55 protein-coding genes and 1 other RNA gene (1 of these 56 running past the window's edge) are annotated in these 55,889 nt (G+C 60.9%); 25 read left to right on the top strand and 31 right to left on the bottom strand.

The features are described from left to right. The 5 genes in view from nuoF to nuoB are tightly spaced (at most 60 nt apart) and all read right to left on the bottom strand, a layout consistent with a single transcriptional unit that may run on beyond the window. A protein-coding gene (gene nuoF, locus MAMT_RS02185) for an NADH-quinone oxidoreductase subunit NuoF (protein ID WP_142659307.1) crosses the window boundary here: on the bottom strand, nt 1-691 show its beginning. It extends 695 nt beyond the left edge of the window; only the first 691 of its 1,386 coding nucleotides appear in the window; the start codon lies at nt 689-691; its stop codon lies off the left edge, out of view. A gap of 1 nt (nt 692) precedes the next feature. Next, the gene (locus MAMT_RS02180) at nt 693-1,247 is read right to left on the bottom strand and encodes an NADH-quinone oxidoreductase subunit NuoE family protein (protein WP_142659306.1); all 555 of its coding nucleotides are present in this window, start codon (nt 1,245-1,247) and stop codon (nt 693-695) included. A gap of 19 nt (nt 1,248-1,266) precedes the next feature. Beyond that, on the bottom strand, nt 1,267-2,502 hold the full coding sequence (gene nuoD / locus MAMT_RS02175; RefSeq protein WP_142659305.1) for an NADH dehydrogenase (quinone) subunit D: 1,236 nt from the start codon (nt 2,500-2,502) through the stop codon (nt 1,267-1,269). Continuing rightward, a complete protein-coding gene (locus MAMT_RS02170) occupies nt 2,499-3,086 on the bottom strand; it encodes an NADH-quinone oxidoreductase subunit C (protein WP_142659304.1) in 588 nt (195 codons plus the stop codon). Before MAMT_RS02170 ends, nuoD begins: the two co-directional genes overlap by 4 nt. Before the next feature lie 60 nt (nt 3,087-3,146). Continuing rightward, on the bottom strand, nt 3,147-3,656 hold the full coding sequence (gene nuoB, locus MAMT_RS02165; protein WP_142659303.1) for an NADH-quinone oxidoreductase subunit NuoB: 510 nt from the start codon (nt 3,654-3,656) through the stop codon (nt 3,147-3,149). Between the two features lie 112 nt (nt 3,657-3,768). Here nuoB and MAMT_RS02160 point away from each other — a divergent pair, with 112 nt between their 5' ends. The 12 genes from MAMT_RS02160 to MAMT_RS02105 all read left to right on the top strand — a co-directional run bounded on the left by MAMT_RS02160 (nt 3,769) and on the right by MAMT_RS02105 (nt 16,121). Then, nucleotides 3,769-4,242, top strand: a complete 474-nt coding sequence (locus tag MAMT_RS02160) for an arsenate-mycothiol transferase ArsC (RefSeq protein ID WP_142659302.1) — start codon at nt 3,769-3,771, stop codon at nt 4,240-4,242. Nucleotides 4,243-4,501: 259 nt separating this feature from the next. Next, entirely contained in the window at nt 4,502-5,632 is a 1,131-nt protein-coding gene (gene hisC / locus MAMT_RS02155) for a histidinol-phosphate transaminase (protein ID WP_142659301.1), read from the top strand. After that, nucleotides 5,629-6,489 (top strand): prephenate dehydrogenase, encoded by an 861-nt coding sequence (locus tag MAMT_RS02150; protein WP_178086861.1) that lies wholly within the window; start codon nt 5,629-5,631, stop codon nt 6,487-6,489. Before hisC ends, MAMT_RS02150 begins: the two co-directional genes overlap by 4 nt. Nucleotides 6,490-6,527: 38 nt before the next feature. After that, on the top strand, nt 6,528-7,778 hold the full coding sequence (locus tag MAMT_RS02145) for an FtsX-like permease family protein (protein WP_142659299.1): 1,251 nt from the start codon (nt 6,528-6,530) through the stop codon (nt 7,776-7,778). After that, a complete protein-coding gene (locus tag MAMT_RS02140) occupies nt 7,771-8,562 on the top strand; it encodes an ABC transporter ATP-binding protein (RefSeq protein ID WP_142659298.1) in 792 nt (263 codons plus the stop codon). Before MAMT_RS02145 ends, MAMT_RS02140 begins: the two co-directional genes overlap by 8 nt. 280 nt (nt 8,563-8,842) lie before the next feature. After that, entirely contained in the window at nt 8,843-9,772 is a 930-nt protein-coding gene (gene ilvE / locus MAMT_RS02135) for a branched-chain-amino-acid transaminase (protein ID WP_142659297.1), read from the top strand. A gap of 29 nt (nt 9,773-9,801) precedes the next feature. After that, nucleotides 9,802-10,257, top strand: coding sequence for a UvrB/UvrC motif-containing protein (locus tag MAMT_RS02130; protein WP_342799818.1), 456 nt, complete (start codon nt 9,802-9,804; stop codon nt 10,255-10,257). A gap of 49 nt (nt 10,258-10,306) precedes the next feature. After that, nucleotides 10,307-10,747: a ribose 5-phosphate isomerase B gene (gene rpiB, locus MAMT_RS02125; RefSeq protein WP_142659295.1), complete on the top strand. Its 441-nt coding sequence runs from the start codon at nt 10,307-10,309 to the stop codon at nt 10,745-10,747. Nucleotides 10,748-10,882: 135 nt separating this feature from the next. Continuing rightward, entirely contained in the window at nt 10,883-12,865 is a 1,983-nt protein-coding gene (gene acs, locus MAMT_RS02120) for an acetate--CoA ligase (protein ID WP_178086860.1), read from the top strand. Nucleotides 12,866-13,056: 191 nt separating this feature from the next. Then, nucleotides 13,057-13,521, top strand: coding sequence for a hypothetical protein (locus MAMT_RS02115; protein WP_142659294.1), 465 nt, complete (start codon nt 13,057-13,059; stop codon nt 13,519-13,521). 39 nt (nt 13,522-13,560) lie between these two features. Next, the gene (locus MAMT_RS02110; RefSeq protein WP_142659293.1) at nt 13,561-15,096 is read left to right on the top strand and encodes a hypothetical protein; all 1,536 of its coding nucleotides are present in this window, start codon (nt 13,561-13,563) and stop codon (nt 15,094-15,096) included. A 20-nt stretch (nt 15,097-15,116) separates the two neighbouring features. Next, complete coding sequence (locus MAMT_RS02105) at nt 15,117-16,121, top strand: hypothetical protein (RefSeq protein WP_142659292.1); 1,005 nt, start codon at nt 15,117-15,119, stop codon at nt 16,119-16,121. 202 nt (nt 16,122-16,323) lie between these two features. Here the strand turns inward: MAMT_RS02105 and lpxA are convergent, their stop codons facing one another. The 4 genes from lpxA to miaA are packed head-to-tail and all read right to left on the bottom strand — an operon-like array spanning nt 16,324 to nt 20,076. After that, nucleotides 16,324-17,151: an acyl-ACP--UDP-N-acetylglucosamine O-acyltransferase gene (gene lpxA / locus MAMT_RS02100; RefSeq protein ID WP_142659291.1), complete on the bottom strand. Its 828-nt coding sequence runs from the start codon at nt 17,149-17,151 to the stop codon at nt 16,324-16,326. Then, nucleotides 17,148-17,789 (bottom strand): RadC family protein, encoded by a 642-nt coding sequence (radC, locus tag MAMT_RS02095; protein ID WP_178086859.1) that lies wholly within the window; start codon nt 17,787-17,789, stop codon nt 17,148-17,150. Before radC ends, lpxA begins: the two co-directional genes overlap by 4 nt. Further along, complete coding sequence (hflX, locus tag MAMT_RS02090) at nt 17,722-19,107, bottom strand: GTPase HflX (RefSeq protein WP_142659289.1); 1,386 nt, start codon at nt 19,105-19,107, stop codon at nt 17,722-17,724. Before hflX ends, radC begins: the two co-directional genes overlap by 68 nt. A gap of 42 nt (nt 19,108-19,149) precedes the next feature. Then, nucleotides 19,150-20,076 (bottom strand): tRNA (adenosine(37)-N6)-dimethylallyltransferase MiaA, encoded by a 927-nt coding sequence (gene miaA / locus MAMT_RS02085; RefSeq protein ID WP_178086858.1) that lies wholly within the window; start codon nt 20,074-20,076, stop codon nt 19,150-19,152. Here miaA and MAMT_RS11260 point away from each other — a divergent pair. Then, on the top strand, nt 20,071-20,421 hold the full coding sequence (locus MAMT_RS11260; protein WP_178086857.1) for a sulfite exporter TauE/SafE family protein: 351 nt from the start codon (nt 20,071-20,073) through the stop codon (nt 20,419-20,421). The two genes, miaA and MAMT_RS11260, sit on opposite strands and share 6 nt — an antisense overlap. A 28-nt stretch (nt 20,422-20,449) precedes the next feature. On the opposite strand, the gene MAMT_RS02080 is transcribed toward MAMT_RS11260, so the two are convergent. Next, nucleotides 20,450-20,932 carry a hypothetical protein gene (locus MAMT_RS02080; protein ID WP_142659287.1) on the bottom strand — a complete coding sequence of 161 codons (483 nt, stop codon included), beginning with the start codon at nt 20,930-20,932 and terminating at the stop codon, nt 20,450-20,452. A 284-nt stretch (nt 20,933-21,216) separates the two neighbouring features. Beyond that, complete coding sequence (locus MAMT_RS02075) at nt 21,217-21,984, bottom strand: hypothetical protein (protein WP_142659286.1); 768 nt, start codon at nt 21,982-21,984, stop codon at nt 21,217-21,219. Nucleotides 21,985-22,290: 306 nt separating this feature from the next. Here MAMT_RS02075 and MAMT_RS02070 point away from each other — a divergent pair, with 306 nt between their 5' ends. Genes MAMT_RS02070 through MAMT_RS02060 form a run of 3 tightly spaced genes read left to right on the top strand, consistent with a single transcriptional unit; the run spans nt 22,291 to nt 26,353 of the window. Further along, complete coding sequence (locus MAMT_RS02070) at nt 22,291-23,532, top strand: LL-diaminopimelate aminotransferase (RefSeq protein WP_142659285.1); 1,242 nt, start codon at nt 22,291-22,293, stop codon at nt 23,530-23,532. Next, nucleotides 23,523-25,571: an ATP-dependent DNA helicase gene (locus tag MAMT_RS02065; RefSeq protein WP_142659284.1), complete on the top strand. Its 2,049-nt coding sequence runs from the start codon at nt 23,523-23,525 to the stop codon at nt 25,569-25,571. Before MAMT_RS02070 ends, MAMT_RS02065 begins: the two co-directional genes overlap by 10 nt. Before the next feature lie 41 nt (nt 25,572-25,612). Beyond that, nucleotides 25,613-26,353: an RluA family pseudouridine synthase gene (locus MAMT_RS02060; RefSeq protein ID WP_246186474.1), complete on the top strand. Its 741-nt coding sequence runs from the start codon at nt 25,613-25,615 to the stop codon at nt 26,351-26,353. Nucleotides 26,354-26,369: 16 nt separating this feature from the next. On the opposite strand, the gene dnaJ is transcribed toward MAMT_RS02060, so the two are convergent. The 4 genes from dnaJ to MAMT_RS02040 form a co-directional block, all read right to left on the bottom strand. Then, complete coding sequence (dnaJ, locus tag MAMT_RS02055) at nt 26,370-27,527, bottom strand: molecular chaperone DnaJ (protein WP_142659282.1); 1,158 nt, start codon at nt 27,525-27,527, stop codon at nt 26,370-26,372. Next, entirely contained in the window at nt 27,524-28,117 is a 594-nt protein-coding gene (locus MAMT_RS02050; RefSeq protein WP_142659281.1) for a nucleotide exchange factor GrpE, read from the bottom strand. The genes dnaJ and MAMT_RS02050 overlap by 4 nt, the downstream gene beginning before the upstream one ends. 15 nt (nt 28,118-28,132) lie before the next feature. Further along, complete coding sequence (locus tag MAMT_RS02045; RefSeq protein ID WP_178086856.1) at nt 28,133-29,350, bottom strand: PP2C family protein-serine/threonine phosphatase; 1,218 nt, start codon at nt 29,348-29,350, stop codon at nt 28,133-28,135. A gap of 74 nt (nt 29,351-29,424) precedes the next feature. Continuing rightward, nucleotides 29,425-29,931, bottom strand: a complete 507-nt coding sequence (locus MAMT_RS02040) for an STAS domain-containing protein (protein ID WP_142659279.1) — start codon at nt 29,929-29,931, stop codon at nt 29,425-29,427. A gap of 153 nt (nt 29,932-30,084) precedes the next feature. Between MAMT_RS02040 and MAMT_RS02035 the strand changes: the two genes are divergently transcribed. From MAMT_RS02035 to ilvD, 3 genes are read left to right on the top strand one after another with little or no spacing between them, the layout of a single operon-like run. After that, nucleotides 30,085-30,885, top strand: coding sequence for an MBL fold metallo-hydrolase (locus tag MAMT_RS02035; protein ID WP_246186472.1), 801 nt, complete (start codon nt 30,085-30,087; stop codon nt 30,883-30,885). 2 nt (nt 30,886-30,887) lie between these two features. Continuing rightward, a complete protein-coding gene (locus tag MAMT_RS02030; protein ID WP_142659278.1) occupies nt 30,888-31,676 on the top strand; it encodes a TatD family hydrolase in 789 nt (262 codons plus the stop codon). Between the two features lie 35 nt (nt 31,677-31,711). Then, the gene (gene ilvD, locus MAMT_RS02025) at nt 31,712-33,460 is read left to right on the top strand and encodes a dihydroxy-acid dehydratase (RefSeq protein ID WP_142659277.1); all 1,749 of its coding nucleotides are present in this window, start codon (nt 31,712-31,714) and stop codon (nt 33,458-33,460) included. 218 nt (nt 33,461-33,678) lie between these two features. Here the strand turns inward: ilvD and ssrS are convergent. From ssrS to MAMT_RS02000, 5 genes are all read right to left on the bottom strand, one after another. Beyond that, a non-coding RNA gene (ssrS, locus tag MAMT_RS02020) (6S RNA) lies at nt 33,679-33,863 on the bottom strand. Between the two features lie 97 nt (nt 33,864-33,960). Next, the gene (pheT, locus tag MAMT_RS02015; protein WP_142659276.1) at nt 33,961-36,261 is read right to left on the bottom strand and encodes a phenylalanine--tRNA ligase subunit beta; all 2,301 of its coding nucleotides are present in this window, start codon (nt 36,259-36,261) and stop codon (nt 33,961-33,963) included. Further along, the gene (trmB, locus tag MAMT_RS02010; RefSeq protein ID WP_178086855.1) at nt 36,258-36,911 is read right to left on the bottom strand and encodes a tRNA (guanine(46)-N(7))-methyltransferase TrmB; all 654 of its coding nucleotides are present in this window, start codon (nt 36,909-36,911) and stop codon (nt 36,258-36,260) included. Before trmB ends, pheT begins: the two co-directional genes overlap by 4 nt. Next, entirely contained in the window at nt 36,904-37,284 is a 381-nt protein-coding gene (locus tag MAMT_RS02005) for a dUTPase (protein ID WP_142659274.1), read from the bottom strand. The genes trmB and MAMT_RS02005 overlap by 8 nt, the downstream gene beginning before the upstream one ends. An 88-nt stretch (nt 37,285-37,372) precedes the next feature. After that, nucleotides 37,373-37,792 (bottom strand): thiol-disulfide oxidoreductase DCC family protein, encoded by a 420-nt coding sequence (locus tag MAMT_RS02000; protein WP_246186471.1) that lies wholly within the window; start codon nt 37,790-37,792, stop codon nt 37,373-37,375. 198 nt (nt 37,793-37,990) lie between these two features. Here MAMT_RS02000 and lexA point away from each other — a divergent pair, with 198 nt between their 5' ends. The 4 genes from lexA to MAMT_RS01980 all read left to right on the top strand — a co-directional run bounded on the left by lexA (nt 37,991) and on the right by MAMT_RS01980 (nt 41,429). Further along, complete coding sequence (gene lexA, locus MAMT_RS01995) at nt 37,991-38,572, top strand: transcriptional repressor LexA (RefSeq protein ID WP_178086854.1); 582 nt, start codon at nt 37,991-37,993, stop codon at nt 38,570-38,572. 211 nt (nt 38,573-38,783) lie between these two features. Further along, nucleotides 38,784-39,515, top strand: coding sequence for a glycosyltransferase (locus MAMT_RS01990; protein WP_178086853.1), 732 nt, complete (start codon nt 38,784-38,786; stop codon nt 39,513-39,515). Beyond that, on the top strand, nt 39,487-40,269 hold the full coding sequence (locus tag MAMT_RS01985; RefSeq protein ID WP_142659271.1) for a polysaccharide deacetylase family protein: 783 nt from the start codon (nt 39,487-39,489) through the stop codon (nt 40,267-40,269). The genes MAMT_RS01990 and MAMT_RS01985 overlap by 29 nt, the downstream gene beginning before the upstream one ends. Continuing rightward, the gene (locus MAMT_RS01980; protein WP_178086852.1) at nt 40,266-41,429 is read left to right on the top strand and encodes a glycosyltransferase family 87 protein; all 1,164 of its coding nucleotides are present in this window, start codon (nt 40,266-40,268) and stop codon (nt 41,427-41,429) included. The genes MAMT_RS01985 and MAMT_RS01980 overlap by 4 nt, the downstream gene beginning before the upstream one ends. Nucleotides 41,430-41,464: 35 nt before the next feature. Here MAMT_RS01980 and MAMT_RS01975 read toward each other — a convergent pair whose 3' ends face one another. From MAMT_RS01975 to trpA, 7 genes are all read right to left on the bottom strand, one after another. Continuing rightward, complete coding sequence (locus tag MAMT_RS01975; protein WP_142659269.1) at nt 41,465-42,772, bottom strand: aspartyl protease family protein; 1,308 nt, start codon at nt 42,770-42,772, stop codon at nt 41,465-41,467. Between the two features lie 188 nt (nt 42,773-42,960). Further along, nucleotides 42,961-43,734, bottom strand: a complete 774-nt coding sequence (gene hisF / locus MAMT_RS01965) for an imidazole glycerol phosphate synthase subunit HisF (RefSeq protein ID WP_142659268.1) — start codon at nt 43,732-43,734, stop codon at nt 42,961-42,963. Next, nucleotides 43,724-44,242, bottom strand: coding sequence for a tRNA (cytidine(34)-2'-O)-methyltransferase (locus tag MAMT_RS01960; RefSeq protein WP_178086851.1), 519 nt, complete (start codon nt 44,240-44,242; stop codon nt 43,724-43,726). The genes hisF and MAMT_RS01960 overlap by 11 nt, the downstream gene beginning before the upstream one ends. After that, nucleotides 44,233-45,126, bottom strand: coding sequence for a tRNA pseudouridine(38-40) synthase TruA (gene truA, locus MAMT_RS01955; RefSeq protein ID WP_142659266.1), 894 nt, complete (start codon nt 45,124-45,126; stop codon nt 44,233-44,235). Before truA ends, MAMT_RS01960 begins: the two co-directional genes overlap by 10 nt. Nucleotides 45,127-45,215: 89 nt before the next feature. Next, the gene (locus MAMT_RS01950) at nt 45,216-45,923 is read right to left on the bottom strand and encodes an acyloxyacyl hydrolase (protein ID WP_246186470.1); all 708 of its coding nucleotides are present in this window, start codon (nt 45,921-45,923) and stop codon (nt 45,216-45,218) included. A gap of 55 nt (nt 45,924-45,978) precedes the next feature. Continuing rightward, complete coding sequence (gene ruvX, locus MAMT_RS01945) at nt 45,979-46,431, bottom strand: Holliday junction resolvase RuvX (protein WP_142659265.1); 453 nt, start codon at nt 46,429-46,431, stop codon at nt 45,979-45,981. Further along, nucleotides 46,412-47,290, bottom strand: coding sequence for a tryptophan synthase subunit alpha (gene trpA / locus MAMT_RS01940; RefSeq protein WP_142659264.1), 879 nt, complete (start codon nt 47,288-47,290; stop codon nt 46,412-46,414). The genes ruvX and trpA overlap by 20 nt, the downstream gene beginning before the upstream one ends. Before the next feature lie 231 nt (nt 47,291-47,521). Between trpA and gltB the strand changes: the two genes are divergently transcribed. Beyond that, nucleotides 47,522-52,081 (top strand): glutamate synthase large subunit, encoded by a 4,560-nt coding sequence (gene gltB, locus MAMT_RS01935; protein WP_374729432.1) that lies wholly within the window; start codon nt 47,522-47,524, stop codon nt 52,079-52,081. Between the two features lie 6 nt (nt 52,082-52,087). Here the strand turns inward: gltB and MAMT_RS01930 are convergent, their stop codons facing one another. The 4 genes from MAMT_RS01930 to MAMT_RS01915 form a co-directional block, all read right to left on the bottom strand. Continuing rightward, complete coding sequence (locus tag MAMT_RS01930; protein WP_142659263.1) at nt 52,088-52,714, bottom strand: MIP/aquaporin family protein; 627 nt, start codon at nt 52,712-52,714, stop codon at nt 52,088-52,090. Between the two features lie 213 nt (nt 52,715-52,927). Continuing rightward, complete coding sequence (locus MAMT_RS01925) at nt 52,928-53,560, bottom strand: hypothetical protein (protein WP_142659262.1); 633 nt, start codon at nt 53,558-53,560, stop codon at nt 52,928-52,930. After that, nucleotides 53,557-54,960, bottom strand: a complete 1,404-nt coding sequence (locus tag MAMT_RS01920; protein WP_142659261.1) for a selenium-binding protein SBP56-related protein — start codon at nt 54,958-54,960, stop codon at nt 53,557-53,559. Before MAMT_RS01920 ends, MAMT_RS01925 begins: the two co-directional genes overlap by 4 nt. A 246-nt stretch (nt 54,961-55,206) precedes the next feature. Further along, nucleotides 55,207-55,587, bottom strand: coding sequence for a LysM peptidoglycan-binding domain-containing protein (locus MAMT_RS01915; RefSeq protein ID WP_178086850.1), 381 nt, complete (start codon nt 55,585-55,587; stop codon nt 55,207-55,209). Between the two features lie 70 nt (nt 55,588-55,657). Here MAMT_RS01915 and MAMT_RS01910 point away from each other — a divergent pair. Next, the coding region (locus MAMT_RS01910; RefSeq protein ID WP_281289087.1) for a magnesium chelatase domain-containing protein at nt 55,658-55,889 on the top strand (232 nt) is incomplete at its 3' end.

Below are 55,889 nucleotides of genomic sequence, written 5' to 3'. Positions count from 1 at the left end.
GCTTGACGTTGCACAAGGTCTCGACGTTGTTGACGATCGTCGGGCAGAGGTAGAGCCCCAACACGGCGGGGAAATAGGGCGGCTTGATGCGCGGATAGGCCCGCTTCCCCTCCAGCGATTCGATGAGCCCCGTCTCCTCCCCACAAATGTAAGCGCCCGCACCGCGGAAGACGAAAATATCCAAATCGTATCCGCTGCCAAGGATGTTTGCGCCCAAGAGGTTCTTGGCGCGCGCCTCGGCAAGGGCGCGTTCCAGGATCTGCGCCCCGCGGACCATCTCGCCCCGGATGTAGATGTAGGCGAGGTGTGCGTGATTCGCATAGGAAGAGATGATCATTCCTTCCAGAAGCTGATGGGGATCCTTGTAGATGATCTGGCGGTCTTTGAAGGTCCCCGGCTCGGACTCATCGGCGTTGCAGAGCAGATAGACCGGCTTCCGGTTCTTCGCATGGTCGATGAAGCCCCACTTCGTTCCGGTCGGAAAACCCGCTCCCCCCCTTCCCCGAAGCCCGGAAGCCTTGACCTCCGCCACGATCGCCGCCGGGTCCATTGAGAGAGCCTTGCGCAGCTGCTCATAACCCCCGTGCCGCAGATAGCAGTCGATGTCCGGGGTATAATCCGGCTCATCCGCGTAACGAAGAATGATCCGATGCTCCCCTGTCGGGCCTTTCGCTGATCCGATTTCGGCCATTTCAACCTTTCTGTACACCATCCGTTGCGCGGCTCGCTTGGCTCTTGGCCAGGATCCTCTCCACAGTATCGATCGTGGCCCGCTCGAACTCTTCTTCCTCCACCATCATCGCCGGGGCACTTCCGCAGGCGGCGAGGCACTCGACGAACTCCACCGAATAGGCCCCATCCGGGCTCACGTACATCCCGTGGCCGGCAGAGGAGGTTGCTCCGCACCTTTCCCGGATCCGAGCGAAGAGATCGTGACTACCGGCCAGAGCACAGGAAAGGGTACGACAGACCCTGAAATTGATTTTCCCCGCGGGCCGAACGCGAAGCATCGGATAAAAGGTCACGAGCTCCAGAAGATGGATCGGTTTGAGCGCCAGCTTCTCCGCAATCCATTCGACCGCTCTTTGGCTCACAAAACCAAACTCTTGCTGCCAGTGGTGAAGAAGCGGTAGAGCCGCACTCCGTCGAGAAACCGGATACTGCCGGATGATTTCGTCCGCCTTCCGCTCGAATTCGGCTCCCGGAGCCTCCGTCCCAGGAAGCAGGGGTTGTTCGGGTCCTACCATGCCAACTCGTCCTCCCGCATTATCGATCGCACTCGCCCATGACGAAATCGAGACTGCCCAGAATGGCCACCACATCCGCAATCAGATGTCCGGGAAGCAGTTTCGGCAAGACGCTCAAACTCATAAAGCTCGGCGCACGGATCTTCAGCCGGTAAGGCACCCCGCCTCCCTTGCTGAGGATATAAAACCCGAGCTCACCTTTCGGGTTTTCCGCGCCGAAGTAGACCTCTCCCGGTGGGGCGGTGATCCCTTCGGTCACGATCATGAAATGTTGAATCAACTCCTCCATCTTGGTGAGGACGGTCGCCTTCGCCGGATCGTAGCTCCGAATGTCGTCCACGCAGACCGGCCCGTCCGGGATCCGGGATAGCGCCTGCTGCAGGATCCGCCGGCTCTGGCGCATCTCCTCGATGCGGGCGACGAAGCGATCATAACAGTCGCCCGTGCTGCCGAGAACCATGTCAAAGTCATATTGTTCGTAGCCGAGGTAGGGCGTTTTCTTGCGCAGATCGAGTTCCACCCCGGAGGCGCGGAGGTTCGGGCCGCTCAGCCCGTAGTCGAGCGCATCGTCCGGTGGGATGACGCCGATCCCCTTCGTCCGGTCGACAAAAATACGGTTTCGGCAGAGCAGCTTGTCGAGCTCGTCAACCCGTGCGCCGAATTGATCCACAAAGGCCATCGCCCGATCCACCCAACCGGCGGGCAGATCCCGGGCGACACCACCGACCCGGGTATAGGTCGTGGTGAAACGGGCACCCGTCAACTCCTCGATCAGCGAGTAGATCTTTTCCCGTTCGGTAAAGATGTAGAGAAAGACCGAAATCGCCCCGCAATCCATGGCAAAGGCCCCGACCCCAAGAAGATGGGAGGAAATTCGAGCCAGCTCGCAACAGATGACCCGAATCGCCTGACAACGGGGCGGAACCGTCCAGCCCATCAACTTTTCCACGGCGCAGGCGTAGGCAACGTTGTTCGCCAGCGGAGCGAGGTAGTCGAGGCGGTCGGTGTAAGGGACGAACTGATTGTATTGCATGTTCTCGGCGATCTTTTCGTCGCCGCGATGCAGATACCCGATCACCGGATCCGCTTTCACCACGGTCTCTCCATCCAACTCGAGAAGGATCTGCAGCACGCCGTGCGTGCTCGGATGGGACGGCCCCAGATTGACAATCAGCCGTTCCCCGGCGGGGGCATCCGAAAGGTCTTCGGTGCGAAGCGGGATTCTCTGGTCCAGGAGTCCGGTGGGTGCCGTCATCGATTTTCCTCTTGCAGTGCGTCCGCCGGATGGGCATGAGGCTCTCGCCTCCCGCTCTCCTTGGCGGGTTGCGTCACATAGGGCCCGCCATCCATCGGAGCGGGACGGGAGAAAGCCTCCCCTCCGGCATCACTCGCCTTCCCTTCGAGCGGGAAGTCTTTGCGCAGCGGATAAAAGGGATATTCTTCCCACATCAGGATGCGGCGGAGATCGGGATGTCCGGCAAACCGGATTCCCATCATGTCGAAGGCCTCCCGCTCTTGCCAATTCGCCGTGGCAAACACTGCGGCGAGCGACGGGACGAGCGGCTCCTCTCCTTCCACCCGACCTTTTAGACGAAGGAGCATCCCGGAATCCGGAGAAAAAAAGTGATAGACCATTTCGAACCGGGCCTCTTCTCCCCAGTGATCAATCGCCGTGAGATCGACCAGCGTCCGATAGCCCATCTCCTTGAGCAGCTTGGCTGTCTCCTCCACGGCGGCAAGATCGATCCGCACGGTCGTCTCGCCGCGAAACTCGTCTACTCCTTGAAACCTCTCCCCCAGGCTCGCCCGAAGCCTCTCTACCGCTTCTGCATTCGTCATGATCTGGATTCCGAACCGTGTAACCCGCCCCACTTCGCTTGAGTCGTGCCGCAGCCTTCTTCAGGCGACCTGCTTCAGGCGACGCAGGGAGGGATCTCCCTCGATCTTGGCTTGGATCCGCAGGAGCCCGTCCAAAAACGCCTCCGGTCGCGGGGGACAACCGGAGATGTAGACATCGACGGGAAGGAGCCGGTCAATACCCTGGAGCACCGCATAGCTTCGATACATCCCCCCGCTCGAAGCACAGGCGCCCATGGCGATCACCCACTTAGGCTCCGGCATTTGATCGTAAATTCGTTTTACCGCATACGCCATCTTGTACGTTACCGTCCCTGCCACGACCATCAGATCCGCCTGCCGTGGAGAAAAACGCATCACCTCGGCTCCGAAGCGGGCGACATCGAAACGCGCGCAGGAGGCGGCCATGAGCTCGATCGCGCAGCAGGCCAAGCCCATCGGCATCGGCCAGATCGAGTTTTTCCGCATCCAATTGATGGCGGAATCCACGGTCGTCAGGACGACATCCCCCTCGACCTTGGAGTTGTAGCCCAGTTCTTGCGTCTGCCCCATACGCGTCAATCTAACGGGGACAGCCTCGGCAGCAAGCAAAAAGGTCCGCTTCGATCACTGCGCCTCTTTGATTTCGCAAAGGCCGTTTTGCTGCTAGAATTTGAAAGAGTCGATGTGTGCGAACCTGCTTTTCATCTGCACGGGTAATTATTACCGGAGCCGTTTTGCGGAAGTCGTCTTCAACTTTTACTCGTCTGCTCGGGATCTGCCATGGCGAGCCTCTTCCCGAGGTCTTGCCGTAGGTCCCGCTCCCTTTCCGATCTCTCCGTTTGCCCGCTCCCGCTTGCAAGAGCTCGGGATCCCGCTCCCCCTCACGATCCGATCGCCGCTCTGCCTCCGGGAAGCCGACCTGGCTCAAGCGACCCGCGCGATTGCGCTCCAGGAATGGGAACACCGACCGATGATCGTCCGCCTCTTCCCCCAGTGGCTGGACCGAATCAGTTTCTGGGATATCGACGATGTCGATCGACTGCCCGCCGCGGTTGCTCTCTCCAAGATCGAGAACCGCGTACATCTTTTGTTGGAAGAGCTTGCCGGAGACCAATCCGCAGAAACCCTGCGGAAAACGACCCTGGAGACGACGTGAGGCAACCGGCCCTACCTGCATGTCTCACAAAGTTCGTACCCGAGGCGCGGCGGATGGGCCTGGATGCAAGGCGGGCCGCAGGTTTTGCCCCGGAGCTGGTTGACGACATACTGCACGGAGGGAAAACCAAGGCCCAACGAAGCAGACAGGGTCCATTTCGCAAGCCGCAGGAGATCGCTTGTGAGACATGCAGGTTAACACCGAGCGGCTTGCCTGACACCAAGCAAACCTTTAGCTTGGGCCAGACAGCAACTTATCCGTGACTACCCTCGAAGACCTCGTCAACCCGGGAATTCTTTCCCTGACTCCTTATGAACCCGGCAAGCCGATCGACGAGCTTGCCCGCGAGCAAGGCTTTACGCCGGATCAGATCTGCAAGCTCGCCTCGAACGAAAATCCCCTCGGCCCCTCTCCCCTGGCCCTCCAGGCACTCCAAGAGGCCCTGCCGCACATCCACCTCTATCCGGACGGAGCCGGTCGGCTCCTCCGGGAAGCCATTGCACGACACCACGACCTCTCGGTGGAAAACGTCGTTCTGGGCAACGGGTCGAATGAGATCATCGAGTTCCTCTTCCACGTCTTCGTGCTGCCGAGAACTCACGAAGCGATCTGCTCCCGCCATGCTTTTGCCGTCTATCGGCTGATGGCCCAACTCTTTGACGCCCGTTGCCGCGAAACGCCCGATCCCGAGTTCCGCCACGACCTGACGGCCATGAGGAAGTCCATCGGCCCGAACACCCGGTTGATCTTTTTGACGAGCCCGAACAATCCGACGGGGACTCGCATTCCCAATCGGGAGCTCGAGGAGTTCGTTCGCGCCGCTCCGGCTCATGCCATCGTCGCCCTCGACGAGGCCTATATCGATTTTCTCGACGATCCGCCCCCGAGCGTCTCATGGGTGCGGGAAGGGAAAAATGTCGTGCTGCTGCGCACTTTCTCCAAGATGCAGGGTTTGGCGGGCCTCCGCATCGGCTATGCCCTCGCACCCGCCCCCATCGCTTCCTTGCTGCAGCGCGCTCGCCAGCCCTTCAACACGAACTCGCTGGCGCAAGCCGCGGCCGTCGCCGCGCTGAAAGACCATGAGCATAGGGAAAAGACACGACAAATCGTGCGGGCAGGGCGTATTCGTCTGGAGGAATCCTTCGCGCGCCAGGGTCTCGCGTTTGTCCCTTCCTCCGCCAACTTCGTCATGGTACGGGTCGGCGACGGGGATGCCCTCTTTCACAGCCTGCTTCGTCATGGATGGATCATCCGTCCGTTGAGGAGCTACGGGCTGGCCGAGTGGGTGCGGATCAGCATCGGCACCCCGGAGCAGGTGACACGTTTTCTGGAGATCTTTCCGACCGCCCTGCGGGAGACCGCGGCAGCTCCGGATTCGACGGGTCGATGAACCACCCCTTTCCGCTTTCGCGTCTATCCATCCTCGGTGCCGGCCTGATCGGCGGCTCGGTAGCCCTTGCGGCGCGGCGGCTCGCCCTCTGCCGAGAGCTCGTGCTCTACAGTCGAGAGCCGGAAAAAGAAACAGTGAGGGCGGCGGGAATCGCGGACCTCGTAACGGATGACCCCGCCGACGCGGTCCGAAAGGCGGAGCTTGTCGTCGTGGCGCTGCCCATCGCAGCCATGGGCGCGATCCTTCACGCCATTCGGGGCGCTTTGGAGCCCAAAGCCATCGTGACCGACACGGCCAGCGTCAAGCTTCCGGCGATGCAACTTCTGCAGGAGAACCTGGAAGGACGGGCGCGCTGGGTGGGCAGCCATCCGATGAGCGGAGGGGAGCGTTCGGGCTTCGCCTTTGCCCGATCCAACCTCTTCGAGGGCGCAGTCGCGATTCTCACTCCTCCCGAAACGGCAGACCGCGAGGCGCTCGCCCTAGTCGAAGCGTTCTGGCTCGCCTTAGGGTGCCGCGTCGTCCATCTCCCGGCCTCCGAACACGACCGCCGGGTTGCCGCAGTGAGCCACCTGCCCCACCTGTTGGCGGCAGCCCTAGTCTGCTCGATGGACAGCGAGGCTTTAGAGGTAGCAGGACCGGGTTTTCGCGATGTGACGCGTATCGCCGCCGCATCGCCCGAGATGTGGAACGAAATCCTTCTGGCGAATCGCGAGAACGTCCTGCTCGCTCTCCGTTCCTTCCTGGCTCGCCTCGAGGAAGCAAGCGAGAGTCTCCGAGACGGCACCTCCTCCGCCGTGAAAAACCTTTTACGGGAGGCCTCGCAACGGAGGCTCTCCTTCGATCAGCGTCCCTCATGAACCGTCCCGCCGCTCCTTCGGATGCACCCACGGGCACGATGCCTCGTTCCCTCCCCGGCTTCCTGGCGCTCCGTTACCTGCGTCCCAGGAGAAGCTTTGTTTCCGTCATCACTCTCCTTTCGCTGCTTGGCGTCACCCTAGGGGTGCTTGTGCTGGTTGTGGTTTTGGCGGTGATGGCGGGCTTCGAACGAGAGCTGCAAGATAAGATCATTGGGTTCAACGCCCACCTCGTCGTTTCCAACGGCGAGGTGCTCCACCATCCCGATCAGGAGGTCTCCCGACTGCTCAAAGAGCCGGGGGTCAAGGGCGCGGCGCCCTTCGTCAGCGGCCCTGTGCTCGCCGAGTATGCAGATCGGATCACGACCCCGATCCTTCGCGGGATCGATCCTCAGGCCGAACTCGGTGTGATTCCGTTGCGCCGTTATCTTGTGGCCGGCAAGTACAACCTCCAGGCGGATACCGTCCTCGTGGGAGATGAGTGGGCCAAACGCAATGGAGCAACCGTGGGAGACAAGGTCGTGATCTATGCCCCTCGCCATCTTCAGGCGCTGCGGGACTCCGCCCACTCCGGAAAACAGTCGATTCCCCTTCCGACGGAGCTGGAGATTTCCGGAATCTTTCGGACGGGCCTCTTCGAATATGACTCCACCTTTTTTCTGACCTCTCTCCAGAATGCCCAGTATCTCTACGGCCTCGGTCATGGCGTTCATGGGATCGCCCTGCGCGTCCAGAACCCGATGGCCGCCGATCGCCTCAAGGCCCGGCTCAATACCTCCTTCCCCCCGCCCATGGAAGCGATTACCTGGATGGATCAGAACCGACCCTTGTTCACGGCTATCGCCGTCGAGAAGGTGACCATGGCGGTGATCCTCTTCTTTATCATTCTGGTCGCCGCTTTCGGCCTGTGCAGCACCCTCATCACGATCACCGCCCAGAAGCGACGGGAGATCGGACTGCTCAAAGCTCTCGGAGCAACGGACGGCCAGGTGCTCGGGATCTTTATCTTTCACGGGCTGATCGTCGGGCTCTTGGGCACGGCAGCCGGCTTGATTCTCGCCGCGCTCGCCCTGCGCTATTTGAACGTGCTGCGCGAACTCATCGGACGGACGCTGGGAATCGATCTCTTTTCGGCGGACGTCTACCACTTTGCCACGATTCCGGTGGTCATCGATCCGCCACAGATCGCCGGGATCGCCGTCAGTGCGGTCCTCCTCTGCATCTGCGCGGCATGGATTCCCGCGTGGAATGCGGCCAGGCTGCTGCCGGCGAACGCCTTGCGCTATGAATGAGACCGAATCCCGCGAGAAGACGGAACGCGCTGCTGTCCTCGCGACGGAAACCCTCCAGAAGAGCTTTCGCGCAGGATCCGCGACCGTTCCGGTGCTGACCGGGGTGAGCATGATCTTCCGCGAAGGGCTCTGCTACACCATTCAGGGGGTCTCCGGATCGGGGAAGACGACGCTGCTCCATCTCCTCGCGGGACTCGAAGATCCGGATTCCGGGCAGGTTCTCTACCGGCATCAGGATATCTCCCGCTTCTCCCGTAAGCGGCTTGCCGCATGGCGAGGACGGGCAATCGGCCTGGTTTTCCAAGCCTACCATCTCCTGCCCGAACTCACGGCTTTGGAAAACGTGAATCTTCCAGCCATGCTCTTCGGACAGCGGGATGCAAAACCAGGATGGGAACTTTTGAAAGCCGTCGGCATGATCCATCGATCGCACCATCGCCCCTCGGAGCTTTCGGGGGGTGAGCAGCAGCGCGTGGCTATCGCACGCGCGCTCCGGAACGATCCGGAAATCCTGATCGCAGACGAGCCGACAGGAAACTTGGACGAGGAAACCGGCATGGAGGTCATTGATCTCCTCTTGGGTCTCCAGAAGAGCCGAGGCAAGACCTTGATTCTGGCAACACACGATCCACGGTTGGCGCAGAGAGGAGATCGGCAGTTGGTCTTGAGCGGAGGAAAGCTCGAGACCCTCGAGCGTTCCTCCGTCGTCTTGTCCTCGGTGCCCGGATCTCCGAAAGCCTCCTCGGAGTCGCGGCTCGAGCCGGAATCCAAGCCATCCTCCTAGCCTGCATGTCTCACAAGCGTTCTCCTGCGGCTTGCGCAATGGACCTGTCTGCTTCGTTGGGTCTTGGTTTTTCCTCCGTGCAGTATGTCGTCATACAGCTCCGGGGAAAAACCTGCGCCCCGCCTTGCATCCAGGCCCAGTCGCCGCCCCTCGGATACGAACTTTGTGAGACATGCAGGCTAATCGTGTGAGAATCAGAGCTTGCTTCCCTGGGCTGGATCGGGAAAGAAGCTTTCGCGCCCCGTTGGGCGCGAGACGGAACGTGGGGCGAGGAATGTCGATGAAGGAACAACGAGAGAAAAAGATTTTTTTGGATGGCCAATTCGTCAACGAAGCCGACGCCAAGGTGTCCGTATTTGATCACGGCCTGCTTTACGGAGATGGGGTTTTCGAGGGGATTCGAGCCTACGGCGGCCGCGTCTTCCGCCTCGAAGAACACCTGGAGCGCCTCTTCGATTCGGCCAAGGCGATTCGCCTGACCATTCCGCTGAGTCTTGAAGAACTCACGAACGCCGTCTTGGAGTGCTGCCGGACCAATTCCCTCTGGGATGGTTATATTCGCCTCGTGGTCACCCGCGGCAAGGGCGATCTCGGGTTAAACCCGGCCTCCTGTCCCAAGCCGACTCTTTTCATCATCGCGGACGCCATTCGCCTCTATCCCCCCTCCGTCTACGAACGGGGGCTCCGGCTTCATACCGCAGCGGTCAGGCGGGTCTCCTCCGAAGCCCTGGAGCCGGCAATCAAATCTCTCAATTACCTCAACAACATTTTGGCCAAGATGGAAGCGAGTGCCTCCGGCTCCGATGAGTCGCTCCTTCTCAACGAGCAGGGTTGCGTGGCGGAATGCACCGGTGACAATATCTTTGTCTTCAAGCATGGGGAGCTCGCGACCCCTCCCGTTTCGGCTGGTGTGCTTCCGGGCATCACGCGACGGGAGATTCTCCGGCTTGCACGGGAAGAGGGAATCCCTGCGGTCGAGCGGAATATGACCCGGTACGACCTCTTCGTCGCGGATGAGGTATTCCTAACCGGCACGGCGGCGGAAATCGTCCCCGTGGTCGAGATCGACGGAAGAACGGTGGCTACGGGAAAGCCGGGTTCTCTAACGCAAAAGCTCTTGCTGCGCTTTCGTGCATTGACCCGAAGCACCGGCCCGCTTATTTATAGTTCAGGGAGGCCTGCGGAGACCGAGGCCGCGCAGCAGCAATGAAGTGCCACTTCTGCGAAGAACCGGCAACCGTGCATCTGACGCAGATCGTCGGAGGCAAGGTTCAGAAAGTGCATCTTTGCGAAAACTGTGCCAAGGAAAAGGGCGTGTCCGATCCCTCCGTCTTTTCGCTCGCTGACTTGCTCTTGGGCGACTCACGGGACGAAACACAGCTTCTCTCCAAAAATGAGCCAACGTGTCCTCAGTGCGGCTTTACGCAATCGGATTTCAAAAAGACCGGGCGACTCGGCTGTCCTCACTGCTACGAAGTGTTTTCGGAAATCGTCGATTCCATGCTTCGCGATATGCACAAGGGTGTTCTTCATAAGGGCAAGATGCCTGCCAAGTTTTTGCGCCACCAATTTTACCAGAGGCGATTGGAAGATTTGCAGGAGAGCCTGCGAAAAGCAGTCACGGAGGAGCGTTACGAGGAAGCCGCGCTGCTTCGCGACGAGATCTCCCAACTTGAAACCCAGCTAAACGGCTGACACGGCGCAAGCCAACGCCTGTTCTACAAACAGAGAGACAATCATCTTCATGAAAATCGCCATCGGATCGGACCACGCCGGCTTTGCCTACAAGGAAAAGATCAAGGGGTTCCTGAAGAGCCTCGGCCACGAGGTGATCGACTGCGGCACGGGATCACCCGAGCCCGTCGATTATCCCGACTACGTTCGCCCGCCGGCCGTGCTCGTTGCGGAGGGGAAAGCGGATCGCGGGATCGTTCTGGGAGGTTCGGGAAACGGAGAGGCCATGGTCGCCAACAAAGTCCGGGGCGTCCGCTGCGCCTACTGTTTCAACGAGGAGTCGGTTCGCCTCGGCCGCGCGCACAACGATGCCAATGTCATTTCGATCGGGGAGCGCCTCATTCCGGAGGAGACCGCCCTCAAGATCGTTCGGATCTTCCTCGACACTCCCTTCGAAGGCGGGCGCCACATCCCGCGCATTCGCAAGATGATGGCCGGCGAGCTTGTGTAGGCCCCGCTAGGCCCAGCTCTTCCCGCCGGGCCGGTCCGCTGGGAGGTCCTGGTTTGCTTTGGGACTGGTCAGGCCCTATTCTGTCACTACTTTTCGCGGCCGGGCGGAACCTGGCGCTGGGCAATCGGGCAAACCATGGAAGAAACGACCGCTGGCATCGACTCCCGGAAATCGACCCCGTCCGCGGAACTGGTGCCGGTTTTTCCCCCGTCCAACGAATTTTCGGCCCGGGCGCACATTGGAAGCTTGGAGGAGTACCGCCGGCTCTATCGGGAGTCGCTCGACTCTCCCGTAACGTTTTGGGGGCGGATGTCTGCCGAGCTCGACTGGGCGGAGCCCTGGCAGCAGCTTTTGAGTTGGGACCTGCCGCATGCACGCTGGTTTGTGGGCGGAAAGCTCAATGCCAGCTACAACTGCCTCGATCGTCATCTGGCCGGACCCCGGTGCAACAAGGCAGCCATCGTCTGGGAAGGAGAGCCCGGAGAAGTACGTACCCTCACCTACCGGCAGCTCCACTGGGAAGTCTGTCGCTGGGCCAACCTGCTCTCCCGAAGCGGAGTGGGCTCCGGAGACCGGGTCGTGATCTATCTGCCGCTGATTCCGGAAGCGGTGATCGCCATGCTCGCCTGCGCGCGCCTTGGCGCGGTGCATAGTGTCGTCTTTGGCGGCTTCAGCGGGAAGTCGATTCGAGATCGGATCCTCGATTGCGGAGCGAAGATCGTCATCACCGCCGATGGTGGCTACCGGAGGGGGAAGATCGTTCCGCTCAAGAAGCGGGTCGACGACGCCTTGAAGGATGTCCCAATGGTGAAACGGGTCCTGGTCGTCCGAAGGACGGCGGAGCCCGTTCCGATGCTGGCGGGCCGCGATCGCTGGATCGAAGAAGAGCTCAAAGAGGTCGACGCCCGCTCGGAAGCGAAGCCCGTGGACAGCGAGCATCCTCTCTACATCCTCTACACCAGCGGAACGACCGGAAAGCCGAAGGGGATCCTTCACACGACCGGCGGCTATCTGCTGGGTTGTGCGCTGACCACCAAATACCTCTTCGATCTCAAAGAAGAGGATCTCTTCTGGTGCACGGCCGATGTCGGTTGGGTGACGGGTCATAGCTACGTGGTCTACGGCCCCCTGGCTCTCGGGGCTTCGGTCTTCCTCTACGAAGGCTCGCCCGATTTTCCCCAGCCGGATCGCTTCTGGCGCATGATCGAGCGCCACCGAATCAACATCCTTTACACCGCTCCGACCGCCATCCGAGCCTTCATGCGTATGGGCGAAGGTTGGGTAAAACCCTGGGATCTCTCCTCGCTCCGCCTTCTGGGCTCGGTCGGCGAGCCGATCAACCCGGAGGCTTGGCTCTGGTATCATCAGAAGATTGGGCGAGGGCGCTGCCCGATCGTCGATACATGGTGGCAAACCGAAACGGGATCGGCGATGATCGCTCCCTTTCCCGGAGCGACCCCCGGCAAGCCGGGTTCGGCAACCCTTCCCTTCTTCGGCGTCGATCCCGCAGTCGTTGATGATCAGGGGAATCCCGTTCCTTCCGGCACCCACGGGAGGTTGGTGATTCGCCGCCCCTGGCCCTCGATGCTCCGGGACATTTACGGCAGCCCGGAGGCGCTTCGAAGCACCTATTGGAGTCAGATTCCCGGCGTCTATCTCACCGGAGACGGCGCCCGCCAGGACGAAGACGGTTATTTCTGGATCACGGGCCGGACCGACGACGTTCTCAATATCGCCGGGCATCGCATCGGCACCGCCGAGATCGAGAGCGCACTGGTGAGCCATCCCAGCGTCGCGGAAGCGGCGGTGGTCGGCGAGCCCGATTCGGAAAAAGGCGAGGCGCTCGTCGCTTTTGTCACCCTCCGGCAGGGAGAAGCAGCGTCGGAGGAGCTCAAAAACGAACTACGTCTTCATGTGGCAGAGGAGATCGGCGCCATCGCACGCCCCAAGGAGATTCTCTTCACCGCTACCCTGCCGAAGACCCGCAGCGGCAAGATCCTCCGACGCCTTCTCAAGGAACTGGTTCGTAACGGTCAAATCGAGGGCGACACGACGACCCTGGAAGATCCCGCTGCCGTCACCGCCCTTTCCAAAGAAGTCGGACAAGCTGCCGATTAATGCAGGTTAAGTTTTCTTTGCGCGAAGCAGGGTCCTTTTGTCACCGAAAGTTCACGGAACTGTCACAAAAATGTAACAGAGAAACCGCTTGCCCGACCTCCGTCCGGCTTCGGTAATCTCCTTTCCGGTAAGCGGTCCACAATCTCTGCCGCAACGGTCGCGGGTGCTCCGTGCGGGCAGGGGGAAGGCCGATGGCAACCAGGGAGGGAGTCATGCGCGCGGTCGTTTTTCCGGAGCGGAAGGAGGGGGAGTTTTCCGAGAGATCGAATCTCCAGCCGATGATCCAGCCGGCAAAGGGGGAGGGCACCTCCAGGGCAATCCGGCCGCCCAGCGGCAGGGGTGCGCCCGGGAGACCCATCGAGGCCGGCCTGCCCGCCTTTGCCGTGGCCCTCTCCCTTTTGGCCCTCTTCTCCCTCTCCGTCCTCTCGTGGTGGAAGGAGCAGAAGCAGCCGGCGCCTCCGGCTGCCGCTCCCCGGACCGACTGGGCCGGGCCGATCCTTGCCCCCCTCCGGGCGCTCCAACCGCAAGACGCCGAATCCTGCTTCGTGGCCTACTACCGGGAGCTCGCCCAAGAACGCAACCGGTGGATTGATTCCTTTGTCCTCCAAAGGGCGCAGATCGAGGAGCAGAAGGGCAAGAGTCGGTTGCATCGATAAATCGCCCGATCCCAAAACCTCCCGGGGAGCAAGCCGGCCATGAGATCGCAGGGCCTTTGGACTTTTTGGCTCTTGCTTTGGGTGACCTTCCTCCTGGCTCCCGAGGGGAGCCTGAAGAGCTACGGGCAGGTTTCGATCGCGCCTCCCGCCGAGGGTGCCGACGCTTCCCAAAGTCCGTCCCCGGAATCCGACTCTTCCGGCGGAGCCGGGCTCGTCAATACCGCGGTCATGCCGGATGGAGCCTCCACACCAGCTCCCACGGCCCCGACCGATGCGGCCGCGCCCGCCGCAGCCGATTCCGGCGGAGCCGCCAGTGGGGCAGCCCAGGATGGATCAACCGCTCCCCCAGCAGGCAATGGCTGCTGTCCTCCGCTTCCGAATTCGGTCTTCCCGGCCGCTGCCGCTCAACTCTCGACGGCGCAGGCGGCTGAGGGCACCGCTGCGGCAGGAGCTGCGGTAGGCGCAAACATGGGCGCAGCGGCTGCGGCTGCCGCCGCGGCGACCGCTCTCCAAAGCTCTCGGCGAGGTCCGGGACTGACCCCCGTTCCTGCCAGCCGCCAGTTCCCACCTTCTCAACCAAACCCGATCACGGTTGCCGATCAGCGCAATTGGGCGGCCATCGACAAGGCAGGCGTCCAGATCATTACCATTGGGGAACATCATTTCGATCCCGCAATGATGGATGCAGAAGCGAAGTTCCTCCAATCGGCCTACGCTCATGGGTTCCGAAACCTGATCCTCGAGTATCCCACCGCCAAGCAGAAAGAGCTCGATGCGTTTCTCAAGAATCCCAGCTACCAGAATATGGCCGAAGTGGACCTTGGGTTCGGCCCAGACAGTCCGACTCAACAACAACACAGCAAGGACGTAAAGATCATGGCGGCAGCGTTTCAAACCATAGACTCACAAACCCCCAGGATGCTGAAAGCGACCGCGATAGCGAGCGGCAACAGTCCAGCGCTAGTCGATGCTCTCCAAGGACGCATGCAAATGTTTTACCTCTGGCGCCACGCCCACAACACGGGATACCAGGTAATCGCAGGGGACCTCGACCGGAATGCCGGACTCGACCAGAATGGAAACCTGATTGTGAATTCCCCTAGCCGGCAAATCACTCCAAAGGAATCGATGGACTTTTTGAAGTCCCCAGACGGAATGAGGGAGCGAAACGAGAGCATTGCCGCTATCGCGGCCAACGTGACCCGGCCGAACGCCCGAACCATCTCGATCGGGGGAGCCTATCACACGGGATTCCGCCCCAATGAGCGGATGTCGACAACGAGCAAGCCGAACGCAACCTATCCGGGGCTCAACTATATCTGGGAGAACATTTACCACATACCTTCGGTTGCCATTGTACAGAGTGGAATCAGCCGCCAAGGCTATTTGGCTGAACTGGGCTCGGGCTATTTTTCGAAACCGGTGAAGCTCGCGCAATTCAACCAGCAAGCAGCCGCGAACATTGCGCTCGATCCGAGTCGCGCACCCTACGACCCCTTGTCGGGAAAACCGATCCACCACTCTCTTTCCGACGCGGTCAATCGCAGGCAAAGCTCGGTGCCGCAAGGTCCATAGCAAGACAAGGAGAAAAATCCATGAACACCATTTTTGGTCACCAATGCCTTGGCGGAGTTCTTTCCCTCTGGTTGACTGCCGCCGTGGCCCTGGCCCAGGACAAGCCCTCGCTCCCCCTTTCTCCCGAGGCCCAAGCCCTGATCCAAAGGCTTGCCACCCTCCGGATGCCCGAAACCCTTTCGTTCCTCCAGACGGCCGACCCGAAGCTCCTTGCCGAAACCGTTCGGACTCCCGAAGGACACTGGGCAATGGATCTGGCCTACCGCTGGTCGACTCCGCACACCGATAGGCATACCAGAGAGGGGAAATTCGTCGTCCGAACCGAGGTTCTCATACTGGAGCGGAAGCTAGCTACGCTTCCCATTCCGATCCTCGACTCGCTCTTGAGGCTCAGAGGAACCCTTTCGCCTCCGCAATTTTCCGACCTCCCTGACGAAGAACGGGAACAGATTCTCGACACCCAGGACGCCGTGTGGGACGCCTGGTGGCTGGCGCATCTGACTCCGGAGCAGCGGGAGGCTACTTATGAGCTTCAGGATTTGGAGTACGCGCAAGCGATTCGTGGCAACCGGCTGCCCGAAAGCCAATACGCCGAGGAGAATGCCAGGGTAGTCAGGGAATATTACGAGCTCTTCACCCGCTGGGGGCCGGAGAAGTTCCATCAGGTCCTGGAAGACAGATGGTCGGCAAAGGAATTCCTCCAGGCTTTACGAAACATTTGGGCGTCAGAAGGTGGTGAACTTTTGCCGGTTTCCGGAAAACTTCCCTGGAAGCTTTCCGCGATGCCAAGCTGGTTTTGGGAAGAGATCGCCGAATTTGCCAAAGGGCCCAATCTCAACTACGCCATTGCCATTTTCCCTCCAGTCCAGCCGATCGCTATCGCCGGTTCCCAGCAAAGTCAGGTGCTCCGTGCGCTCAACGATATTGCCCGGGCCCTGCACGATCGGAAAATGATCGATGCCGTCTACACGCTTAGCGGGCGGATCTACGCTGCGGCGGGCTTCCCGGGAAATTCGGGTAATTGAAGGGGGGTCGGGCAATGACGCTCCCGCTGCCGTGTGAAGCGCGCGAGAGGATGAACGCACTGCTCCGCGGGCGCTTTGGGAGCCTACGGCTTTTCACGGGATTTTCACCCCTTGTTCACATCTTATTCGCAACCTCGCCCTACGCTGGTTGCGCAAGCAACTCCGATATCGAAACGGCCCTCAACATGGTGGGGAAGTTTGGCTAGCCCGCGGATGCGCGCTGCTCTCTGGCTCTTGCCGCCCGCTCCGGCCTTCTTCGCATGCGGTTCGGAGTGCAGATGCCCCGGCGGGAAGCCCGAATGAAATCGCTCATCCGGCGCACTTCTCCGCTCGGCCAGCGCCTTTCCATCTCCTCCAGGGCCTGCGAGACGTTGCGTCCGCTTTCGTAGAGGATGCCGTAGGCGGCCTCGATCTGCCGACGGGTCGCTTCGGAAAATCCTGCTCTGCGCAAGCCGACCCGGTTGACGCCGGCGACCTCGTTTTCGTCGACGGCCATCAGAAAGGGTGGAATATCCATGCCGATCCGGATCCCGCCCCGCACCATCGCCAACTCTCCGATGCGTACATGCTGATGGAAGACCGAAGCACCCCCCAAAAAGGCGCGATCTCCAACCTGGACATAACCGGCCAGCAACACGTGGTTGACGATGATCGTCCGGTTCCCCACAAGGCAGTTGTGCCCGACGTGACACCCTACCATCAGGTAGTTGCCGTCTCCGATCCGCGTCTCGCTCTCCGGCTTGGCCCCCCGATGGATGGTGACTTGCTCCCGGATCACGTTCCCCTCTCCGATCACCACGCGGGAAGGGGCTCCATTCCAGGATAGATCCTGCGGTTCGGCTCCAATGATCGCCCCGTAACCGATCTGGTTTCCCGGTCCGATCTGTGTTCCCGCGGCAATCACCGCATGAGCCCGAATCTCGCAGCGATCTCCGACAATCGCCTCCGCCTCGATCATCGCTCCGGGCCCTACCCGCACCTCCCGTCCGAGTTCGGCTTTGGGGCTAACCATCGCTGTCGAATGAATCATCCTTTCCCTCGTTCCCGAAAGCTGTAATAGAGCAGATCTCCCTTGCGCGATCCCCCGAGAATCACGTGGTCGACCACCTCGATCCCAAGGATTTCCCCGGCCCGCTTCATTTCGCGGCTGATGGTTATGTCCTCCGCCGACGGCGTGGGGTCTCCGGAAGGATGGTTGTGGGCAAAAAGGACCGAATGGGCTTTGTGCGCGATCGCGGCGCGGAAAGCCTCACGGGGATGATAAAGGCTCTCATTGAGAGTCCCTCGGGTAATTTCCTCGACCGCAAGAACCCGTCCTTTCGCATCCAGCAGGACCGCCAACAACATCTCGACCGGCGACAGACGCATCCTCGGTCCCAGGAACTCGACCGCATCCTTCGGAGACGCGATCTGCTTTCCCAGGAGATCTTCTTGAGCCGAGCGGATACCTAACGTGAAGGCGGCTACGAGGCGCGCGGCTTTGGTTGGTCCGACGCCCTTGCACTGGGCAAGCTCAGCCACCGAAGCCCTCCCCAATGCTTGCAGGCTGCCGAACATCGTGATGAGCTCCTCTCCCAGCCCGACGGCTGAAAGGCCGCTCCTACCGATTCCGAGAAGAATCGCCAGCAGCTCCGAATCCTTCAGCCCATTCGGGCCGTTCGCCGCCATCCTCTCCAGCGGTCGTTCCGCCGGAAGCATCTCGCGAATCCGCCGAGCCACGCTCGGGGAGGATAAAGGGAGCAAGAGACGCTTGCAAGAAAGCGGGAATCCAAGCGTGCACGTAGATCCCGTCGGGGCGGTAGCGAACCTCTACGGGCTCGCCCTCGCGATGGAGACGCGCCAGCAGATCGCCGCGCTCGACCGGCAAGCGCAAGCGAAAAAGGAGCGCCCTCCCCCGCGACCAGCTTCCGATCCGCGACAGAAGCTCCTCGATCCCGGACCCATCCCAGGCCGAAATTCCGATGCTTCCCGGATACCGCTGCAACAGCCGATGAAGCAGCGCGGGACCATGCAAACGATCGATCTTGTTCCACACGAGGAGTGAAGGCTTGCCAAGCACGTCGAGTTCCTCCAAGACCCGCCGCACGTCCGCAATCCGTTCCTCCACCTTCGGATCGGAAACGTCCACCAGATGAATGAGAAGGTCGGCCTCCTTTACCTCTTCCAACGTGGCTCGGAAGGAATCGATCAGGTCGTGCGGCAGCTTTCGGATAAAGCCGACCGTGTCGGCCAAAAACGCCCGCTGCTTTCCCCCTAGTTGCAAAAGCCGGATCGTCGGGTCGAGCGTGGCGAAGAGCTTGTCCTCCACCAATACTTCGGACTGGGTCAGGCGATTGAACAGGGTCGATTTCCCGGAATTGGTGTATCCGACCAAGCAGAGGGTCGGCCACGAACATCGGTGTCTTCCTTCCCGCTGCACCGCCCGGGAGCGTCGGACAGCCTCCAGATCGCGGTGTAAACGCGCGATCCGCTGCTGGACTCGTCGCCTGTCGACCTCCAACTGGGTTTCTCCGGGACCCCGGGTGCCGATGCCCCCCGTTTGCCGTGAAAGGTGGCTCCAAAGCCTGGTGAGCCTCGGGAGCAAGTAGAGAAGTTGAGCAAGCTCGATTTGAATCTTGCCCTCCCGGGTCTTGGCTCGCTGCGCAAAAATGTCGAGAATCAGCTGCGTCCGATCCAAGACCTTCCGAGAAAAGACGTTCGATAAATTGCGGCTTTGGGCCGGAGTCAACTCGTCGTCGAAAATGACCGAGTGGATCCCGCCTTCCTGGCACCGCTCGGAGAGCTCCTCCGCCTTGCCGCGCCCGATATAGAATGGCGCAGTCGGTGTCTGAAGCCGTTGAACGGCATGAGAGGCGACCGCCGCTCCCGCGCTCCGGGCGAGTTCGCCCAGTTCCTCGAGCGACTCTGTGACTCCCGGCTCCTGCTGGTTCGGCAGCTCGATCCCGACAAGGAGCGCTTTCTCTGCGGGATGGCCTAGAGTTCTCATCCAGCAAGAGTAACGATCTTGCCAAGGGAGGGATGATTCGTACTAGAGAACTCGGGGAAGAGGACCATGCTCTTCAAATATCACATGTTGACTGACCGTAGCCTCTTTCCGAAACCAAGTCAACTGCTTCCGTGCGTACCGGAAGGTGTCCCGAGCAATCGTTTCCTCGAGTGTCGTCCGGCTCCCTCCCTGAACCAGGAATTGCGCGATCGAGGCATAACCGATGGCCGGGCAGCGGGAAAGGGTTGCCGCCCCCCCCTCGCGCAGACGGTCCGCCACCTCCTCGATCCACCCGGAGGCCAGCATTTTACGGACCCGCGCGGCGATCCGCTCGCGCAACGCTGCAAGCGGCCGCTCCACCCAAAGCGTGCGATGGCGCGCCAGCAAGGGTCGTGTCGTCTCTTTCTGCCAATCCAAGAGAGAGATGCCCGTCGTTTCCTTGACCTCGATCGCTCGAATCAGGCGCCTGGGGTTGCACAGGTCGATGCGGGCGGCCGCTCCCGGATCGATCGCCTGAAGCCGCCCCCCAAGCTCGGCGGTGGAGAGCGCCTCCAGTTCCTGTCGAAGAAGGGCATTTCCCGGAGGCGCCTGGCAGAGACCTTGCACCATGCTGCGGTAGTAGAGGCCGGTCCCTCCCACCACAATGATCGGGCGCCCCTGGCTCGTGCAGGCTTTCAAGAAAGCATGGGCGTGTTCCCGATATTGCGCGACGGAAAAGGGCTCGCGCCAATCCACGAGATCCACCCCTCCATAGGAAAAGCGAACCCGCTCCTCCCGGGAGGGTTTTGCCGTCCCTCGATCGAGTCCCCGGTAGACCTGCATCGAATCCATGGAGAGGATCCACGCCGCAGACCTCTCAGCGACCGCATGCGCCAGATCCGTTTTTCCCACACCCGTCGAGCCGACGATAAAAAGCGGCTCGCCGGGCTCGACCCGGGCGATCCAGCCTCCTATCTCTTGACCATGCACTTGCTCGCTCTCGCCCTGCTGGGCCTGGTTGCCGGTTTTGCCAGCGGCTGCTTCGGAATCGGCGGAGGCTCGATCCTCGTCCCGATCCTGATCCTCTCCTTTGCGGTACCCTATCATACCGCGGTCGGAACTTCGCTCGCCCTCATCCTGCCGATCGCCCTGGCAGGCAGCCTCACAAATTTTACCCTCAAGCAGATCGACTGGAACCTCTTTGCGGTGATCGCCCTCTCCGGGGCGGCGGGCGCCGCCCTCGGCTCCCTCTTCATTCAAGCGATCCCGGCGGTCTACGCCAAACGGGCTTTCGCGGTTTTTCTTCTCTACGCCGCTTACCGGCTTTGGCGCTGACCGACGACAGATGGTCGGAGTCCCCTCCCTACCGATACCAAGCCCGCCACTCGATGCGAAGGCGCGAGGCCGAGGTGAGATGAGGAGCTCCATTGTGAATGCGCCACCAGACTTCCCTCCCGCGCATCCGATAACCCGGCGGGAAGACGCGAAAGATCCGGAGAAAAAACTCCTCGTAGGAATAAGCCGGAATTGCGGGATTCCGTCCAAAGGCGGGGAACGCCCGGTAGTCCGCGTACATCGGGCCGAGATCGACGGCTACCTGCAACTCTTCGAGAGGCGGACGGAAACCGGTAAAACCCCAGGTATCCTCGAAAACGTCGATCTTCGCCGCCGGATCGGCCGGAAGGACCTGCTCGACATACTCGTAGGAGATCCTCACCTTCTCGCCGGAAGAGGCAGAAACGGTGAAGTAGTCGTCCGATCCCAGCTTTCGGGAGGGAATGGGCCGGTGATTGCGCCAGACGCGAAATGCCATGGTCGGATATTGCGGAACCTCGGCGTGGCTCATCGTGAAGGATTGATCGGGGCCCCAGTTGTACAGCTGAAGAGAGACTAGGCACCGTACCGCAGGCCGCCACGGATCGTCACCGGATTGAACTTCCCGAAGGAAGACGGTATAGGATTGAAGCGCCCAAACCAACTGAACCCACCTGCCCTGAGCGGGCGCCGTTCGTCCTCCGCACCATAGGAAACAGAGCAGCGCCAAAGGGATCAGCGCAGGAGAAATTGGGGGGGAACGAAGCCTGCTCCCTCCGCGGATTCCCGAAACCATGGCCTCGGCGTTCCTCCGCGCTAGCGGTACCAGGCCTGCCACTCGACCCGCAACTTCGGGAACGAATGCATCCTCTCCTCTCCCACATCCTGAAAGCGCCACCAGATCTCGGTTCCCCGGCTCTGGTAACCATGCGGGGAAACCCGGAAGATCCGGTTGAAAAAGGTCTGATACGGAAGCGCCGGTGTCGCAGGACTCTGCCCGAAACCGGGAGATGCTTGATACTGCGTATACATCTTTCCCAGCTCGACCACGATCCACCAATCCTCCAGGGGCGGCCGATACCCTTCGAACCCCCAGGTATCCTCGAACACATCGACCTTCTCCTCCGGATTGTGGCTCAAGACCTGCTCGACATAGTCGTAGGTGACGCGAACGCTCTCCCCCGCGGCAAAGTTGACTTCGTACAAATCCTGCGCTCCCAAGCGGGGAATCACGTGTCTTTGGAAAGGAATCGGCACCTGATTCCGCCAAACCCGAAATCGGATATTCGGGTAGTCGGGCCTCTCGCCATGCCCCATGGGCACTCGCTGCGGAGGTCCCCAATTCCGGAATTGGAGATAGACCAGGCAGCGAACATAGGGTTGGAGAGGCCCCCCTCCGGAGCGCGACTTCGCGAGAAAGAGCGTGTAATATTGACGGACCCAAACGATCTGGATCGGCAACTCCTGGGCGCGGGCCGGGGGGCTTAGAGCAAAAGCGGCAAGGAACAAGACGAGTGCCACCGGCGCAAAAAGCCGGTGACGAGAGGCTCGCAGCCGGCGGGAAAGCAGGGTGACGGTCGACATGAATCTTCCGCCGCAGAGCGTAGCAGACCAAGCCCGAGAATCCCAACCAGCAGATCCAGCCGCCATTTCCCACAACCTTTCTCCTGCGGCTTGCCAGCCTGCCTGTCTCACAAAGTTCGTACCCGAGGCGCGGCGGATGGGCCTGGATGCAAGGCGCAACGAAGCAAGCAGGTCCATTTCGCAAGCCGCAGGAGATCGCTTGTGAGATATGCAGGCCAGACAGGCGGGGTAGGAATGCGCGCGGCGATTGCCTTTACCTCGCCCGCCCCGTAAAAAGAAGGACGAAGATACAGATACCAGAAGCCTATGGAAAACTTTCCCGCCACCTCTTTCGCTCACCGGATCGGCGGTCCCCGGTTCGGAAAGGAGACTGAAATCTACAAGTTTGAGAAGATCAAGCGAGCCAAACGGGCGGCGCGCGACAAGCATCCCGAGATCGAGCTGCTCGACCTCGGCGTGGGAGAACCGGACGAAATGGCCCCCGTCGAAATCGTCGAACGGTTGGCCGAGGAAGCACGGAAGCCCGAAAACCGTGGCTACGCCGACAACGGCGGACCACGGCTCAAGGAGGCGGCCTCCCGCTATCTCAAGAGGGTTTGCGGGGTGCTCGCCGATCCCGAGACAGAGATCTGCCATTCGATCGGCTCCAAGGCGGCTCTCTCCATTCTGCCCGCCTGCTTCATCAATCCGGGCGACGTCGTCCTGATGACCGTCCCGGGCTACCCGGTCTTCGGGACGCACGCTCAATACTACGGGGGCCAGGTCTTCTCTCTCCCTCTCCTCGAAAAGAACTCCTTCCTGCCCGACCTCGAATCCGTTCCCGCCGATGTGCTGCGGCGCACCAAGGCGCTCGTCCTGAACTATCCGAACAATCCTACCGGCGCCACGGCGACTCCCGCCTTCTTCGAGAAGGTCGTCGCGTTTGCCCATCTCCACCGGATTATCGTCATTCACGACTTCGCCTACGCGGGCCTGGTCTTCACGGGATCGCCTTTGAGCTTCCTGTCCGTGCCGGGGGCCAAGGAGGTCGGACTCGAGCTCCATTCGGCGAGCAAAAACTTCAATATGACCGGTTGGCGATGCGGCTTCGTCGCCGGCGATGCGAGGCTCATCCGTGCCTATGCCTCCGTCAAGGACCACACCGACTCAGGCCAGTTTCTCGCGATCCAGCATGCGTTCGCCTACGGATTGGATCATCCGGAGATCACACAGGGTATGGCGCAAAAATACTCGCGGCGGATGGACCTTCTCGTGGAAGCGCTCCGACGATTGGGCTGCCCGGCGCGCAAGCCGGATGCCTCGTTCTTCCTCTACACTCCCGCCCCCATCCGCGCTACGACCCCGCAGGGGCCGGTCCTCTTCCCAACGGCCGAAAAGGCAGCGGAGTGGTTGATCACCGAGCGGCAGATCTCGACCGTTCCATGGGATGAGGCCGGCGCCTATCTCCGCTGGAGCGTAACCTTCCGCGCACAAGGGGAGGAAGAGGAACGGCGGGTCGTCGCCGAACTCGAAAAGCGGCTGGCCGACACCCGCTTGCAATGGAAGTAGAACCTTCCTCCTCCGGCTCGGAAAGGAACGGCCGCTGCTCCCGATCCCCAGCCGATTCGCACCTCTCCCCTGCCGATGAGGCGGAGGAGTTCTTCTCTCCTCGCGGCCCTCTTTCCTCCGCACGTCACTTCGAATTCCGACCCCAGCAGGCGCAGATGGCGCGCGCGGTGGCCGAAGCGCTCTCGGAGAAGACGGTTTTAGCGGTCGAAGCGGGTACGGGGACAGGCAAGAGCCTCGCCTATCTTTTCCCCGCTCTTCGCTGTGCACGCAACTTGGGTCAGCACGGCGTCATCTCCACCCATACGCTCAACCTTCAAGCGCAGCTCTTTGGCCGGGATCTGCCTCTCCTCCTCCGCACCCTGTCCGACTCGTTCAGCGTGGTTCTTCTCAAAGGGAGGAGGAACTACTTTTGTCCTCGACGGATCGACCAGGCGCTCCGCTATGGGGGAGATCTTTTTGCTTTACGAGAAACCGAGGAGATCAGCCGGATCGCCCGCTGGTCCTTCGAGACCACGACCGGCTGCTGGGAAGAACTCGATCCTCCTCCGGAGCCTCGCCTTTGGAGTCGGCTCTGCTCCGAGCCGCAACTCTGCACCGCGAGGAGCTGCCAGGACAATCCGCGCTGCTTCTATCAACGGCTCCGAGACCAGAGTGCCGAGGCCGACCTTACGATCGTCAACCATGCGCTCTTCTTCTCTCTCTTGGCCGGCGGACTCGGTTCCGATCCAAGCGAAGATCTCTCTTTCGCCAAGGATTTTGTCATTTTCGACGAAGCCCACCAAGTCGAGACCGTCGCAGCCCGGCATCTCGGCCTCTCCCTCTCGGAAGGACAGACGAGATCTCTCTTGCAAAGACTCTACCATCCTCGAACCGGGCGGGGACTTCTCCCCTTGCTGCGGGCGAGCGATTCGATCCAAAAGACCAAGGAGGCTCTCACCGTTCTCACCTCGCTCTTCGAGCGCTTGCGCGCCGCGGTGAGCGACTCCAAGAGTCGAGAAGTCCGCATCCTCCGGGACGGTCTGGTGCCGAACGTCCTGGATGCACCCTTGGCAGAGCTCGCCGAGGCGATTCAGGACGCAGCCGCAGAGGCTACCGATCGCGATCTCAAGCGCGAGATTGAGGATCACGCTCGGAAGACCGTCAGCCTGCGAGCCGCTTTCGCCGCTTTCCTCGACCAGTCCCTTCCCGATCACGTCTACTGGGTCGAGGTCCAGGATGGCGACTCTCCGGAAGGAACCCGTCTGGCCGCTGTGCCCCTGTCGGTCGCCCCGCTGCTCGAACGACTGCTCTACCAAGGAGAACGCTCGCTCGTCTTCACCAGCGCAACGCTTACCATCGGAGGAAGCTTTCACTACTTCCAAAAGAGACTCGGCCTCCGCGAGCCGCGCACTCTCGTTCTCGACTCCTCCTTCGACTACGTGCGGCAGATGAAAGTCTGCGTCCCCAGCGGGATCCCCGACCCCTCGGAGACCGCCGGCTATGAAGCGGCCCTGGAAGCGTGGATCCGCTATTTCACCACTCAAAGCCGCGGATCGGCTTTCGTCCTCTTTACGAATCGAAGAACGCTGCTCAGCCTTGCCTCCCGGCTTGCGCCGTTCTTTGAGGAGAAGGGCTTCCCGCTTCTCGTCCACGACGGGATCGTCGACCGGCACAGCCTCTTGGAGCGCTTTCGATCCTCTCCCGGAGCAGTCCTCTTTGGGACGGACAGCTTCTGGCAAGGGGTGGATGTCCCGGGAGAAGCCCTTTCGTGCGTGATCCTCACTCGACTCCCCTTTGGAACACCGGACCATCCACTGGCCCGGGCGAGGGCGGAACGGTTGCAGGCTGCGGGGAGCGACCCGTTCCTCTCCTATTTTCTCCCGGAAGCGCTCCTGAAATTTCGTCAAGGAATCGGTCGGCTGATCCGGAGCCGGGAAGACCGGGGTACGATCGCGATCCTCGATTCCCGCATCCTGACCAAGAGGTATGGTCGCTCTTTCTTCGGCGTTCTTCCCGATTGCCCGGTAGAGATTCTCGACCGGGATCCCCCGATCGGCTAAGTTCAGGATCTCGCCCGGACCGCAGCATGCAGCCAGGAATCTTGGAACCTCCTTACGAACCGCGCATCGTTTTTGAGAGCGATGACTTCCTCGTCGTCGACAAGCCTCCTTTCCTGCTCTCTCATCCGACGCGTCGGAATGACCGCCCGAGCCTGCTCAGCTGGCTTGCCAAGGAAAGGAGAGGATCCTCGTTCTTTCTGGCCAACCGGCTCGATCGAGAAACCAGCGGCTTAGTACTCGTTGGCAAAGATGCGGCGGCGGCCTCCTCGTTCGGCCGGCTGATGGAAAGAAGGCTGATCGAAAAGGAGTATCTGGCGATTGTCTGGGGAAAGCTGGCTTGCGAATTTCTTCAGATCGACGCCCCGTTGGGTTATATCGGAATTTCCGAGGAGAATCCGGTTGCCATTCGCCAAGGGATACGTCAGGAGGGGACGCCGGCGATCACGGTCGTGCGCTCTGTCTTCTCCGGGGAAGAGATCAGCCTGCTCCGCGCTTTTCCGAAAACCGGACGTCTTCACCAGATCCGGGTGCATCTCTCCGCCATTCGCCATCCGATCGTCGGCGACAAGATCTATGGACCCGACCCGAAGTTTTTCCTTCAGTTTGCCGCCCAGGGCTGGAGTCCCGAACTCGCGGAGCAGCTCTGTCTCGCCCGCCACGCGCTGCATGCCTCACGCCTCTCTTTCCGCTGGCAAGGGAGGGAGGTGAATATTGCCTCCCCGTTTCCTTCCGACCTTAGCGTCTTTCTTCAGCAGCGGGGAATCCCTCTTCCCCTGAGCTGATCCCGAATGGGTCGGGCTATTCCGCCCCGAAAAACCGCTTGGCCCGTTGCAAGAATCCTTCCTGCTGCGGATGGGTATCGGCATTGCAACTCGCTGCAAAGGCCTCAAGTTTTTGCCTCTGCTCCGCATTGAGGCGCGTGGGAACTTCGATCGCCACCCGAACCAGCAGATCACCAATACCCCGGCCGTGCACATCGGCGATCCCGCGCCCGCGCAGGCGGAAGATCTGCCCGCTCTGCGTTCCTGCGGGAATCTTGAGAGTGACCTTTCCCACCAGACAGGGCACGGTCACCTCCCCACCGAGCGCAGCCTGGACGAAGTTGATCGGCATCTCGTAATAGAGATCGTTCCCTTGTCGTTCGAAAACCTCGTGCCGCCGCACATGCACCACCACGTAGAGATCGCCGCCGGGTCCGCCGGCCGTGCCGCTTTCTCCGTAACCCGCCAGACGAAGGCGATAACCATCGTCAATGCCGGCGGGAATCTTGATGTTCATCTCCGCCGTCTGCTTGACTCTTCCTTCTCCCCGGCACGAGGCGCAAGGCCGATCGATGACGGCCCCGGTCCCGTGGCACCGCGGACAGGTCTGGGCGACGGTCAAGAAACCACGTGTCACCCGGACTTGGCCCTGACCGTGACAAGTCGGACAGACCTTGCGGGAGGAGCCGGAGGCGACTCCGCTGCCTCCACAGACCGAACAGCTCTCGAGCTTGGGAAAGGCAATATGCTTTTCGCAGCCCAAAGCGGCCTCCTCGAAATCGATTTCCAGATCGCAACGGAGATCGCCCCCCCTCTCCTGCCGAGAGCGCTTGTTTCCCCCGGTGCCAAAGGCTTCTTCGAATAGGCTCCCGAAAAGCCCTTCGCCAAAAAGGCCGGAGCCGCCGAACACCTCCTTGAAGACTTCGAATGGATCGTGGAAGCCCGCCGCCGTCGCTCCCCCCTGCGCTTCGAAGGCCGCATGGCCGTAACGGTCGTAGGCCGCGCGCTTTTCGGAGTCGCTGAGCACATCGTAGGCCTTACTCAACTCCTTAAATTTTTCCTCCGCCGCACGATCCCCCGCATTTCGGTCAGGATGATATTTCAATGCCTGCTTGCGGTAGGCCTTTTTAATCTCCTCGGCGCTGGCCCCTTTTGCCACGCCGAGAATCTCATAGTAATCGCGCTGGGAGATCATGATTCCGGCGAATGAGCTTCTTCTCGTTCTTGCTGCCCTTCTGTGCTCTTGGTCGGCTTCCGGCTGACATAGACCAAGGCAGGCCGCAACAGACGGCCTTTATAAAGATAACCACATCGCTGCTGCGTCGCGACGATTCCCTCCTCGAACTCCTCCGTATCCACGAAGCCGGCCGCCTCGTGCTGATGAGGATCGAAGAGCTTACCGACCGCATCGATCCTCTCTACCCCTTCCTCTCGAAGCAGCGATTGAAACTGCGAGAGGACCATTTCCATGCCCTTCGCAATCGACTGGCCATCGGTGGCGTTCTTCGCCGCTTCCATTCCAAGAAGAAAGTTATCGACCACGGGAAGAAGAGCGTGGAGAAGAGACGTATTCGCCAACCGGATGGCATCCTCTTTCTCCTTAGCCATTCTTTTTCGAGCATTCTCCCATTCGGCCAGCGTTCGCAGCAGTCGGTCCCGCAGCTCGTCCGCGTCGCGGGATCTCTGCTGCCACTGATCGATCCGCTCGCGACTCACCACCGAAAAGGCGGGCGGATCCTCCGCGGGCTGTTCGACGATCGGGGTTTCTCCTAATCCTGATGTCATAAAGAAATTCTCACCTTAACTTCCGACTCGCTCCAGCGCAACAAGCGTCACGTCGTCCTCTAGCTCGCCCGGGGAGCGGAGCAGATCCAACTCTTGGAAAAGAGTCTCTAGTGAGGCTTGCGCGCCTCGCGGTCCCGTCCTGTCCAGCATTTCGGCGAGTCTTTCCTTGTCGAGCGGGGTTCCGCCCGGCCCGACAACATCCGTCATCCCGTCGGTGTAGAAAAGCAGGAGTTCACCCGGCTCCAAGAAAAGGGAAACATCCTCCAGAACCGCATCGAAGGTTTCACCGGAATCAATCCCCAGACACATCCCCGGTGTCCCAACCTGGACGACTCCGGAAGCCCGCCGAAGCAGGGGTTCCTCTTGTCCGGCTCGAGCCAGCCGAATCTCGTGACTTTCCGTATCGATGACTGCGTAAAGCATAGCCACGAGAGTACGCTCGGCAAGATCATCGTGCAGCAGGCGGTTGACCCGACGCAACACCCCTGCGGGAGAGCGCGAGCAAGCGGCTTGGCAACGCACCGCGACGCGACACATTCCTCCGACCAGGGCGGCTGCGATTCCTTTTCCCGCCACATCGCCGACCAGGATGCCGCACGTATGTGCATCGATCGGCAGGAGATCGTAAAAGTCTCCGCTCAATTCTCCGGCCGCCGAGTGGGCGGCAGCCACGCGGAACCCGGGGATCGCCGGAGCCATTCGAGGGAAAAGTGACTTCTGAAAGAGGTGGGCGGAGAACAATTCCGCCGCCAGATGGCGTGCTTTCCGACTATTGCTTCGGAAAGCCGGCTGCTTCGCCAGGAGCAGCGCGGCTTCCCCGACCGCTTGAGCCGCACCGCGCTCGGCAGGACAGAGAGCTACGCTTGGCTCAAGACAGATCGCAAGAAGGCTGAAGGGAAAGCCACTCCCGCTCAGCGGCAGAAGGGTCCAGGGCCCTTCTCTCTCGACCTCCTTCCCCCCGCTCCCTTCTCGCCCCGATTGCCACCGCCGTTTCGCCATCGCCCCCAACTCTGCCGATGGCTCCCCACGACCCCAAATCTCCCCGACCTCTCCCCCCTCTCCCCGCGACAGCAAGGCGATGCTCGACGCTTGGAGTAACGCCGCCAGGCCTTCTAACAAAGCATAGACGAGAGACTCCGATTCTCCACCGGTCCCGAGCGCACGGCCTAATTCCGCAATCAGAAGCAGAGACTCGCGCGAGTGGCGGAACTGGTTGGCTTGATTGGTTTCCACACGCCTCCCTCCTTGCGACGTAACCATTCCTTTCCTGCGGCCGAGGCCAGCCCGCTCAGCGAAAGAATGGGGGTTTAATGCGCCTCTCTGCGATCCGCCGGGACCACTTCGGCTCCGAGGTAGGTAACAAGATCCTGAAACTTAGGCGCATTTCTTGGATCGCATTCCAATAGCGATCGATGAGCCTGAAGAAGCAGCTCTCCGGTCATTTCCTTGTGGGAACCCGATTCCAAGGGACGGAGGTCTGCGGCGTCGTAAGGAGCCACATTTTCGACGCACTCAAAGAGCCGATCCAGCCCCAAAGTCCGAATGGACTCCAACACTCGGCGGCTGCTCCCGGCTACCTGAAGAACGCCTCCTTTCTTTCGCAACTTTAACGCCGGTCCCGCCAGCGTACCAAGAAAGGTGCTATCGAGATAGGTGCACTCCGCCAAATCCACAAGCAGTCTCTCAGTTCCGCATTGAATTAGATCATCGCAATAGCGACGAAGAGAAAAACAATGCTCGAAAGAGCCCGCTCCGATGACCTTGATCAAGGGTAGCGCATGGAGCTTCCCGATTTGTACGATCCCAGTTCTCACTCGAAGACACTACGCAACTCAGGCGGCAAGTCAAATTGGCTTTACCCTCGATTCCTTTCGCCCTCCGTCGAAACGCTTAGCCTACTCAACCCACAGGGGAGAAGCGAGGAATTCCTCGGCGATCGCTCGTTTTCCTGCTAAAAAAAGGCCCCGATGAGTCGGACAAATGCTCCTCTCCTGCGCGGGCTGGTGCTCGGGTCAGGAACCTCGCAGGGAGTGCCGATGATCGGCTGCCGGTGCCCGGTCTGTCTCTCGCCGGACCCTCGGGATCGCCGGACCAGGGCTTCGCTCTACGTCGACGATGGAGTGTTTCCCTTCCTCATCGATACGGCGACCGATTTGCGGTCTCAATGCCTGCGAGAGGGCATCACCGACGTTGGCGCTGTCCTATATACTCATCATCACGCCGATCACATTCTCGGTCTCGACGATTTGCGCCGCTTCTGCGAGCTTCGCCAAGAACGTCTCCCCATTTATGGTCCCGCCATGACGCTCGAGATTCTCGCCCGCATGTTCCCCTACGCGTTCGATGCCAAGGCGCAAGCAGCAGCCTACGTTCGCCTCTTACCTTACCCCGTGGAAAATGCCTTTCCCCTCGGCAAGCTGACCGTGACTCCCTTACCCGTCCCCCATGGTCAAGTCACCACCTTCGGCTATCTTCTCGAACGGGATGGGCGGAAGCTTCTCGCCTATCTGAGTGATTGCCAGGCCGTGCCGGAAGAGATTCTCTCGGCCATCCGGTCGGTCGAAGTCCTGATTATCGACGGCCTGCGCGACGAGCCCCATCCTACGCACTTGACCACCCAACAAGCAGTCAAGGTCGCTCGGCGAGCCGACGCCCGACAGACTTACCTGACCCATCTAACCCACCATAAAAGCCATCGAGACCGCGAAGCCGATCTTCCGGCCGGGATCGCCGTGGCTTTCGACGGTCTGAAAATCGCTTTGGATTAGCCATGTTGACGGACACCCATGCTCACTTGTATTTCCCGGAATTTTCCAAGGATCGGGAGGCAGTCATCGCCCGAGCGCAAAAAGAGGGCATCGATCGCATCGTTGTCGTGGCAACCGACCTTGGCTCCAGTCGAGCCGCTCTTGCTCTGGCGCAGAAGCATGCGAGCTTAGCCTGCACCGTGGGCATCCATCCGAATAGCGCCCATGCCGCACCACCCGGTTTCCTCTCGGAACTCGGGGAGATCGCCGCGCACAAGAAGGTGGCCGCCGTCGGTGAAATCGGGCTCGATTATCACCGCCTCCCCTCGGATCCGGAAGCGGCGGAGGCGGAGAAGGATTGTCAACGCAGTACCTTCCGCGCGCAGCTCGCTTTCGCCAGAGAGCAGAGTCTCCCGGTGGTCATCCATCAGCGATCTGCCTGGGAAGATACCCTCGCGATGCTCGACGAAGTCGACAATGCCGTGCGCTGCGTCTTCCACTGCTTTGGGGAAGGACCGGAACGCCTCCAGGAACTGACCCGGCGCGGTCACTTCGTCTCCTTCACCGGCCTCATCACCTTCCCCAACGCCCCTCTGGCGCACGCGAGCGCCCAGGCTGCTCCCTTGGATAAATTCTTCCTGGAGACCGACTGCCCCTTTTTGGCCCCGGTTCCCCATCGAGGCAAGCGGTGCGAGCCCTGGCACGTCCGTCTTGTGGCCGAAGAGATGGCCCGCCTGCGCGGGTTGCCTTTGTCCGCGATCGACGACGCGAGCTCGCGCAACGCTCGCGCGTTTTTCCGATTCGCCGATTGACAGCCAGTCCCGCCGCGTTCCAGAAAAGGAGAGCCATGGACAAGAAGAACGAGAACCCAGACCCCTCCCAAAGACCATCCTCCGGATGCCACCGAGCCTACTCCCGCCAAATCTTCGACGGAGCGATGCGTGCCCCGAACCGTTCGATGCTCTACCCGCTGGGATTCCAAAAGCAGGAGTTCGCCCAGAAGGATCTGATCGGCATCGCCTCGACCTGGAGCCAGGTGACCCCGTGCAACATGCACATCGACGGGTTGGCTCGGGAAGCGGCTGCGGGCGTCAACGAAGCGGGTGCCAAGGCCCTCATCTTCAACACGATCACGGTCTCGGACGGGATCTCGATGGGAACCGAAGGGATGAAATACTCCCTGGTTTCCCGGGAAGTGATCGCCGATTCGGTCGAAACTGTCGCGGCAGCGGAGGGAATGGATGGGCTCGTGGCAATCGGCGGCTGTGATAAAAATATGCCCGGCTGCCTGATCGCTCTGGCGAGGCTCAACCGGCCCGGAGTCTTCGTCTACGGAGGGAGCATTCTTCCCGGCTGCCATCACGGCAAGAAGATCGACATCGTCTCCGTTTTCGAGGCGGTCGGCTCTCAAGCGAAAGGTGATCTCTCCGTCGAGGAGATGGCCGATATCGAAAGCCACGCGATTCCCGGGCCGGGCGCTTGCGGGGGGATGTACACGGCCAACACGATGGCCTGCGCCATCGAGGCGCTCGGAATGAGCCTCCCGGGAAGCTCGACCGAGCTTGCCATTTCCAAGGAGAAGCAGATCGGCTGCCGTGCCGCGGGAAAGGCCGCCGCACAACTGATTGATCGCGGCATTCGGCCCCGCGACATTCTCACGCGGAAGGCCTTCGAAAACGCGATCACCGTCGTGATGGCCCTGGGCGGATCGACCAATGCCGTTCTCCATCTGCTGGCCATCGCTCATGCGATCGAAGTCGAGCTGAGCTTGGACGATTTCCGGCAGATCGGCAAACGGGTGCCCGTTCTCGCCGATCTCAAGCCGAGCGGCCGTTTTACCGTCGCCGACTGGGCGGAGATCGGAGGACTGCCTCCCCTCTTGCGGAGGCTTCTGGGAAAGGGTCTCCTTCACGGAGACTGCCTGACGGTAAGCGGGAGAACCCTTGCGGAAAATGTCGAGGGGAGTGCCGACTATCCCGCCGACCAAGAAATCATCCTTCCCTTCGAGAGACCGATCAAGCCGATGGGCCATATCGTGATCCTCCGCGGGAATCTGGCGCCGCTGGGTGCGGTGGCCAAGCTGACCGGAAAGGAAGGCCTCCGTTTCACCGGAAGCGCCCGTGTCTTCGAATCGGAGGAAGCGGCCTTGTCCAGCATCCTGAACGGGACGGTCGTCAAGGGAGACGTCATCGTCATCCGCTACGAGGGTCCCCAAGGAGGTCCCGGAATGAGGGAGATGCTCTCCCCGACCTCGGCCGTCATGGGCCGAGGACTCGGAAAGGATGTCGCCCTGATCACCGACGGCCGCTTCTCCGGGGGAAGCCATGGCTTTGTCGTCGGCCACATCGCCCCGGAAGCAGCAGCCGGAGGCCCGCTGGCCATCGTTCAGAACGGGGATCGAATCACGATCGACGCCGAAGCCGAAGAGATCCGGCTCGAACTCTCTGACGAAGAGATCGCTCGCCGGCTGTCAGCTTGGAACCCGCCGGCGAGCCGGTACCAGAGAGGGGTCCTCGCCAAATACCGCGCTCAGGTCGGCTCCGCCCACCTGGGGGCGGTGACCGACGGAGAACGCTTGAGCCGGGAGCGCCGATAACGGCACACCTCTCGTAGATGTCTTCCCCTAGCTGCGGGTCGTAGTTTTTTACCAGCCGTAGGAACCGCCACGAATAAGAACCAGGAAAGCCTGCATGTCTCACAAAGTTCGTATCCGAGGCGCGGGCCGCAGGTTTTCCCCCGGAGCTGGTTGACGACATACTGCACGGAGGGAAAACCAAGCCGCAGGAGATCGCTTGTGAGCTATGCAGGCTAGATAAGGTCCCCGTGCTGCCGTGTGGGAATGGGGCCTTTCGACCACTTTGCAAATAAGTGGGAACCTTGCCGCGTGCTTCCGTCTTCCAGTGAAGGCCTGGCGTTGGCCGCGCGAGCAATTCCGGCTCCCGTAATCGAACTTATCGGAGGAAAGGCATGCATCCCAAGCACGAGCAGCATAGGGAAATTGGTCATCCGTTCTCTGGATAAACAAAAAGTTTCATAAAACCCGGCCGGCCGTGCTCATTCCCCGTTTTCCGTCAAAGAACTCACCGGTCCCCGCACCTACGCTTCCCGCAACGACCAGCCTTGAGATTGCAGGGCGGCCCGGACGTCGCCAAGCCATCCATTGACCTCTTTATCCGTGAGGGTGCGGTCGCGGGACCGGAAAGTCAAGGCGTAGGCCAGCGACTTCTTCCCGACCGGCAAGCGCGCTCCCGTGGGATCCCGAAACAAGTCGAACAACTGCAATCCCTCCAAGCATGGCAGCCGGCTCGCTTCGACAACGCGGCAGATTTCCGAGTGGGTCACCGTCTCGTCGACGACGACGGCAATATCCCGCCGAACAGGCGGGTAGACCGGCAGCGGGCGAAAGGCCACCTTCGTTTCTTCCTGCGCAAGCCACGGCTCCAAATCGTACTCCAAGAGAAAGACCTCCGTGTCGATTCCTCGCTTGGCTGCCTCCTCGCGAGGAATGCTTTCCAGCCGCAGGCGAGCCTCTTTCGGAAAGGCAAAAGACTTCTCCAGGAAGTCGGCGAGCCCCTTCAGGTCGTAAAAGTCGAGCGAGCGCTCTCCGGTCAGCCAATGAGGTTCCTCCGCGCCTCCGGCGGCGAGAACCGCCAGCCGCTCCCGCTCCACCACCTGTCCCCGGCGCCGATGAACCACTCGGCCCGATTCGAAGAGCCGCAGGCTCCGATTCCCTTTCGCCCAATTGGTGCGGGCGATCTCGATCAGGCCCGTTCCGAGCTCGGCGCGTAGGAAACGCAAATCGGCGCTCGCCGGATTCGACAGCTCGATTCCGACTTCCCCAGGATCGAGAGCGGTGAAGGGTAGGCTAATGCACTCCTGCCATCCCCGCGCGCTAAGCGCGCTTCGCACCGCTTCCCGTCGGTCCCAGCGGCGGTCGTCTCGACTCTTCTCCGACCATCCGACGGAAACCCGAGGAGGCACCTCGGCCAGTCCGCGCATCCGAATGACCTCTTCCACCAAGTCGGCTTCTCCTTCCAGATCAGCCCGATGACTCGGGATGTTCCAGAGCCAGCCATTCTCCTTCTTCTCAACGAGCTGGAGCCCCAGCCGGCCCAGAATCCCCTCCACCTCCCCGGGTGGCGGCAGCTCACCGCAAAGCCGCTCCACGGTTCTCGCTTGGAGCCAGATCGGCGTCGCTTCCAACGGGAGTGCGCCAAAGGGGGATGTCCCGACGAGTCGGCCGCCCGCCCACTGAAGGAGCAGTTCCATCGCCCTGTCCCTCGCAAGCCAGACGATGCCGGGATCCACCCTTCTCTCAAATCGATAGGAGGCTTCGGTCGAAAGCGAATGCCGCCGGCTTGTTGCTCGAATCCCGTTCGGCCGAAACCAAGCGCACTCCAAGAGGACGCGGCTGGTCTTCTCGCTCACGGCCGAACGTCTGCCCCCAATCACTCCCGCTAAGGCCTCCGGTCCCTGCCTGCTGGCAATCACCAGGTCTGCCGGCTCCAGAGCAATCTCCTCGTCGCCCAGGGTGACCAGACGCTCTCCCTCCCTGGCGCGCCTGACCGTGACCTCATTCTCCGCGAAAGCATCCGCATCAAACGCGTGGAGAGGCTCTCCCAGTTCCAAGAGCACGAAGTTGGTGACATCGACGACTACATTCACGGGTCGCATGCCCGAACTGCGCAGCCGCTCTTGAAGCCACGGCGGGCTCGGCTTTATCTCGATTCCCTCGATCAGGCTTGCGGCATACCAAGGCGCCCCGTCGGGAGCAGCCAGTACAACCGTTCCGGGAAAAGGAGCCGTAACGGAGGAGAGATCTGGATGGGGAAAGGGGATCAGCCGGCCGCAACCCAAAGCGGCCAGTTCCCGCGCCAATCCCCGGTAGGAGAGAAGATCCGGTCGATTGGGTGTGACCTCGACGATCCACTCCACGTCCGTCGGGAGAATCGACCCAACGGGTACCCCGAGCTCGGCGTCGGCCGGTAGAAGAAGGATTCCTTCTGCTCTCCTCTCCTCCAGCCCCAACTCCTCTGCCGAGCAGAGCATCCCCTCGGACTCCTCCCCCCGAATCCGTCTCCGAGCGATTTCCAATCCTCCCGGGAGCACGGCTCCCACGAGGGCAAGAGCGACTCGATCCCCCCGGTCGAAATTCGTGGCGCCGCAGACCAGATCCAGTTCCTGCTCCGGAATCCGGACTCGAACGAGCCGGAGCCGATCGGCGCCGGGATGAGGCCGCCAATCGATCACCTCGGCAACCACGATTCTCGGATCTTCCGCTCCTCGTCTCCTCCAGTGCGTGACCTCCAGGCCACTCATCGTCAGGCGATCGACAGCCTCCTCCACGGGCACCGTGCATTCGCAATATTGATTCAACCATTCCCAGGAAATTCTCATGCCGCACCTCGCTTCTTCCTCTCTGTTCCGTTCCCCTCCGATTTCCTCCAAATGGCACCGTGGAGAGGACAGCCTCTGCTCCGAAAGATTGTCTCGAACTGACTCTCGGGGAATGCCCCGGGGTCTTCTGACCGTCCGAACCCAGGCAGAGCAGCAGCCGCTTGCTCGACGGTCGCGTAATAGCCGGAATCATCCGTCAGAAGACGGAAAAAGCCGCCCGGCTCCAGCACCCGAAAGATGGCGGTCAGGACCCTCATGCTCAGCGTCCGACGAATCTGATGACGTCGCTTCGGCCACGGGTCCGGAAAGAGCACATGGATCTCCCTACAGGACTCCGGTTGCGACCAAAAGAGCAGCAGATCATCCCATCCCAACCAGAGAACTCTGAGATTGGAAAGCCGACGAAGCTCCTGGGCGCGCCGGATTTTCCGGACCCTTGGGAGCCTGCGTTCCACTGCCAAGACATTCCATTCCGGATGGAGTTCCGCGTAGGTCGCCGCAAAGCGGCCGTTGCCGGCTCCCAGATCGCAGACGATCGGAGCCGGACGTAAAAACATCCTCGGCCAACATTCCAGACCAACGAGGGGATTGCTCTCGCCCACCTCACGCTTCCGGAGCTCGGGCGGCGACATCTCCGCTGGCTCACACATGCCGGCAGTCGTCCGGGTCCTTCTGGCGATAGCCATCGGCAATCCTCTCCCGGTTGACTTGATGCTTCTTTTGATAGGCCAGGAAGAGATCGTCGGCACTCATGCCGAGCACTTGAACCGCGGAGACCAAGAAATGGAAGAGATCGACGAGCTCCACGCGGGCATTCTGAAAATCGCGCTTCTGATAACGCGCCCACCATTTCCAAGGCACGCTGTCCGTCAACTCGGCAATTTCTTGACTCATGGCTCGCGCATAGTTGAGCAGCCAGCGTTCCTTTCCCTCGTCATCGAGCGAGGCCGTTTCGATTCCCAGTTGGCGATTCAGGCTTTCCTGTAGAGCAAAAATCGCCTCGAGCTTGTCCGAGTTGTTCACCTTTCCCCCATTCTTCTCTTCCTGCTTGCTCCCCTTCCTAAAGCGGAAGCGCGGTAACCGAAGAGCAAAGAAACACTCCGCCGCCGTTTCAATCGAGAAAATATCGCTGCTCTTCCCCGGACGGCTTTCGACAGCTCATGCTCTTCCCGAAAAGACGATACCGATTGGCCGCCAACAGATCATAGAGCCGGTTCAGCCAGCGCAAGGGGAGAAGCCCGAGCAAAATCGCCAGGCACCGATACCCCGGCAACCGCCGCAAGACCTCGAGAACGGCTTGCCCGCGTACAAACATTTCCTCTCCGCTTTCCCCCGTCTCCCAGACGACCACCAAGGAGTCGGAGCGCGAAAGCTCTTCCTTCCCCTCCGCATAACGGCGGAATCCTTTTCCCTGGAGGGGCGCGAAACGGAAAACATGCTCGAGATCGTGACGCAACACAAACTCGACAAAGCGGTTGCAAAGGCCGCAGACCCCATCGAAGTAGATGACTCCCATCTCTCTGCCTCTCACCTGCCTGCCTCACAACGTTGGTCCCCAAGCAATCTGAGGCACTCCCGAGCCCGCGCAAAGAGGAAACATCCGATCCGGCATCCCTTGCAAGCCACGCGTCGCCCTGTGCGAAGCAGCTCTCCCTTCGGGAAAACATTTGACAAGTTTTCCTCATGCTCTCACTGATGTCTTATGCTCGTGGATAAGCGAGGATCGCGCATGCGCATCCTCCACTTCATCGAATCCTATCTACAACGCCACCGCCGGCCGCCGACCGTTCGAGAAATTCAACACGGCTGCGGTTTCCGGAGCCCTCGAGCCGTCTCCTATCAACTCGAACGTCTCGAGGCAATGGGATCGATTTCCCGTCAGAAGAATTCGCGAGGGATCCTTCTGCAAAAACAGGTCGAGGAAGGATTCCCCATCCCGTTTTTCCCCGCCATTCCTGCCGGTCCCCCGATCCTGATGCAGGAGCCGGATGCCGGCAGCGTGCGACTGACTCCAGAATCCCTGGGCATCGCCGATCGGTCTGCCTGCTTTGCCGTTCGGGTGCGCGGATCGAGCATGGTCGGGGCGGGGATTCTCGACGGTGATCTTGCGCTGATCGAAAAGCGGCCTTTTCAGGAGGGGCAGATCGTTGCCGCGCTGATTGATGGAGAATGCACGCTCAAAAGGCTGGTTCTCGACCCTGCAGATGGGTTCGTTCTTCGATCGGAGAATCCGGCCTTCGCGGATCTGCGGCCCGTGCGCGATCTGACGATTCAGGGAGTGCTGGTTGCGGTCGTGCGAAAGGTAATATGACCCGCGGTGTCCAAAGCCGCGCTGCGATTTCGGGGAAGCTTCTTTCTGTAGTTGCGGCTTGCCAGAGGGCCTGCATCGTCCGTTTCATATTAATCTAATCCGCGAGCCTCGGGTAGGCGGCACAGACCACCGTCCGCCGACGGGATGGGGATTGGCCGACCAGCGTGGAACTCAAGCCTTTTCGCTTACTGTGCATCCTTCCTTAAGCATCGTGCTGCCTGTTTTTAATGAGGCGGGAATTGCCGCGGAGGTCGCCACCCGGGTCACGAGCTTTGCCGAAAGCCATCCCGACTACGAGTTTCTTCTGGTCGACGATGGTTCCGTCGACGATACCGCAACCATTCTGTCCGAAATCCTCACGAAGAAGCGTATGCCCAATGTTTCCCTTTTCCACTACGCTCCCAATCGTGGAAAAGGACATGCCATTCTCTTCGGATTCCAACGATCACGCGGAACATTCGTCTGTTTCACCGATGGCGATCTGGCCTATCCCCTCGACTACCTGGACCGGATTGCGGCGGAGCTCAAGGAATGTGATGTCGTGATCGGCTCCCGCAGTCCCTGCCGAGCCTCCCAAGGAGCTCCCAACCTCCGCCGCCGGTTTCTCGGCATCGGCTACAATCGTCTCGTCCGATTTCTTTTGGGGCTGACCCATGCAGATACGCAAGCCGGTTTGAAAGGACTCCGACGGGAATCGGCGGAACGGCTCTTTCCTCTCCTCCATTCGACCGGCTTCTCCTTTGACGTCGAACTCCTTTTTTTGGCAAAGAAGCTAGGGTGCCGCATACGAGAAATACCCGTTCAGCCGACGAACGAACACTCTTACAAGACAGGAAAGGTGAAGCTCCTGCGAGACTCCGCAGCGATGCTGGCCGACCTGTGCCGGATTCGCGCACGAGATTGGCTGGGGCTTTATGACGAGGGACGCACTCGCACTCCTTAGTTTCGATCTCGAGGAGTTTGATATCCCCAACGAATTCCGACGGGCGATTCCCAAACCCGAGCAGATCGAAGTCACGCTCGCGGGTCTCCAGAGGCTGACCGCCCTTTTGGCCGACCGAAAGATTATCTCCACGTTCTTCTCCACAGCCGTATTGGCGTTGAATGCCCCGGAAGCAGTCCGAAATCTGGGGCAAATCCATGAGATCGCCTCCCACGGCTATGCGCATACGGGCTTTTCGGCATCCGATCCCGACCGTTCGAAGAAGGTGCTGGAGGAGATCACGGGCAAGCGCGTTTTCGGATACCGAAATCCCCGCTTTCGGCCCATAGCGGACCAGCTCCTCCGGAACGCGGGTTATACCTATAACTCTTCCGAGAACCCGACCTTCTTGCCGGGACGCTATTGCCGCCTCTTTTCTCCACGCAAAGCATACCGGAAGGGTGATCTGCTTCGGATCCCGGTCTCTGTCTCTCCCTTGGTTCGCTTTCCTTGCTTCTGGCTGGCTTTCAAGAACACCCCGCCCCCTCTGTTTCGAGCGGTGGCCGCCTGGACCCTTGCTGAGGGGGGGTATCTCCATCTCGTCTTCCATCCTTGGGAGTTTGCCGATCTCAAGGATTACAATCTGCCTCGGTGGATCTCTTCCCCATGTGGGCAAGAGTTGCTGGAAGAACTCGCTTCCTTTCTCGACTGGCTCGGCGCACGAGCACGCTTTACTACTCTTGCCGACTTCTCCGAGGCATTTTTAGCGCGATGAAGCGGGAGGCTCAGGCGGAAAGCCCTCTCTCCCCTACGGGAGTGATCCTCTGGCTGGGTTATCTCCTCCTCCTCTCCCTGGTCGTTGCTCACGCTCCCGAGCACGCGGTGACACCGACCTATGCCAGGGCGAGCCAAGCCTGGTGGCAGCATCGCAACCTGTACGACCTCCAAAGCGTGCACGGATTTCTCTATCTGCCACAATCGGCGATCCTCTATGCGCCCTTCGCTCTGCTGCCTCCCGTGCCGAGGGAGATTCTCTGGCGGGCGGTGAATCTCGCCCTCGTGGCCAGCGCGCTGGCGCGCCTAGCCTGCTTCCTGCCCCGGCCCTCCCGATCCTTCGTTCTCTTGAGCCTCCTGACGATCCCCGCCTCCCTCGCCTCCGCCCGCAACGGCCAAACCAACCTTCCGCTGGCGGGAGCAATGATCCATGGGTTCCTCGAAGCCTCGAACATGCGATGGAACCGAGCAACCCTTTGGCTTCTCCTGGGCCTGGTCTACAAGCCCATCGCGATTGTCCCCTACTTGTTGGCGGGCGTTCTCTACCCACGACTCCGCTGGTCGTTGCTTTCCGGCACCATCCTCCTTCTGGCCATGCCCTGGCTTTTTGCTCCGGCCGCATTTGCTCGCGACCAGTATCAGCTCTTCTGGCAGAAGTTTCTTCTTTCCGGCCAACCGCAGGAGCCGAGCTTTTCGGATCTCTCGGGGCTTTTGGATGCGTTACGGATTTCCCTCGCTCCCGCCTGGCTCTTCGCTTGCCGCGCGCTCGCCGCGCTATTGACCCTGCTGCTCGCGGAGATCGCGCTTCGCCGCGATCGCGCCCATGCTGCTCTCACCTTGGTGGGTCTCGCCGCCGCCTACCTGATGCTTTTCAATCCGCGAACGGAGGCGAACTCCTACATTCTTCTCGCCCCGTCGACGGCCCTCTTTGCTCTCTGGGAACTCTCGATCGGCAGACGCGGAAGCGCTGCGGCGCTCATGGCAGTTACCCTTGGTTTTGGTTCGTCGAGCTACGGACCCATCCATGGCTGGACCAATCTCTGGTTCCAACCGCTCCTCGTGCTGATCTACCTCGGATATCTCGCCTTCCGCTGTATTTACCCGCTTCCTGCCGTTGATCCGGGAACCGCACGCTCCGCTTCGGGCAGGGAGAGCGGCTGACTGCTGTTCCCTCGCCGGGCAGCTTCGGACGGAGGTTAAGTCTCCTTCTGCGGAAGGGTCAGGCGGAGGCGCATGCGGGGGAAATCGATCATCACGCGGAAGGGACGACAAAACCCACTCCCTAGAAAGCCCCCCAAAGGCAACCCTTCTCCCCGCTCGATGCGGGAGGGAAACGGCACAATGGCCCCGAGGACATGATGCGCGGAAAAGCCTGCGAATCGCACCTCGGGAAGAAGGATGGGTGGAGCGAGATAACGACCGCCGACGCCCGAATAGGGATCCCCGCCACCGAGTGCGGTGAGCCCCAGCCGAATCGCCGCCCGGCGGCTCAACGCCAGCGCCGTCTCCGCCGCACCGGTATCGAGAAAGACCAGAAGCTTTTCCCGCGACGCGACCTCCACCGGGACCACCACGAGCCCACCCGGAGTCAGACGCAGTGGAACGTCGGCGATTCGACGATCGGCGAGAGCCGAGGACTCCTCGGCGATCCCATGCGTCCCCGCTTTCCGGAGCAAAAGCCGCCGCTTCGGATAATCCAGCGTTACGACGAACCGCCGCAGAAATTCCGACCCAAGAATTCCATCGAACGGTTCGCTCCTCTGCTCCGACCGATGAAGATCGATGATGGCGACCGGGATGTTGCGGACTTCCGTAGCGCCCAACTGCAGCGAATCGAGTCGTCCCAGCTTTCCATGCGTCTTTCTCGCTCCAGCTCCAAGAAGTTGGGCGGATCCCACCGGAGGAAGACGAATCTCCTCGGCCAAACGCCGATCCAGAACGACGCAGGACGCCCCCGTGTCGACCAGGAAGTTGGCCGACTGCCTCCGCGCCACCAGAACGCGCACGACGGGTCGCCGCTCCGACCCCACCCAGTCAAGCCGGACTTCGTCGGGTCCGGTTTGCAGAAAGGGCGATGCACCTCGGAAACCGGCCAACTGCTCCGCTTCCGCTGCGCCGCCCAACTTGCGCAAAAGATCGGCCGCGTCGACGAACCTTCCCTCCCGCCTCCAGAGTATCGCCATGAGAGCCGCTGCTTCCGGGTCCGGGTCGTCCGCGCGCAACGCGCGCTCCAGCGCCCTCTCGGCTCGCACCATCTGACCCTGCTGGAGCTCCATTGCGCCGAGCAGCCTCCACGCGGCTCCGTCGGACGGACGGAGCGCGGCCGCTTTCCGGGCCAGCCGCGCGGCCTCCTCGAGGTTTCCTTCCGCCAGGCACAGGCGTGCTTCGTCGAGCGGCTCCCCGGCGATTGCGGTCCGAGAGGCGGCGGTCCCGCCGGCAGAGGCGAGCAGGAAAATCAGGCCGATCAGGCGCAGAGCCACTTCCCGCCCGTTAAGCCAACCCATACGACGTCAACCGCCATTTCTCACAAATTTCGTAACCGAGGCGCCGCAAATGGGCCTGGATGCGAGGCGCGGCGCCGGTTTTCCACCGGAGCTGTATGAGGACATCCTGCAAGGATGGAAAACCAAGCCCAACAAAGCAGACAAGCCCATTCTGCAAGCCGCAGGAGAAAGCTTGGGAGAAATGGCGGTCAAAGGCGGACAGGAATACCCTGGGTCCGCAGGTAGGCTTTGATCTCGGGAATCACAACCTCCCCCGAATGAAGGATTCCGGCGGCGAGAGCCGCATCGGCATGACCCGACAGAAAGACCTCGCCGAAATCCTGAATTTTTCCCGCACCTCCGCTCGCCACGACAGGCACGGGAAGCGCATCGGCCAGAAGACGAATCAGCGATCCATCGTATCCGCCTTTCATCCCATCGCAGTCGATGCTGTTGCAAACGACTTCCCCGGCTCCCAGCTCGACCCCTTTCCGAGCCCAGTCCAAGACTTCCCACTCCGTCGGACGCCTGCCGCCGTGGCTGAAGACGCGCCAAGATTCGGGACCTGTTTGCCGGACGTCGATCGAAAGGACGATGCATTGAGAGCCGAAGCGTTCCGCTCCCGCGCGAATCAAGTCGGGATCCGCCAGAGCTGCGGTATTCACGCTGACCTTGTCCGCGCCGGCAAGCAGCATTCCCCGAATATCCTCCGCTGTTCGGACCCCGCCGCCCGCGGTCAGAGGAAGGAAGCAGCGATCCGAAACCGCGCGTAAGACGTCGAGAAGCGTCTTCCGTCCCTCGACACTCGCCGTGATGTCGTAAAAGACGAGCTCATCCGCTCCTTCCTCATCATAACGAGCCGCCAAGCCTACAGGATCTCCCACGTCGCGCAGGCCTCCGTCTTCCGCCCTCCCGAACTGCTCTCCGCGAGTCACGCGCCCCGCATGCACATCCAGGCAGGGGATGATGCGCTTAGCAAGCACCGGCACCCTCCTTCCCTCCCTCTTGCTCCCGTTCTCGCGTTTCGATCTGGCGAAGCGCCTCGTAGAGCACGATCGACACGGCGTTCGCAAGGTTCAGGCTGCGCACCTTCGGGTTGTAGATCGGGATCGTGAAAACAGTCCTTTCATATTCCGCCAGGAGCCTTTGCGGCAGTCCCCGGCTCTCCTGGCCGAAAAGAAGGATGTCGCCACCTCGATAAAGCGCCTGCGTATACTCGCGATAGGGGCCCGTCTCAAAAAAGAGAAGCCTTCGGTCCGCCGACGCCGCTCGAAACTCCTCCCAGCCTTCCCACTGCCGGAGGGCGACCTCCGGCCAATAGTCGAGCCCGGCCCGCCGCACCACCCGATCGTTCAGCGAGAAGGGAACCGGCCCGATCAGATGGAGAGTCGACCGGGTTGCCGCGCAGAGACGGGCAATGTTTCCCGTATTGGGCGGGATCTGGGGCGCGATCAGCCCAACCTCTAAAAGAGCCCTGCCACTCACTCGCATCTTGCTCTTGGGATTGTCAGGAGGGAGGTCCCGTCCTTCCCCGAGGATCCTTTGCCATGCTTCTTTTGCTTAGAGGCGTAATAAACCCGGAGAAGATAGAGCCCCCACGGAGGTGCTGAGGCGGGTGCGCGCTTTCGCTCCCGGCTTTCCAGGATCTCCTGAAAGTCCGCGAGGGAGAGCCGCCCCTTGCCCACGCGGACCAGCGCTCCCACAATATTCCGGACCATGTGATAAAGGAAGCCATCGCCTGTCACCCGAATGCGCACCGAAGGCCCTTGCCGAGAAATCGTCAGATCGGAAATGGTGCGGACCGTCGTAGAATAAGCACGCCCAGGATTGGTCGCAAAGGCCGAAAAATCCCTCGTCCCGACCAAGAATCCTCCCGCCTCCCGCATGGACCCTTCCGCCAAGGGGCTGGGAACGTGCCAGACACGGTCGGCAAGAAAGGGGTCCAGCACGGGGTGATTCCACACCCGGTATTCGTAGGTCTTGGCTTGCGCACCAAACCGCGCATGAAAGCGCGGATCCACGAGCTTTACGCGGCAAATGCGAATCGAAGCCGGCAAATAGTAATTGAGGGCTCTCACCAACTCTTCGGCCGCCAGCTTCTGCGGGGCGGCGAAGGAGGCCGCCTGTCGCACGGCATGCACGCCGGCATCCGTTCGGCTCGCCCCGACCACCGGAATCGGCTCACCCCAGATCCGCTCGACGGCAGACTCGAGAGCTTCTTGGACCGACGGCTTTCCCCTTTGGCGCTGCCAGCCGGAAAACTCCGTGCCTACGTAGGAGAGCTCGATCCTGTGCCCGGCGAACGGAGGTTTGGCAAGGCGACTTCTAGAGCAACTCCCCCTTGCGATCGTTTCCACGGCCTTCCGAACAGACATTTCCTGACCGTTCCCACTTAATCGCTGGTTATTTCGATGCGTGCCAGTGGAAACGTTTCGAGAAAACTAAGCCCCAACGCTCGATGCTCCTAATCCGATCCGAGCAAGTACGAAAATCCGACCAGCCCGCCCACTTCGTTCACGCCGATATTGCGCATGGCCATATCGGCGTTGGACATGTGATGAAAGAGAGCTTCGGCATTGACCGACCAGTGCTTCGAAAGCATGTAGCGAAATCCGGCGCCGGCCTGTGGGGTGAACTCGATCGCTTGACCCACCACCGACTGGTTGGGCACCGTGTAGGCATCCGTGTAGACAAATCCAACCCCGCCCTCGACGTACGGAACGATGCGCCAGTTGGGCTGGACGAAGTTGTACCGGACGAAGACGTTGGGACCCAACACGACGTTGCCGCTCATGGGACCCGCGAAGATGGCGCTTGCGTAGAGATCGACGAGCACCTCCACGTTGCCCCGGAAGAACCCGTTTCCCTTCGGGGTCGTCAGCATCCAGCCCCAGCTCAGGATGGTCGGAGCCTCGTCGAACGTATACCTGCCGTTTCCACTTCCCAGGGAAAAGAGCGCGCCGGACATGACCTGAATTTCGTTCGTGCCCTCCCGATAGAGAGCCAACTCGGGAATGCTTTCGGTGTCCAGGGCAACCCCCTCCTTGGCCCCGCCGCCCTTGGTCTCGAGGCTTGCGGGCGCGGCCGGCGCCGGGTAGGAGACGGCGGCACGGGCACTCCACGAACCCACCAGAAGGCCCAGAGCCAGGGTCGCAACTAACGTCCTCCTCATCTGTCTATTCTGCTTAACAGCCGCAATGCCCTACCCGCCAGCCTTTTTCTTTTTTTTACGATCCTCCAGGGTTGCATTGCCCGCTCATGTCTGCCCGAAACGACAACTCATCGAGATATGACTGCAGAAGGATGGCGGCGGCGACTCCATCGATCTTCTGCCGACTCTCTTTCTCCTTCCGCCCCGCTTCCCGGAGGTAGCGTGCGGCCAACTTCGTGGTGAGCCGCTCGTCCCGCAGTTCCACGGGAATCGGCACCAACTGCTTGCACTTCTGAGTGAACTCCCGGACGCGCTCAGCCGCCGGTCCATAGGATCCGTCCATGTTCCGAGGGAGTCCAACCAAGAGAAGGCTCACCTCGTAGCGGCGAATGAACTCCTTGAGCTGCCGGACAAATTCCGCGAACGGCTCCGCTGGGAGATATCCCAACGGCAAAGCCAGGGTGCACGTCGGGTCGTTGACGGCGACGCCGATTCGCTTGCTTCCATGATCAAGCGCAAGAATTCCCAACTGTCCCTCTTTCTCCTTTGAGCTCACGGGGGTGGGCTCCACGTGCACCCCCCTTTCCCGACGCACGATGGACACCCTCGGCCAGGGGTCGTGCGAACCGCTCGATCCTCTCGCACAGGTCCGGTTCCGATCCCCAGGCACCGATCCGCTCGACAAGGGCGCTGCCGACGACCACCCCATCGGCGTATGCCGCCACGGACACGGCCTGCTCAGGAGTGGAGATTCCGAAGCCAACGCAGGCCGGCACGGTACAAAACGTTCTCATGGAGCGAACGAGACCCTCGGCTTCGGCGGGCGCTTGTTCGCGAACGCCCGTCGTGCCGAGACGGGCTACGCAGTAGAGAAACCCTTCCGCCGCTTTCCCGATGGCTTGCCGTCGCGGGATCTCGGTCGTTGGAGCCACCAGGTGAATCCGCGCGAGCAAGCTCTCCAAAACTTGCAACCCGGGAAGCCGCTCCTCGAGCGGCAGATCGACCAGCAGCACTCCGTCAACGCCGGCTCGGCTCGCTTCCGTAGCGAACCGCGCGAGGCCGAACTGAAGCAGAGGATTGAGGTAGCTGAACAGAACGAGCGGAATCTCCGAAATCTTTCGGATCTCCGCGATGGTCTCCAGGACGCCCTCCACCGAAGCGCCCGCCTGAAGGGCTCGAAAGGCCGCCGCCTGATTCACTTCCCCGTCGGCGAGAGGATCCGAAAAGGGAACCCCCAGCTCGATCAGATCCGCCCCGGCGCGTTCCAGAGCGAAAACTAGATCGCGCGTGGCGGAAAGAGTGGGATCCCCCGCCGTGATGTAAGGGACAAACGCCCGCCTTCCCGCAAGGGAGAGGGAGCTAAACTTCTCCGCGATCCGACTGCTCACACGCGGTTTCCTGCTGCTTGCACCATGAGCTTCTAAAAATGCCAGAATCTACCATTCCGCTCCCATCCAGAAAAGAAAGAGTGAATGACGCTTCGCAAGCTACTTCTTCTGGATCCGCTGCTCCAGCATTTTCCCTTCCGTGGGAACGCCGAAACCTCCGCAGGAGTTTCCTTCGATCATTTACGAGCGGAAGCCTTGCCTCGAGAGCAAGATTTCCGTACGTTTACCCGAATGTACGTGGGGAACCACTCGAAACCGAACCATCCGGTCCCAACATCCCTGTGGCACTCCAGCAGGGAGCGGGCCAGTTGCGGCGTGGGCTTTGTCTCCACTCTAACGGGAGCGCCTTCGCATAAGATCCTGGAAACCGCGCTTTCCTGTGTCTGCGCCCTTTCCCATCGAGGCGCGGTCGACGCCGACATGAAGACCGGAGACGGAGCCGGGGTCATGACTCAAATTCCGGCGCGACTCTTCCGCAAGGATATCGAGAAGTGGGGCGCAAAGCTTTACCGGGACGATGACTTGGCGGTCGGCTTCTGCTTTCTCCCATCGGGAGATGCCTACGAGCAAGCGCATTGTCGAAAAATCATTCAGGAATCCCTTGCCGAACACGGGCTCTTTGTCTTCGGCTGGAGGAAGGTACCGGTGCGCATGGATGCACTCGGCGACAAGGCCGCGCGCACCTGTCCGGAACTGGAGCAAGTCCTGGTCGGCAAGCCGGAAGATCGCTCACTTTCCTCCCTTGAATACGAGCGAACGCTCTATCTCTGCCGCAAAAAGATCGAACAGCGAATCGCCCAGGATGGGGTGACGGAGTTTCATCTCCCCTCTTTCTCAAGCCGCACGATCGTCTACAAAGGGCTCTTCGTCTCCCCTCAGCTCTCGAAATTTTATCGCGATTTGCAGGATCCCTCCTTCGAGACGGCACTGGCGGTCTACCACCAGCGCTATAGCACCAACACCTTCCCTGCCTGGCCGCTCGCTCAACCCTTTCGTGTGCTCGGCCACAACGGAGAGATTAATACCATTTTAGGAAACCGGCTCTGGATGCGGGCGCGGCAAAGGGATTTCGCGGAGTCCCAATGGGGGAAGGAGGCCAGCCACCTGTCGCCGGTGCTTCTTCCCGCGGCGAGCGATTCGGCCAATCTCGACAATGCGGTCGAACTTCTTTTGCACTCCGGTTACGACCTACTCCACGCCATGCTCATGCTGGTACCGGCCGCGTGGCAAGCGGAACCTCGGCTCTCGCCCGATGAGCGCGCATTCTATGAGTACCACGAGCTCCTGAGCGAGCCCTGGGACGGACCAGCCGCGCTGATCTTCTCTGACGGGAGAACCGTCGGCGCCTGTTTGGATCGCAATGGGCTGCGACCGATCCGGTATAAAATCACGGAGGATGGGACCGTTGTTCTCGGGTCGGAGGTCGGCATCGGAAGCCTGGATGAGAAGACGGTCGTTGAAAAAGGACGATTGGGACCAGGAGAGATCTTCGCGGTGGACGCCGTTTCCCGGCGCCTCATTCGCAGTCCGGAAATCAAGAAGCGCTTCACCGGAAAGCTCGCCTATTCCCAATGGTTGACCCGCCACTGCCACCGCCTCACCTCAGGGACTGTCGCCTCAACGCCGCCTCCTCCCTCCGGCCTGGCCGCGCAACTGCTGGCCTTTGGTTACGACGACGAGGAGATCAAGCAGATCCTCAAGCCAATGGCGGAAAGAGGAGAAGAATCGATCGGATCGATGGGCGACGATGCTCCGCCTGCTATTCTCTCCCGTGAGCCGAGAATCCTCTACTGGTATTTCCGGCAGCTTTTTGCCCAGGTCACCAATCCTCCCATCGATCCATTGCGGGAACGCTTGGTCATGTCTCTGGAAATGTGGGTGGGCCGCCGGCCCAATTTGCTGGTGCACCAGCTCCCCGAAGGAGACGCCATCCGGCTCGCCACCCCTTTTCTGACGGATGCCCGACTCTCCGAGATCCGCAACCGACACGAGCCAAGTCTGCGGAGCCAGACGATCTCGTGTCTCTTCCCGACCGGAGAATCCCAAGAGGGCTTCCTGCGGCGGCTGTCCGAGATTCGTCAAGAGGCCGAGGCCGCTGTGGAGAGCGGAGCCTCGATTCTGGTGCTGAGCGACAAGGGCGTTTCACCGACGGAAGCGGCCATTCCGATGCTCCTTGCCGTTGGGGCGGTCCATCACCACCTCATTCGCGCCGGGAGCCGGATGCACGCCACGATCCTCTGCGAAACCGGGGACTGTCGCGACGTCCACCAGTTCGCCTGCCTGATCGGGTTCGGCGCGGCAGCCGTCAATCCCTATCTCGCCCTTTCGCTCTATGCCGATCTCGCCTGCCGCAACGAACTCAAGACCGCTGATCCGGCGGTCGTCGAACAAAACTATCAGAAGGCCATCGAAAAGGGGCTTCTGAAGATCATCTCGAAAATGGGCATTTCCACCCTGTGGAGTTACCACGGTGCCCAGGTCTTCGAGGCGATGGGCCTTGGTCCGCAGGTGATTCAAGAATGTTTCGAAGGCGTCGTCTCCCATCTGGGAGGCGTCGGATATCCTGAGTTGGCCCAAGAGACGCTCAGCCGACATGCCGCCGCCTTCGCCCCGGATACGAAACTCGCCGATCGCGGTCACTACCGATTTCGGCGGGAAGGGGAGCGGCACGCGATCACACCCCCTCTCATCCAAAGCATTCACACCTTCGTCGGCCTCAAGGGGCAGGAGAAGGCCGGCCGGAATGAGGATTACCGGAAGATCGGGGAAGCGATCTCGACGAATCAGCCCCTTGCGCTCCGCGATTGTCTCTGCTTTCGCAAGGAGGAAGCGATTCCGCTTTCGGAAGTCGAGCCCGTCGAAGAGATCCGGCGCCGCTTCACGACGGCAGGAATGTCCCTGGGAGCCCTTTCTCCGGAAGCCCATGAGACCTTGGCGTTGGCCTTAAACCGGATCGGGGGAAAGTCGAACACCGGAGAAGGAGGGGAAGATCGGACCCGGTTCGTCCGCCTGCCCAACGGAGACTCTTTGAGCAGCGCCATTAAGCAAGTGGCATCCGGCCGCTTCGGAGTGACGGCCGAATACCTGGCGAGCGCTTCGGAAATCGAAATCAAGATGGCGCAGGGATCAAAGCCGGGAGAAGGAGGGCAGCTCCCAGGACACAAGGTCACGGCCTTGATCGCTCGTTTGCGGAGGAGTACTCCCGGGATCAGGCTCATTTCGCCCCCTCCCCATCATGACATTTACAGCATTGAAGACCTCGCGCAGCTCATCTACGACCTAAAGCAGGTCAATCCGCGCGCACGAATCTGCGTGAAGCTGGTTTCGGAGGCTGGAGTGGGAGCGATCGCGGCGGGGGTCGCTAAAGCCCACGCCGATGTGATTCTGATCAGCGGCCATGACGGGGGCACAGGGGCGTCTCCGCTCTCGTCGATCAAATATGCGGGTAGTCCATGGGAAATCGGACTGGCGGACACCCAGCAGGTGCTGCTCGCCAATGGCTTGCGAAGCCGGGTAACTCTCCGCACCGACGGCGGGATGCGCACCGGTCGCGATATCGTCGTTGGCGGCCTCCTGGGCGCGGAAGAGTTCAACTTCGGAACTATGGCCCTGATCGCGCTGGGCTGCGTTTACGTTCGGCAGTGTCACCTGAATACCTGTCCCACAGGAATCGCGACGCAAGACGAACGGCTGCGGGGCAAATTCCGGGGCACCGCTGCGGGCTTGATCGCCTATTTCGACGCGGTGAGCCAGGAAGTAAGGGAAATCCTCGCCAGCCTCGGCGTCCGGACCTTCAACGAGATCATTGGACGAGCCGAGCTCCTGGAGCCCAAAGAGATTCCCAACCATGACAAGGCCAATTTGATCCACCTCCAATCTCTCCTCTCCTTTCCCGGTGTGGGAGAAACCGAACCCCGCTATCACACGTGGGAGAGAAACGACCCGCAGGGCGATCGCCCCCTGGACGACATCCTGCTCCAGGAAGCGAAGACCGCCATCCATTCCAAGGAACCAATCGAGTTGAGGCACCGAGTCCGGAACGTGCATCGCTCCATCGGAGCCGGGCTCTCCGGAGAAATCGCCTATCATTTCGGTGACGAGGGTCTCCCCGAGGGGACGATCCGGCTTCGGCTCACCGGAACCGCCGGTCAAAGCCTGGGAGCCTTCCTCGTCAACGGAATCAGCATCTTCTTGGAGGGAGAGGCGAACGATTACGTCGGAAAGGGAATGTCCGGGGGAGAGATCATCCTCGCTCCGCCTACCGGATGCCACTACCGGCCGGAGGAGAGCGTCATCTGCGGCAACACCGTTCTTTACGGCGCTACCGGTGGTTCCCTCTTCGTGCGAGGGAAAGCCGGCGAACGCTTCGCCGTTCGCAACAGCGGGTCGGTTGCGGTCGTCGAAGGCATTGGAGATCATGGCTGCGAGTATATGACCGGCGGGGTCGTGGTCGTTTTGGGTCCGACGGGAAAGAATTTCGGAGCCGGCATGTCGGGCGGGCTGGCGTACGTTTTCGACGAGGAAGGATGCTTCGAGGAACGCTACAACGCGGAGATGGTGCACTTGGAGCGGGTCTCGCAACCAGAAGATCAGAAACAACTCCAAGAGCTTCTCTATCGCCACCTGGAGCGAACCGGGAGCTCGCCTGCCGGACGAATTCTCCAGGAGTGGGAACGGTTTCAGCCGCTCTTTTGGAAGGTTGTGCCGCTGCCGCCTTCGCCTGGACCTGCGGAGGCTCCGAAGCCGGAACGAAAGCAGGTCCCCGCCAGCGCGGCCGAGCCGCGCGGTTGATCGCGATCAGCGATCCTCCGGGTTGAGGCTGAGGAAGATCCACGCGGCAGAGGCTCCGCCAAGAAACTCCGCGATCCAATAGAGCGCAACGCTCGGCCATGCGATCAGCCCAATCCAGCCGAGCCCGACCGCAACCGCGGGATTAAAGACCGCGCCGGAGACCGAGCCGACGGCGAAAGCGCCCACCATCACCGTGATGCCGATCGCAAGCCCGTAGAAGGAATTCCCGGCGGTTGGCTTGGCCGTTGCCGTGTTCAAGACCACGTAGACCAGGGCAAATGTGAAGAGGACTTCCGCAGCGAAGGCTGGGCCGGTGGAGAGGACCATCCGAGCAATCGGACCGTTTCCCTTGATTGCCTGCGCCGCGATGGATCCGAGAATGGCCCCGACTCCCTGGGCGATAAAATAGGGGAGGACGTCTTGCAGGGAGCAGCGTCCACGCAGCCAGACCCCCAGCGTCACTGCGGGATTGTAATGACCGCCCGAAAGATGGCCACCGGCGTAGACCATGACCATGAGAGCCGATCCAATCGCCAGCGGCGCAATCACCCCGGACGCCGCAGCAATCACGCAGCAGCCCACGGTGAGCATGAGGAAGAAGGTTCCAATCATTTCGCCTACATACTTTCGCATGGTTTTTTCCTTTTCCGGGCTTTGATCCGCCGACGTCCGCTCGGCTCATGCCGAACCCCGCTTACGGATAAAGGTCTCTAGTCTCTTCGTGCGCCGGAGGCAAAGCTATTCCTCTTATTTCCGATCGGGAAAAGGAATAGGAAGATTTCCACTGCGTTATTTTATTGCCGTCGCGGAGCCTCAAAGCCTTACGCACCGAGGAAGGCGAAAGCCTCAATGTCCGGCCTGCTGCGGAAAGAGCAACAAGGTGCCGGCGGCAAGGAGCAACGCGGTCCCCCAAAGCAGGTCCAAATTCCACCAGGCCTTTCTCAGAAAAGAGAGACCAATTTTCTCGAAAACGAAAAGGGAGATTCCCAGAGCTACCGCCCAGTATCCGACCGAGTGAACGACCGCCACTCCGAGAGCCTCTCCCAAGGGGAGCCACCCGGCTCCTTGGCCACAAAGGCCTGCAGTGCCGAGCACCGGCAAAAGCATGAGCCCAGCTCCATGAGCAGTGGCCATGAGGAATGCCCAGAAGACCAGATCCCGGAAACCGACGCGCATCCCAACCCAGCGCGGATGCCGGGCCCGCAGAAGCCAATAGAACCCAAAACCTGCCAAGAGAACAGCAGCACCCACGGCGATCCCATGCCAAGGAAGCCAAATACCGGCCACCCAAAAGAGCATGACGGCGGCGCCCACGGCAAGACAGTGGCCGACGACGAGGGCGCCCACGGCTTGAACGATCGCTCTCTTTCGGCCCTCCTGATAACCGAGCGCCACGGCAAACAGCCAGCCCATGGCCGGATTCAGACCGTGAAAGGCACCCAGCCCCAGCGCCACGGCCCAGGGGAGGAATCGGGTCACGGGAAGCAGAAGGAGTCTGTCGAGCAGTCTCCTCCTTGGAGACGAATTTGATGCGCGCGATGGGTCAGCGGAAACTCCACCAAAAACCTTTCGTCCCAATGAAGTCCATCGTCTCCGGCATGGGCCAGAGCCATCCAACCCCGGATGCCTTCCGGATAGAACTGCTCATCCCATGCGCGATAGAGGGAGTTCGTCAGATACACCCGCTTCCCGTCCCGGCTAATTTCCACCATTTGACAGCCACCATTGAGGGGCTTTTGCGGCAGCCGGGGGTGGGCTTCCCTCCGCGTAATCCCGCCTAGATGAAGGCTGCTGATCCGCTTCGGATGGAAAGGATCGGTCACATCATACTGGAGGAGCTCACCCGTCCCCCAGCACGATAGGTAGAGAAAACGATCGTCCAGGGAAAGGTCGATATCGGTGAGGACAGGCGGCACGGCTCGGAAGCTTTTCAGGAGCGGAGGAAGCTCTTCTTCTTTCGCAGGCTCCGCCGGAATTTCGATTATTTTCCGGATCGCCCAATTGTCACCATCCCGGTACCACAACCAGACGGAACTCGATAGATCCTCCAGAGAGATCACCACGCCGGTAAAGCCATAGGACTTTCGCGGGTCATGGGCGGGACGGACCTCCAAGACCATCTGCTGCTTTTCCCCGACGTCGAGCGTCTGGAGGTGGCGGCGCTTCCGGAGATCCCACACGTGGAGGGCGCGTCCGTAGGCGCCCTTCATGAGTTGCTCGGGCAAGAGACCGTCTTCGAGCATCCAGGGAGCTCCCCATTCGCTGCTGATCAGGATGTCCTGATTGATATGCCACCAGAAGTCGTAGGCGAAAACCTGCGGTCCCCGATCCATTTCCCAGCGTCCCAGCGGCTCGAACGAGAAATGGTCCAGGATAAAGATGCCGCCGGGACCTTCTCCTTTTTCGTTTCCCAAGGCGCTGACATAAATGCCATCCGGTCCGCAGTGAACCGTGTGGGGCCGAGTGTATCCCGTTTTCCGAACGAGTTCCTCGGGCTCGATCTGCTTTACGATTTCGGGCCGGCGCGGATTCGCCTTCGTATCGACAATGTAGATCCGGGACGAGCGGATCCCTGGAATGACCAGGTAACGCCGCTCCAAGTGAGGATGGGGAGCATACGGGCAGAGAGCGGAACTGCAGGCATTCCAGCCGAAATGGTGCAATTCATCCCCGATCGCGGGAACCGCAAGCCAGTGGATGATCCTCCCGTATTCGGGCGAATCGGGATTGAGATCGATCACCGCGAGTGCATCGGGATTCCCACTGGCGCTACCCCCATCCGCCGCAAGAGCGACAACATAACCCAACTTTTCGCGCGGACCCTCCATCGCAAGGCGGGCAGAAGGATAGAACGTGGGATCGGGAGCAGTAAATTTCATGCTTTCGCTCTTGATGTATATTTTACACTCATTGTCGCACAAGCCCAAGACTCATCTCGATACTCCGGATGCAACGGATTCACTCGATCGCCCCAATCGGGCACTGCAGGGCCCAGACCGATTTTCAAACCCGCTCGCCGCTTGTTGAACAGGAACCCCATCTCGGCGGCACGCCAAGCGGCCTCTCAAAACCGCTTTTCGCTACTTGCGCCGAAGGAGTTGACCCGCCGACGGCCTTGCGATCTTCTATGGCTGCTTTCCGGCCGGCGGATTCGGTGTCGAGGGGGGCGGAGGAGTGCCGCCGGGCAAGTCAGCCTCCTCCTTCTTTCCCTTTGCTGCCGGAGGAGGAACGATGAGTTCCTGGCCGATCTGCAGCCGATCGTTTTTCAACCCGTTGGCCTTGCGAAGCGCCTCAACCGAAATTTTGAACTTCCGGCTGATCTTCCAGAGGGAATCTCCCTGCTTCACCGTGTACTTGGTTGAGCCCGGGGGAGGCGGCTCCGCCGGAGCTTCGGCGGATGGGGGCGAAGCAGAGGATTCCGCGGCATTGGCGGGAGGGGGCGTTCCACAGAAAAACAGAGCGATCCAACCCGTGCAGGAAAAGAGACGAAAAAGCTTTGTACGCATGAGGCTATCATAAGTTGCTTTTGGGACAAGAGAAGGCCGAACCTTTCCGGTTCGCCAAAAAAGTGGCAGAATGCGCGCCCGCATGCTCGCCCGCATTTTTTCCGCCGCTCTTTGGGGAGTGGAGGCCCTGCGTGTCGAAGTCGAGGTCGACAATTCCCCGGGAGCTTTTTTGACACGGGTCGTCGGACTGCCCGACGCCGCGGTGCGGGAAAGCCTCCACCGCGTCTCTACGGCGCTTCAAAATGCGGGCTTTCGTGCTCCGACGGGCCGCACCACGATCAACCTGGCCCCGGCGGCCCTCC

The organism is Methylacidimicrobium tartarophylax (assembly GCF_902143375.2).
GTDB classification, from domain to species: Bacteria; Verrucomicrobiota; Verrucomicrobiia; order Methylacidiphilales; family Methylacidiphilaceae; genus Methylacidimicrobium; species Methylacidimicrobium tartarophylax.
This window is presented reverse-complemented; position numbering and strand designations above follow the sequence as displayed.

What these genes read in the sequence shown, in the direction of transcription:
- MAMT_RS02180 (WP_142659306.1), bottom strand. Translation starts at nt 1,247, where the DNA reads ATGGTAGGACCCGAACAACCCCTGCTTCCTGGGACGGAGGCTCCGGGA.
- nuoD (WP_142659305.1), bottom strand. Translation starts at nt 2,502, where the DNA reads ATGACGGCACCCACCGGACTCCTGGACCAGAGAATCCCGCTTCGCACC.
- MAMT_RS02170 (WP_142659304.1), bottom strand. Translation starts at nt 3,086, where the DNA reads ATGACGAATGCAGAAGCGGTAGAGAGGCTTCGGGCGAGCCTGGGGGAG.
- nuoB (WP_142659303.1), bottom strand. Translation starts at nt 3,656, where the DNA reads ATGGGGCAGACGCAAGAACTGGGCTACAACTCCAAGGTCGAGGGGGAT.
- MAMT_RS02160 (WP_142659302.1), top strand. Translation starts at nt 3,769, where the DNA reads ATGTGTGCGAACCTGCTTTTCATCTGCACGGGTAATTATTACCGGAGC.
- MAMT_RS02150 (WP_178086861.1), top strand. Translation starts at nt 5,629, where the DNA reads ATGAACCACCCCTTTCCGCTTTCGCGTCTATCCATCCTCGGTGCCGGC.
- MAMT_RS02145 (WP_142659299.1), top strand. Translation starts at nt 6,528, where the DNA reads ATGCCTCGTTCCCTCCCCGGCTTCCTGGCGCTCCGTTACCTGCGTCCC.
- MAMT_RS02140 (WP_142659298.1), top strand. Translation starts at nt 7,771, where the DNA reads ATGAATGAGACCGAATCCCGCGAGAAGACGGAACGCGCTGCTGTCCTC.
- ilvE (WP_142659297.1), top strand. Translation starts at nt 8,843, where the DNA reads ATGAAGGAACAACGAGAGAAAAAGATTTTTTTGGATGGCCAATTCGTC.
- rpiB (WP_142659295.1), top strand. Translation starts at nt 10,307, where the DNA reads ATGAAAATCGCCATCGGATCGGACCACGCCGGCTTTGCCTACAAGGAA.
- acs (WP_178086860.1), top strand. Translation starts at nt 10,883, where the DNA reads ATGGAAGAAACGACCGCTGGCATCGACTCCCGGAAATCGACCCCGTCC.
- MAMT_RS02115 (WP_142659294.1), top strand. Translation starts at nt 13,057, where the DNA reads ATGGCAACCAGGGAGGGAGTCATGCGCGCGGTCGTTTTTCCGGAGCGG.
- MAMT_RS02110 (WP_142659293.1), top strand. Translation starts at nt 13,561, where the DNA reads ATGAGATCGCAGGGCCTTTGGACTTTTTGGCTCTTGCTTTGGGTGACC.
- MAMT_RS02105 (WP_142659292.1), top strand. Translation starts at nt 15,117, where the DNA reads ATGAACACCATTTTTGGTCACCAATGCCTTGGCGGAGTTCTTTCCCTC.
- lpxA (WP_142659291.1), bottom strand. Translation starts at nt 17,151, where the DNA reads ATGATTCATTCGACAGCGATGGTTAGCCCCAAAGCCGAACTCGGACGG.
- radC (WP_178086859.1), bottom strand. Translation starts at nt 17,789, where the DNA reads ATGGCGGCGAACGGCCCGAATGGGCTGAAGGATTCGGAGCTGCTGGCG.
- hflX (WP_142659289.1), bottom strand. Translation starts at nt 19,107, where the DNA reads ATGAGAACTCTAGGCCATCCCGCAGAGAAAGCGCTCCTTGTCGGGATC.
- MAMT_RS11260 (WP_178086857.1), top strand. Translation starts at nt 20,071, where the DNA reads ATGCACTTGCTCGCTCTCGCCCTGCTGGGCCTGGTTGCCGGTTTTGCC.
- MAMT_RS02080 (WP_142659287.1), bottom strand. Translation starts at nt 20,932, where the DNA reads ATGAGCCACGCCGAGGTTCCGCAATATCCGACCATGGCATTTCGCGTC.
- MAMT_RS02075 (WP_142659286.1), bottom strand. Translation starts at nt 21,984, where the DNA reads ATGTCGACCGTCACCCTGCTTTCCCGCCGGCTGCGAGCCTCTCGTCAC.
- MAMT_RS02070 (WP_142659285.1), top strand. Translation starts at nt 22,291, where the DNA reads ATGGAAAACTTTCCCGCCACCTCTTTCGCTCACCGGATCGGCGGTCCC.
- MAMT_RS02065 (WP_142659284.1), top strand. Translation starts at nt 23,523, where the DNA reads ATGGAAGTAGAACCTTCCTCCTCCGGCTCGGAAAGGAACGGCCGCTGC.
- dnaJ (WP_142659282.1), bottom strand. Translation starts at nt 27,527, where the DNA reads ATGATCTCCCAGCGCGATTACTATGAGATTCTCGGCGTGGCAAAAGGG.
- MAMT_RS02050 (WP_142659281.1), bottom strand. Translation starts at nt 28,117, where the DNA reads ATGACATCAGGATTAGGAGAAACCCCGATCGTCGAACAGCCCGCGGAG.
- MAMT_RS02035 (WP_246186472.1), top strand. Translation starts at nt 30,085, where the DNA reads ATGAGTCGGACAAATGCTCCTCTCCTGCGCGGGCTGGTGCTCGGGTCA.
- MAMT_RS02030 (WP_142659278.1), top strand. Translation starts at nt 30,888, where the DNA reads ATGTTGACGGACACCCATGCTCACTTGTATTTCCCGGAATTTTCCAAG.
- ilvD (WP_142659277.1), top strand. Translation starts at nt 31,712, where the DNA reads ATGGACAAGAAGAACGAGAACCCAGACCCCTCCCAAAGACCATCCTCC.
- pheT (WP_142659276.1), bottom strand. Translation starts at nt 36,261, where the DNA reads ATGAGAATTTCCTGGGAATGGTTGAATCAATATTGCGAATGCACGGTG.
- trmB (WP_178086855.1), bottom strand. Translation starts at nt 36,911, where the DNA reads ATGTGTGAGCCAGCGGAGATGTCGCCGCCCGAGCTCCGGAAGCGTGAG.
- lexA (WP_178086854.1), top strand. Translation starts at nt 37,991, where the DNA reads ATGCGCATCCTCCACTTCATCGAATCCTATCTACAACGCCACCGCCGG.
- MAMT_RS01985 (WP_142659271.1), top strand. Translation starts at nt 39,487, where the DNA reads ATGACGAGGGACGCACTCGCACTCCTTAGTTTCGATCTCGAGGAGTTT.
- MAMT_RS01980 (WP_178086852.1), top strand. Translation starts at nt 40,266, where the DNA reads ATGAAGCGGGAGGCTCAGGCGGAAAGCCCTCTCTCCCCTACGGGAGTG.
- MAMT_RS01975 (WP_142659269.1), bottom strand. Translation starts at nt 42,772, where the DNA reads ATGGGTTGGCTTAACGGGCGGGAAGTGGCTCTGCGCCTGATCGGCCTG.
- MAMT_RS01960 (WP_178086851.1), bottom strand. Translation starts at nt 44,242, where the DNA reads ATGCGAGTGAGTGGCAGGGCTCTTTTAGAGGTTGGGCTGATCGCGCCC.
- truA (WP_142659266.1), bottom strand. Translation starts at nt 45,126, where the DNA reads ATGTCTGTTCGGAAGGCCGTGGAAACGATCGCAAGGGGGAGTTGCTCT.
- MAMT_RS01950 (WP_246186470.1), bottom strand. Translation starts at nt 45,923, where the DNA reads ATGAGGAGGACGTTAGTTGCGACCCTGGCTCTGGGCCTTCTGGTGGGT.
- gltB (WP_374729432.1), top strand. Translation starts at nt 47,522, where the DNA reads ATGTACGTGGGGAACCACTCGAAACCGAACCATCCGGTCCCAACATCC.
- MAMT_RS01930 (WP_142659263.1), bottom strand. Translation starts at nt 52,714, where the DNA reads ATGCGAAAGTATGTAGGCGAAATGATTGGAACCTTCTTCCTCATGCTC.
- MAMT_RS01920 (WP_142659261.1), bottom strand. Translation starts at nt 54,960, where the DNA reads ATGAAATTTACTGCTCCCGATCCCACGTTCTATCCTTCTGCCCGCCTT.
- MAMT_RS01915 (WP_178086850.1), bottom strand. Translation starts at nt 55,587, where the DNA reads ATGCGTACAAAGCTTTTTCGTCTCTTTTCCTGCACGGGTTGGATCGCT.